The organism is Pseudomonas sp. FG13, from assembly GCF_057809755.1.
Map to the genome: position 1 here is coordinate 1 of NZ_JBMDKO010000048.1, position 43,394 is coordinate 43,394.

Consider the following 43,394-nt stretch of genomic DNA (forward strand, 5'->3'; position numbering starts at 1 on the left):
AACCCCTGTTACCGCCGTGAAAGGGCGGTGTCCTAGGCCACTAGACGAAGGGGACGCAAACCCTTCTAACTGCTGATCAACGCTGAGTGTTGATCGCTTCAAGGCCGGTGTGGCCAGGCCTTGAAGTGTAAATTGGTGGAGCTAGACGGGATCGAACCGTCGACCTCTTGCATGCCATGCAAGCGCTCTCCCAGCTGAGCTATAGCCCCTCATCGCTGAGGACGGGGCGAATCTTAAGGGCGTATCGGAGGGCTGTCAAATTTATTTTCAACAAATTTGAAAATTTTTTGCCGGGATAACAACCACTTACCGACAAACCCCGGAAAACCGGGGTATGCCCTGCCCTAACGACCGCTTAGGCAATCGCGCCCAGCAGTTTTTCCCACTCCTTGTTTTCCTTCTTCGACACGCCACCGAGCAGATCGATGGCCTGGCGCAGGCGGAAGCGGGTCAGGTCCGGCCCCAGGATTTCCATCGCATCAAGCACCGACACCGAGCTGGCCTGGCCGGTAATGGCGGCGAACATCAGCGGCATGGCGTCACGCAATTTCAGCTCCAGGGATTCGACCACCGCCTGGATAGTCGCGGTGATGCTGTCCTTTTCCCATTGGCGCAGGCTTTCGAGCTTCCACAGGATCAGTTGCATCAGCTGGCGCACCTGATCGCCCGAGAGCTTCTTGGACTCGAACAGCTTCGCATCCGGCGTCACGCCGCCGGCAAAGAAGAAGCCGGCCAGCGGCGCGATCTGGCTGAACGTCTCCACCCTGCCCTGCACGTGGGGAGCGATCTTCATCATGTACTCGGGGTTCAATGCCCACTTCTGCACGCGTGCGGCGAACTCTTCCACCGGCAGGTCGCGCAGCCACTGGCCGTTGAGCCAGGACAGCTTCTCGATATCGAAGATCGGACCGCCCAGGGACACCCGCGACAGGTCGAAATGCTCGACCATTTCCTGCAGCGAGAACTTCTCGCGCTCGTCCGGCATCGACCAGCCCATGCGGCCCAGGTAGTTGAGCATCGCCTCGGGCATGAAGCCCATGCGCTCGTAGAACGTCACCGAGGTCGGGTTCTTGCGCTTGGACAGTTTGCTCTTGTCCGGGTTACGCAGCAGCGGCATGTAGCACAACTGCGGTTGCTCCCAACCGAAGTATTCGTAGAGCAGGATCAGTTTTGGCGCCGATGGCAGCCACTCTTCACCACGCAGTACATGGGTGATGCCCATCAGGTGATCGTCGACCACGTTCGCCAGGAAGTACGTCGGCAAGCCGTCGGTCTTCATCAGCACCTGCATGTCCATGCGATCCCACGGGATCTCGACATCGCCACGCAGCATGTCCGGCACCACGCAGACGCCTTCGCTCGGCACCTTCATGCGGATCACATGGGGTTCGCCAGCGGCCAGGCGACGGGCGACTTCTTCCTTGGACAGCAGCAACGCGCGGCCGTCGTAGCGTGGGGTTTCGCCACGAGCCATCTGCTCGGCGCGCATCTGGTCAAGCTCTTCAGCGGTGCAGAAGCATGGGAACGCGTGCCCCATGTCCACCAGTTGCTGGCAATACTGCTTGTAGATATCGCCACGCTCGCTCTGCCGATACGGGCCGTGCGGCCCGCCAACGTCCGGGCCCTCACTCCAGTCGATGCCGAGCCAGCGCAGGGCGTCGAAAATCTGCTGTTCGGACTCGCGCGTCGAACGCAACTGGTCGGTGTCCTCGATCCGCAGGATGAACTCACCGCCGTGCTGCTTGGCAAAGCAATAGTTGAACAAAGCGATGTAAGCGGTGCCGACATGGGGATCGCCAGTGGGCGAAGGCGCGATGCGGGTACGGACGGTGGTCATGGCATGTCTCGGAAAGAAGGTAAAAGCGAAGATCAAACAAGAGGCGAATGGTAGCAGGCGATGGTAGGCGGGCTCCAGTCAAAGGGATTTGTGCATCTGTCAGACCGCGTCGTCCTCAATCGCGAGCAGGCTCGCTCCCACACTGGACTTGTGGCGTTCACAAATCCCTGTGGGAGCGAGCCTGCTCGCGATAAGGCCCTTAAGGCCACTGCAAAACTCAGACAGTGAGCAAACGCTCGCGCAACTTGCCAATCTCGTCCCGCAACTGCGCCGCCGCCTCGAACTCCAGGTCTCGTGCCAGTTGGTACATCTTCTCTTCCAACTGACGGATGCGCTTGGTGATTTCGCTCGGTGAGCGCAGTTCCGCTTCGTAGCGGGCACTTTCTTCGGCGGCCTTGGCCATGCCCTTGCGCTTCTTGCTGCGCGAACCAGGCACGGTGGCACCTTCCATGATGTCGGCCACGTCCTTGAACACCCCCTTGGGCGTGATGCCGTTGGCCAGGTTGAAGGCGATCTGCTTGTCACGACGGCGCTCGGTCTCGCCGATGGCCCGCTCCATGGAGCCGGTGATGCGGTCGGCATACAGGATCGCCCGACCGTTGAGGTTACGCGCCGCCCGACCGATGGTCTGGATCAGCGAACGCTCGGAACGCAGGAACCCTTCCTTGTCGGCGTCGAGGATCGCCACCAACGACACTTCCGGCATGTCCAGGCCTTCGCGCAGCAGGTTGATGCCCACCACCACGTCGAAGGTGCCCAGGCGCAGGTCGCGGATGATCTCGACCCGCTCCACTGTGTCGATGTCCGAGTGCAGGTACCGCACACGCACGCCATGGTCGGCCAGGTAATCGGTAAGGTCCTCGGCCATGCGCTTGGTCAGGGTGGTCACCAGGACCCGCTCGTCGATGGCCACGCGCTTGTTGATTTCCGACAGCAGGTCGTCGACCTGGGTCAGCGCCGGGCGCACTTCGACCTGCGGGTCCACCAAGCCGGTCGGGCGCACCACCTGCTCGACCACGCGGCCGGCGTGCTCGGCCTCGTAGTTGCCGGGAGTGGCCGAGACGAAGATGGTCTGCGGACTCACGCTTTCCCATTCATCGAAGCGCATCGGCCGGTTATCCAGCGCCGAAGGGAGGCGGAAACCGTATTCCACCAGGGTTTCCTTGCGGGACCGGTCGCCTTTGTACATCGCGCCGACCTGGGGCACGCTGACGTGGGATTCGTCGATCACCAGCAAGGCGTCGGCCGGCAGATAGTCGTACAAGGTCGGTGGTGGCGCCCCCGCCGGGCGGCCCGACAGGTAGCGCGAGTAGTTTTCGATGCCGTTGCAGTAGCCCAGCTCAAGGATCATCTCCAGGTCGAACCGGGTCCGCTGCTCCAGGCGCTGGGCTTCCACCAGCTTGTTGTTCGAGCGCAGGTACTCCAGGCGCTCCTGGAGCTCGGCCTTGATCCCGTCAATGGCATCCAGCAGGGTTTCCCGCGGCGTGACGTAATGGCTCTTGGGGTAGAAGGTGAAGCGCGGCAGCTTGCGGATCACCTCGCCGGTCAGCGGGTCGAACGCCGAAATGCTCTCCACCTCGTCATCGAACAGCTCGATGCGGATCGCCTCCAGGTCGGATTCCGCCGGGTAGATGTCGATTACATCGCCGCGCACCCGGAACGTCGCCCGGGCGAAGTCCATGTCGTTGCGGGTGTATTGCAGGTCCGCGAGGCGGCGCAGCAAGGCACGCTGGTCGAGTTTGTCACCGCGATCCACGTGCAGCACCATCTTCAGGTACGTTTCCGGGCTGCCCAGGCCATAGATGCACGACACCGTGGTGACGATGATCGCATCCTTGCGCTCAAGCAATGCCTTGGTCGCCGACAGCCGCATCTGTTCGATGTGATCGTTGATCGAGGCATCCTTCTCGATGAAGGTGTCCGACGACGGCACGTAGGCTTCCGGCTGGTAATAGTCGTAGTACGAGACGAAATACTCCACCGCGTTGTTCGGGAAGAACGCCTTGAACTCACCATACAGCTGCGCCGCCAGGGTCTTGTTCGGTGCCAGCACCAGGGTCGGGCGCTGCACCTGGGCGATCACGTTGGCGATGCTGAAGGTCTTGCCTGAACCCGTCACACCGAGCAACGTCTGGTGGGCCAGCCCCGCCTCGATGCCTTCGACCATCAGGCGGATGGCTTCCGGCTGGTCGCCAGCGGGCTTGAATCGGGTGACTAGCTGGAATTCAGACATAACATAACCCCTGGGTTCACGCCTGTCGGCCAGGCGACGGGAATGAAGAAGACCGAAACGACTGATGTCGTCCGAGGAAAAAACTGGAATGCAGACAATGTGGAGGTGAATGCCTTCGCTTTCAAGACGGACGTCCTACACGCCTTGGAGTCTTTGACGCGCCAAAGGGACTAACGGTCGAAAAAAATCGAAAATACTTACCGTAAAAACCGAATCGCCTGTCGCCCTGTCCGGTGATGGCCTCTATACTAGCTCCCCGTTTGTGCACCGCTCTAGTGCATCCGGCTGGAGCGCCACACGTCCCCTCACACTCCATTCAGAGCCGCGCACTAATGAGCCTGTTTTCCGCTGTCGAATTGGCACCCCGCGACCCAATCCTGGGCCTCAACGAAGCATTCAACGCTGACACCCGTACCGATAAGGTCAACCTGGGCGTGGGTGTTTACTGCAATGAAGAGGGGCGCATTCCGCTTCTGCGCGCCGTTGTCGAAGCCGAGACGATTCGCGTGGCTCAGCACGTTTCCCGTGGCTACCTGCCCATCGACGGCATCGCGGCCTATGACCAGGCGGTCCAGACCCTGCTGTTCGGCAAGGACTCGCCACTGATCGCCTCCGGCCGCGTGATCACCACCCAGGCCGTGGGCGGCACCGGCGCACTGAAGATCGGCGCCGACTTCCTCAAGCAATTGCTGCCTGACGCCGTCGTGGCCATCAGCGACCCGAGCTGGGAAAACCACCGCGCCCTGTTCGAAACCGCTGGTTTCCCGGTGCAGAACTACCGCTACTACGACGCCGCCACCCACGACGTGAACCGTACCGGCCTGCTGGAAGACCTCAACGCCCTGCCCGACCGCTCGATCGTTGTGCTGCACGCCTGCTGCCATAACCCGACCGGCGTGGACCTGAGCCCCGAGGACTGGAAAAACGTCCTGGCCGTGGTCAAGGCCAAGAACCATGTGCCGTTCCTGGACATGGCTTACCAGGGCTTTGGCGATGGCATCGACGAAGACGCCGCGGCCGTGCGCCTGTTCGCCGAATCGGGCCTGACCTTCTTTGCGTCCAGCTCGTTCTCCAAGTCGTTCTCCCTGTACGGCGAGCGCGTCGGCGCCCTGTCGATCGTCAGCGAATCGAAGGAAGAAAGTGCTCGCGTGCTGTCCCAGGTCAAGCGCGTGATCCGCACCAACTACTCCAACCCGCCGACCCATGGCGCCAGCATCGTTGCCGCCGTGCTCAACAGCCCCGAGCTGCGGGCCCAGTGGGAAGCCGAACTGGCGGAAATGCGCTTGCGGATCCGTGGCATGCGCAACCAGATGGTGGACATGCTGGCCAAGGCCGCTCCACACCGGGATTTCAGCTTCGTCGCACGCCAGCGTGGGATGTTCTCCTATTCAGGCCTGACCGTTGAACAAGTGACGCGCCTGCGCAACGAGTTCGGCATCTATGCCCTGGACACCGGCCGCATCTGCGTGGCCGCGCTGAACCAGAACAACATCGATGCGGTGACCAAGGCGATTGTTCAGGTGATCTGAAAACCCGCATAAAACCTGTGGGAGCGAGCCTGCTCGCGATGGCGGAGGGTCATCCAACATTGATGTTGAATGATTCGCCGCCATCGCGAGCAGGCTCGCTCCCACAGTCGTTTTTTGCGGCATGATCCTTACTTGTGTGAAGCGGTAACAAGTGTTTGAGGGAAGCCCACGACCACTTAAACACACCGCCCACCATCCAAAAGCTTGACTTCTCTTTTCCAATCAGTAACATACGCGTCATTCCGCGATAGCTCAGTTGGTAGAGCAAGTGACTGTTAATCACTGGGTCCCTGGTTCGAGTCCAGGTCGTGGAGCCAGACAGCAAGATCAAAAGCCCCTGGATCGAGAGATCCAGGGGCTTTTTTGTGGGCGAAAAACGTGCTGGAGGCCATATAAGGCCCACCAGCGTCGCTACCGGAACAATATTCCGGCGCCAAAAAGGCATTATGGTCTGAATCCTGCTTTGTTTTTCTTCAACCCGAGCTGTCACATGAGCGTCATGGCCGTGCCGCAAGCTGGCCCTGTCCGTCAACAACAGCTTCATAACAACAAGGACGAAGGTATGCCCACGCAAAATCCCCACCGCATCGTCGGCCTGTGCACCTCTGGCAAGGTGTACAACGTGCTGACCGAGCTCAAGCACCTGGAAGGCCACCGCACTGCCAAGTTCCTTTCGTTGTTGACGGAAAACCTGGTGCGCAAGGGCGTGCTCAATGAACGGGAAGTGGTGCATATGCTCGATCTGGTCGTCGATTGAGCGGCATCGATTCCTACTATTGAAGCAGTTGATTTTCCCCCTTGCCGGCTGAGTCGTAAGGTAACCCCATCGATAGATGGAGGTTCCCATGCTCAACATTCAAATCATGTCTGTCATTGGCAGCGCCGTCCCCGCCGCACTCCGTGAACGTGGCCTGTTGGCTTGCTGGTACCTGGTCCAGGACGGCGTGACCATCAGCGGCCCGCTGACTTCCCTGCCCGCCGCCCAGGCCTTGTCGCAGCGCATCGGCACTTACATGCTGAGCGCCTGATAGGCGCAGTTAGGGCAATTTCACCCGGGGCGCACTTTCGACAAACAAGGCCCAACAGGAAATGAACAGAGCGGCAATGAGCGGCCCGATCACGAACCCGTTCAGCCCGAACACCGCCAGGCCGCCCAGCGTCGAGACGAGCACCATGTAGTCAGGCATCTTGGTGTCCTTGCCCACCAGGATCGGGCGCAGGAGATTATCCACCAGGCCGATCACGAACACGCCGAACAGCGTTAGCACAACGCCTTGCCAGATCGCCCCGGAGAGCAGGAAGTACACAGCCACCGGCGCCCAGACGATGCCCGCCCCCACCGCCGGCAACAGCGACAGGAGGGTCATCAACACGGCCCAGGGCAACACCGTCGGAATCCCCAGGATCCAGAAGATCAATCCGCCCAGCGCCCCTTGGGTGATCGCGACCAACAGGTTGCCCTTGACGGTCGCCCGGACGACCCGATTGAACTTCAATTGCAGACGACGCTTCTGGTATTCCGCCAAGGGAACGGCCGTGCGGACCTTGCGCACCAGTTCCGCGCCATCGCGCAGGAAGAAGAACAGCAGGTAGAGCATGACGGAGAAGCTGACCAGGAACTGAAACGTACCCTGGCCGAAGCTGAAGGCCTGGGTGGCGAAGAACTCGCTGCCCTGCATGGCGCTCTTGACGATCTTGTCCCGCAACCCACTCAGGTTGCCCAGGCCGAAGCGGTCAAGCAGATGCTGGAAGTACGGTGGCAAGGCGTCCTTGAACCGCGCCAGGTAATCGGCAATGTCCAGTTCCCCGCTTTCCAGGCTCTTGTACAACGCCGTGCCTTCCTGGACCAGCAAGGTGCTGATGACGATCACCGGCAGGATTGCGATGACCACACAGATGCCCAGCGTGCACAACGCAGTGACGTTGCGCGGCCAGCCGAATTTCAGTTGCAGGCGACGTTGCATCGGCGCGAAGACAATGCCGAGGATGATCGCCCAGAACACCGCGCCATAGAACGGCAGCAAGATCCAGATGAAAGCGATGCTGACCAGGATCAACAGCAACATCTGGGATTTGTATTGCAGGCTCTTTCGGTTCATTTGCTTTCCATGTCCCAGGCTCGATAAGTGTTAGTCCGTCGGGACTCGCAGGAGTGCCGTTGCGTTCACCGGCGCCATTGATCCAGATCAATAACGCCAGGCCGACCGTGACGTACCCTCGCCGCTTTTTGCGATCAGACGCCACCATGCCCCTCGTAGCCCCCGAACTGCTCGCCCCGGCCGGCACCCTGAAAAACATGCGTTACGCCTTCGCCTACGGCGCCGATGCGGTCTACGCCGGCCAGCCGCGCTACAGCCTGCGGGTGCGCAACAATGAATTCGATCATGCCAACCTGGCCTTGGGCATCCGCGAAGCCCAGGCCATGGGCAAGCGCTTCTACGTGGTGGTGAACATTGCGCCGCACAACGCCAAGCTGCGCACCTTCCTCAAGGACCTCGAACCGGTGATCGCCATGGCGCCCGATGCGCTGATCATGTCCGACCCGGGATTGATCATGCTGGTGCGACGGCATTTCCCGCGGATGCCGATTCATCTGTCGGTGCAGGCCAACACGGTGAACTGGGCGAGCGTCGAGTTCTGGCAGCAGCAGGGCCTGAGCCGGATCATTCTTTCCCGGGAACTGTCCCTGGAGGAGATCGCCGAAATCCGTCAGCAAGTGCCGGCCATGGAGCTGGAAGTGTTCGTCCATGGGGCCCTGTGCATGGCCTATTCCGGGCGCTGCCTGCTGTCGGGCTACCTGAATCGGCGCGACGCCAACCAAGGCAGCTGCACCAACGCCTGTCGCTGGAAATACTCGGCCCAGCCAGCGGTGGAAAACGCCGTGGGCGACATCGTGCAGAGCTATCAACCCGAACCCACCCTGGGCCTCGGCGCGCCCACCGACCAAGTGTTCCTGCTCCAGGAGGCCAATCGTCCGGACGAATCCATGCCGGCGTTCGAGGACGAGCATGGCACCTACATCATGAACGCCAAGGATCTGCGGGCCGTGCAGCATGTGGAGCGGTTGACCCGCATGGGCGTGCACTCCCTGAAAATCGAAGGCCGGACCAAATCGCACTTCTACTGCGCGCGCACCACCCAGGTGTACCGCCGGGCGATCGATGACGCCATGGCCGGCCGGAAATTCGACCTTGGCCTGATGACCGACCTGGAATCACTGGCCCAACGCGGCTATACCGAGGGCTTCCTGCGCCGGCATGTGCATGATGAATATCAGAACTACCAGAACGGCAGCTCAGTCTCGGAGCGCCAGCAGTTCGTCGGCGAGCTCACCGGCGAGCGGCGCGAACGCCTGGCCGAAGTGCGGGTCAAGAACCGCTTCGAGCTGGGCGACCACATGGAACTGATGACGCCCAAGGGCAATTTTCACTTCGACCTGCATCAACTGCAGGACGTGAAAGGTCAGAGCATCGCCGTCGCGCCGGGAGACGGGCATGTGGTGTATGTGCCGATACCGGATGCGGTGGACCTGCGGTTCGGCTTGTTGATGCGGGATGTGCGCAAGCCATAGGACGGGCGGGCTTGGCAGTTGGCATCCTTGCCAACTGAACCACTGCTATCGCGAGCGGGCTCGCTCCCACAGGGTCCGGGCTTAATCTGATACCTGCGTGTCACCACCGATCCCTTGCTCGCGATAGCGGTGGGTCAGTCATGAATGTTTAACGGGCTCACCATTCCAACAGGGATGGGTGTTGACCAATGGATCGCGACAGAAACTGCCGAAGGCTGCGATCCTCCTTTCCCGATAGGGCCTGGTACTCCAGGCGAAGACATCTGGATCGGAAGCGGAAGATCGCAGCCTTCGGCAGCTCCTGGCCGTCAGATGCGGAACTGCCCGACCAATTTGCCCAGGCGCTGGCCCAGCTCGTTCAAGCTGCGGGAGGTCTGGGCGCCGAGTTGGGTTTCATCGGCCACGCTGTCCACTGCCACAGCGATCTGGTGCACGCTGCGGTTGATTTCCTCGGCCACCGCGGTCTGCTCTTCCGCGGCACTGGCGATCTGGGCGTTCATCGAGTTGATGGTGCCGATCAACTGCGCCATCGTGTCCAGGGACGCTCCCGCCTCGTTGGCCCGAACCGACGTACCATCACCCGCCTCACTGGATCGACGCATCGCCTCCACCGCCGCATGAGTACCCGATTGCAGGCGATCGATCATGCCCTGGATCTCCTGGGTGCTTTGCTGGGTCCGACTGGCCAGGGCCCGCACTTCATCGGCCACCACTGCGAAACCACGCCCCGCTTCCCCGGCACGCGCCGCCTCGATGGCCGCGTTGAGGGCCAGCAGGTTGGTCTGCTCGGCAATCGAACGGATCACCCCGAGTACGCTGACAATCGAGGCCACATCCTGTTGCAGGCTGTCCAGGGACACGCCGCTGCTGCGGATGTCGTTCACCAGCGCATGAATCTGCTGGATGCTGCCGGCCACCACCCGCTTGGCGGACTGACCTTCTTCGTCGGTCTGCTGGGCGGCCACGGCGGCACCCTGGGCGCTACGGGCCACTTCCTGGGCGGCGGACGACATCTCGTTGATCGCCGTGGCGACCTGATCGGTTTCGTGGCGCTGGCGCTCCATGGCCTGCTCGGAGCGCTGGGCCTGCTCGGAGACCTGCGTCACCAGCCCGGTCAGTTGCGAAGTCATGTCGGTGATCTGCCGCACCAGACCATGGATCTTGTCGACGAAGCGGTTGAACGAGCCCGCCAGTTGGCCGAGTTCGTCCTGGCTGGTGATCGCCAGGCGCCGGGTCAGGTCGCCCTCGCCCGCCGCGATGTCGTCGAGGTTGTCTTTCATCAGGTGCAAAGGTCGCAGGATGGTGTTGGCCAGCAGCACTCCCACCACCGCAATCACCAGCAACACCACGGCGGCGATGCCGATGATGCTCAATATCACGCCTTGTACACGCTCATGGACCTTGGCTTCCACCAACGCCACCTGGGCTTCGATGCCGTCCAGGTTGACCGAACTGCCGACCGCCATGTCCCACTTGGACAGGTATTCGGTGTAACCGAGTTTGGGCACCAGGTCCTTGCTGTTGGGCAGTGGCGAGCTGTATTCGAGGTAGTGGGTCCCGTCCTTGGCGACTTTCACCAGGTCACGATTGACGTAGACCCCGTTCGGGTCGCGGTTGTCCTTGAAGCTCTTGCCCACGCCGTCGGGGCTGTTGGCCTTGAACAGGCGCACGGTTTCGGAGTCGTAGCCGAAGAAGTAACCGTCCTTGCCGTAACTGATGCTCGACAGCAGCTTGATGGCCTCGGCCCGCGCCGCGTTATCACCGGGAGCCGCCGCATCGTAAAGCGGCTTGATGGCGGTCAGGCCCACCGCTACGTAGCTCTGCAGCGTCGCCTTGGCGTCGCTGAGCAAGCGTTCGCGGGTCTGCTGGACCTCTTTATCGGCCTGCTCCTGCAGGATGAAGGCCGTGGTCAGACTGATGATCGCCGCAGACAACAGTACCGGCAATACTGCCAGGGACAGAACTTTAGCCTTCAGGCTCAGGCGCATGCTGGTCACCCTTGTTGGTGTTATTGGCGTGGTTAGCTGTATTAACGGCAAGCGGGGGGAAAACTGTAGGGCAATCTCAAATGCAATCGCGAGCAGGCTCGCTCCCACAGGGAAATGCATTCCAGGTGGGAGCGAGCCTGCTCGCGATGGAAGCGTCTCGGTTTTCGGACTACAGCACCATCGCCGCCACCCAACCAAACGCCAGTAACGGCAGGTTGTAGTGGATGAAGGTCGGGACCACGGTGTCCCAGATATGGTGGTGCTGGCCATCGATGTTCAGGCCGGAGGTCGGGCCGAGGGTCGAGTCCGAGGCAGGCGAACCCGCATCGCCCAGGGCACCGGCGGTGCCGACGATGCAGACGATCGCCAGCGGGCTGAAGCCCAGTTGCAGGCACAGCGGCACGAAAATCGTCGCCAGGATCGGTACAGTGGAGAACGACGAGCCGATGCCCATGGTCACCAACAGGCCCACCAGCAGCATCATCAGCGCGCCGATACCCTTGTTGTGGCCGATCCAGGCCGCCGAGGCTTCCACCAGGCTCTGCACTTCACCGGTGGCCTTCATGACCTCGGCGAACCCCGAGGCGGCGATCATGATGAAGCCGATCATCGCCATCATTTTCATGCCTTCAGTAAACAGGTCGTCGGTCTCGCGCCAACGCACCACTCCCGACAGCGAGAAAATCAGGAACCCGGCCAGGGCACCGATGATCATCGAATCCACCAGCAACTGAATCGCGAACGCCGCTGCCACGGCGAGCCCCGCCACCATCAGGCTCATCGGGTTGTAGCGCACCGCCACCTGCTCGACCCGAGCGATTTTCTTCAGATCGTAGACACGCTTCTTGCGGTAGCTGAACAACGACAGCAGCAAGCCGAACACCATGCCCAGCGCCGGGATGCCCATGGCGTGGGTGACATTGATGCCGCTGACATCCACGCCGCTGCGGGCGATATTGGCGAGCAGGATCTCATTGAGGAAGATATTGCCAAACCCCACGGGCAAGAACATGTAAGGGGTGATCAGGCCGAAGGTCATGACGCAGGCGATCAGCCGGCGATCCAGTTGCAGCTTGGTCAGCACGTAGAGCAGCGGCGGCACCAGCAGCGGAATGAAAGCGATGTGGATCGGCAGGATATTCTGGGACGCGATAGCAACCGCCCCCAGCAAGCCGATCAGCACCCACTTGATGCTGGAACCACCGACGGCGTCCTGGCGATCCACCAGGGCCAGGGCCTTGTCGGCCAGGGCGTGGGCCATGCCGGACTTGGCGATCGCCACCGCGAAAGCGCCGAGCAAGGCGTAGGACAACGCCACCGTCGCACCGCCACCAAGGCCCGCGTTGAACGCCTTGAGCGTCGCCTCGATGCCCAGGCCGCCGGTCAGGCCACCCACCAATGCGCCGATAATCAGCGCGATCACCACATGCACGCGGGACAGGCTGAGCACCAGCATGATGCCAACCGCGGCAATTACTGCATTTATCATCGTTACCTCAAGGCGCAGTGGTGGAAAGCCACCGGAAAAAAGGCGGGGACTTTGCAGCAAGCGGCGCCAAGCTGCAAGGGCCATGCGGCGGGTTTCGAGGTGTTTTCAATATTCAAAATCACCACAGCCCCCCTGTGGGAGCGAGCCTGCTCGCGATGGCGGTGTATCAGATTGCATCAAGGTGACTGACCCGACGCCATCGCGAGCAGGCTCGCTCCCACAAGGGAATTCGGCGCGATCAGCGCCGCGGCAGCTCGATCAGGACTTTCAGCCCGCCCCACTCGCTGTCGTGCAGGGTCAGCGTCCCGCCCCAGGTGTCGACGATGTCCCGCACGATACCGAGTCCCAGGCCGTGGCCGTCGGTCTGCTCGTCCAGGCGCGTGCCCCGGCTGAAGACCTGGTCGCGCCGCTCCTCGGGGATGCCCGGGCCGTCGTCTTCCACCGCCAGGATGAACGCCCCGCTCGTCTCGGTCACGGTCAGGCGCACTTCGGCATCCGCCCATTTACAGGCGTTGTCCAGCAGGTTGCCCAGCAGTTCCAGCAAGTCTTCGCGATCCCAGGGCAGGTGCTGCCCTGGCGCGGCGACATAGCTCAGGTGCAGATGCTCGCCGTGGATCATGTTCAGCGTCGCCAGCAGCCCCGGCAGTTCCGCATCGCAGTCCAACTGAGCGCCGGGCAAGGCATCACCGGCCAGTCGCGCACGGTTGAGCTCACGGTTCAGGCGCTGTCGCACCTGCTCCAGTTGTTCGAGCAGCAACGTGCGCAGTTCGGGGTATGGGTCGAGTTTTTCGTTCGAGGCCAGGCTCTGCAACACCGCCAGCGGGGTTTTCAAGGCATGGCCCAGATTACCCAGGGCATTGCGCGAGCGCTTGAGACTGTCTTCGGTGTGGGCCAGCAGATGATTGATCTGCGCCACCAGCGGTTCCAGCTCAAGGGGCACCTGCTCGTCGAGTTGCGAGCGTTGCCCACGCTGCAACTGCGCGATCTGTTCCCGGGCTTTCTCCAGCGGGCGTAAGGCGCGGCGCACCGTGAACCGTTGCAACAACAGGATCAGCAACAGCCCCGCCAGGCCGAGGCCGAGGCCAATCTGTTGCATGCGCAGGAAACTGTCGCGCACGGGGGTGTAGTCCTGGGCCACGCTGATGGAAATCGACTGACCCAGGCGTCGATAGTCGGTGCGCAATACCAGCAGTTGCTGGCCTTCAGGCCCCAATTGCAGGTTGGCGTGCAGACCCGGATGGTCGAGCCGGGGCAGTTCCTGGTCCCAGAGGGAACGGGAGCGCCAGTGCACGTCGGCGAAATCGATGCGGAAATAATGCCCGGAGAACGGCCGCAGATAGGCCGGCGACAAACGCCGCTCATCCAGTTGCAGCCCCTGGGGTCCACGCGCCAGGGCCACCAGCAGGCTTTCGCTGTCGTTGCGCAACCCGGCTTCCAGATAGCGCTGCAGTCCCAGCTCGAACAGCCACAGACTGGTCTGCGCCAGGACCAGGCCGACCACCACCATCACACCGATCAGGCCCAGGCTCAGCCGGCGCTGAATGGACCTCACCGGCCCTGTCCGCCGAACAGGTAACCCTGGCCGCGACGGGTTTCGATCACGCTGCGGCCCAGCTTGCGTCGCAGGTGATTGACGTGGACTTCCAGCACATTGGAATCACGCTCGGTTTCACCGTCATACAAATGTTCGGCGAGATGGCTCTTGGAAAGGATCTGCTCGGGGTGAAGCATGAAATAGCGCAGCAGGCGAAACTCAGCGGCGGTCAGTTGGATGTCCGCGCCGTCGCGAACCACACATTGCCGCCCCTCATCCAGATGCAGCCCGGCGGCCTGCAGCGTCGGCTGGTTGGCCTGGCCATGGGAGCGGCGCAGCAACGCCTGGATCCGCAGGTGCAGTTCCTCAGGATGAAAGGGTTTGGTCAGATAATCGTCGGCACCGGCCTTGAGGCCCTCGATGCGTTCAGCCCAGGAGCCGCGGGCGGTAAGGATCAGCACCGGAGTACTCAGGCCGCCAGCGCGCCATTGGGCCAGCACCTCGAGCCCCGGCACACCTGGCAGGCCAAGGTCGAGGATGATCAGGTCATAGGGTTCACTGCTGCCCTGATACACCGCGTCGCGACCGTCGGCGAGCCAGTCGACGGCGTAGCCCTGTCGTGTCAGCCCAGCCATCAACTCATCGGCCAGGGGAACGTGATCTTCCACCAGAAGCAGGCGCATCAGTCTTCCTTATCTTTGAGCAAGCGGCCGGATGTGGCCTCCAGGTCCAATTCGCGCACAACGCCGTCGGTATCCAGCAGCTCGACCTCATAAATATAGACCCCGTGTTTCTCTTCCAGCTCGGCCTCCAGCAACTTGGCGCCAGGGTGCAGATCCAGCGCCTGTTGCAGCAACTGCTCCAGCGGCAGTATCACGCCCCGCTGGCGCAGTTGCAGGGCCTCGTCCTGGTCCAGGTCCCGCGCCATGACCACCGAACAAAACGCCAGCAGCACCAGCGGCCATGGACTGCGGGCGCAGAGATTAAGCTTCATTAAGTATCCTGATGATTCTTGAGCACCTTGCCGGTAACGGCGTCCAATTCCATATCCCATTCAACGCCCTGGGGATCGCGCAGCTCCACCTGATAGATGAACTTGCCGTACTTTTCTTCCAGCTCGGTATCGGTCAAGGTGGCGCCAGGGTGTTTGGCCAAGGCGGCGGCGTTGAGTTTTTCAAAGGATTGAATGGTACCAGCGTCTTGCAGTTTTCGGGATTCGTCGGGGCCGAGGTCCCGTGCGTGAGCAAAGCTGGCGCCCAGGGCCATGAGCGTTGCGATGAAAAAGGCAGTCAGGCGGTTCAAGGGTTATCTCCTTTTTATAATCGTCACGGGGCGACTGTAGCCGGGGGAACTTAACTGAAACTGAATTGCCATCATGGAACACAGATCAACGACCGTGCCCTGTGGAAGCGTGCCTGCTCGCGATGGCGTTGGGTCAGTCACTTTATTGCAATCTGATACGCCGCCATCGCGAGCAGGCTCGCTCCCACAGGGGGTTGTGTCGCTATAATCCGTCGTTTGCCCACGCCAAGAGACTGGTATGACCGCCATCCACATCAAGTTTCCCGCCCTCACCCTCAAGGCCGGCCCCCGTGCCCTGGCGCGGATTCGCGAAGCCGGTCTCAAGGCGGCCGACGTTGGCATCCTGCCAGGCGCCGCCGGTGGCCCCAAGGCCCTGGGCATCCAGGGGCTGGATCTGGCGCTGTTTGGCGAATGGCTGCCCGCCGCCCCCCGGGAACGTTCGTTGATCGGGGCCTCGGTGGGCTCCTGGCGCTTCGCCAGCGCCTGCCTGCCGGATGCCGCCGAAGGCATCCGACGCCTGGGTACTTTGTACAACGGCCAAAGTTTCGCCAAAGGCGTGACCATGGCCGGGGTCAGCCAGAGTTCGCAGCGCATGCTCGACGACCTGCTCGAAGGCCGCGACGCGACGATCCTCGCCAACCCGCATTACCGGCTCAACATCATGGTCGTCAAAAGCCACGGCTTGCTCGCGCAGGATCATCGCGGACGGCTGGGCCTGGGCTTGTCGTCGGTGATTGCCGACAACCTGCGGGGCCGCGCGCGGCTGTCGCGGCATTTCGAACGGCTGATCATCCACGACCCGCGCCTGGCACCGCCGCTGCATCCCCTGAACGACTTTCCGTCACGCTTCGTACCGCTTGCGGCCGGCAATCTGCGCCAGGCGTTGCTGGCCTCGGGCTCGATCCCGATGGTAATGGAGGGGGTGCGCGACCTGCCGGGCGCCGGGGCCGGTACCTACCGCGACGGCGGCTTGCTGGACTATCACCTCGACCTGCCCTACAGCGGCGAAGACATTGTGCTGTATCCCCATTTCACCGACCGGGTCATTCCCGGCTGGTTCGACAAAAGCCTGCCATGGCGCCGGGGTAACGTTGAGCGCCTGCAGGATGTCCTGTTGGTGGCGCCATCCCGTGAGTACCTGGCTCGCCTGCCCTACGGCAAGCTGCCAGACCGAAACGACTTCAAGCGTTTCATGGGCGATGACGCGAGCCGCCGCACCTATTGGCGCACGGCGATGGACGAGAGTCGCCGCCTGGGTGACGAGTTCCTTGAGCTGGCGGCCAACGGTGGGCTGGGCGAGCGTTTGCTGACCCTTTAGTCAGCATGAGCGCGCAACGCCGGAGCCAAACTGATAAACTCCGCCGCCTGCCTCGCGACCGCTACCTTAAAGAGCCTGAACCTGTGGAAATCTTCAAAGAATTCACCTTCGAATCCGCCCACCGCCTGCCCCACGTACCGGACGGCCACAAGTGCGGCCGCCTGCACGGCCACTCGTTCAAGGTGGCGATTCACCTGAGCGGCGACATCGACCCGCACACCGGCTGGATTCGCGACTTCTCGGAAATCAAGGCGATCTTCAAGCCACTTTACGAGCGTCTGGACCACAACTACCTCAACGACATTCCTGGCCTGGAAAACCCCACCAGCGAAGTCCTCGCCAAGTGGATCTGGAACGAGCTCAAACCATTGCTGCCGGAACTCAGCGCCATCCGCATCCATGAGACGTGCACCAGCGGTTGCATCTATCGGGGCGAGTAACCCGCAGTCCCAACCTTGAACAGACTTTTGTGGCGAGGGGATTTATCCCCGCTGGGCCGCGAAGCGGCCCCAAAATCCAACATCAGTGCGTCAGGTCGATTCGCTTCGTATCTTTGGGGCGCGCTGCGCACGCCAGCGGGGATAAATCCCCTCGCCACAGAGAGCCCCCCTCTCCACAGATAAGTCCCCTCGCCACAGATGTGTTTCCCCAGGAAAACTGCACTGGCCTATGCTCTATCCCCTGAACCCCCTTCAGTGGAGCATCGACCATGACCGACTGGCCGCTGGATCAGGCATACACCTTCAACGGACACGCCATTCGCTACGCCATCCACGGTGACGGCCCGCCATTGGTATTCGTCCATGGCACGCCCTTTTCGTCCTACGTGTGGCATCGAATCGCCCCGCTCTTCAGCGCCACCCATCGGGTGCATTATTTTGACCTGTTGGGTTATGGCCAATCTGCGCAACCCGATGCCGATGTCTCCCTCGGCATCCAGAACCACCTGCTCGCGCAACTGCTGGAGCATTGGGGCCTGGACTGCCCTGACGTGGTGGCCCACGACTTTGGCGGCGCCACCGCCCTGCGCACGCACCTGCTCAATGGCAAAAACTACCGCAGCCTGACGCTGATCGATCCGGTGGCGCTGTCGCCCTGGGGTTCACCCTTCGTCCAGCATGTGCGACAGCACGAAGCAGCCTTCAGCGGCCTGCCCGATTACATTCAGCGCGCCATCGTGCCGACGTATATCCGCGGCGCGATCAAGCGGGACATCCCGGACGCAGAACTGACCCCCTACGTGCAGCCATGGCTCGGCGAGACCGGCCAGGCCGCGTTCTATCGGCAGATTGCGCAAATGGACGAGCGTTACACCCGCGAGGCAGAGAGCCTGTATTCGAGCGTGCGCTGCCCGACACAGATACTGTGGGGCGAGGACGACCAATGGATCCCCATCGAGCGCGGCCGGGCGTTGCACTCACTGATTCCAGGCGCGCAATTCCACCCGGTGCCGAACGCCGGGCATCTGGTCCAGGAAGACGCCCCGGAAGCCATTGTGGCGGCGATCTTACGATTCCTGTCGTTGCCTCGCCCTTTCTGAGTATTCCAATCCCCTGTGGGAGCGAGCCTGCTCGCGATGACGGCCTATCAGTTGAAACGGATGTGACTGATCCGGCGCCATCGCGAGCAGGCTCGCTCCCACAGGGGTAATGCGAACGGTGTTCCAACTTGAATCACCGCTGCACCACTTTCACTCCCCGCCCGTCCCCATTTCTCCGGATTGTCTATAAATAACCTCGCGATCATTCGCTTGGCACGACCGCTGCACGCTTGCGACATTTCCCCTCCTGCGCAAGGACCGCCACATGACTCAGAACGATCCAGGCAACGATTACCCGTTGAGCGAAGTCCCGATGCATGCCCGCAAGGGCCTGGCCTCCACGGCCATGGTGCTGCTGGGTTTCACCTTTTTCACCGCCACGATGTTTGCCGGCGGCAAGTTGGGAGTCGCGTTCGGTTTTGCCGAGATGCTCACCGTGATCGTGATCGGCAACCTGCTGCTGGGGCTCTATGCCGCGGGGCTGGGTTACATCGCGTTCAAGAGCGGGCTCAATTCGGTGCTGATGGGCCGGTTCTGTTTTGGTGAGGTCGGCAGCAAGCTCAGCGACCTGATCCTGGGGTTCACCCAGATCGGCTGGTACGCCTGGGGCACGGCGACCGCCGCGGTGGTGCTGGGTAAATACTTCGGGTTGAGCGAAGGCGCCGTGCTGGGGCTGATGGTGCTGTTCGGCCTGGGGTTCTGCGCCACGGCCTACGTCGGTTATCGCGGGTTGGAGATCCTTTCGTACATCGCCGTGCCGGCCATGATGTTGCTGCTGATGCTGTCAATGTGGGTCGCGACGGTGAAAGTCGGTGGTCTGGAGGGCCTGTTGGCGGTGGTGCCCACGGGCAGCCTCGATGGGTCCACCGCCATCACGCTGGTGTTCGGCACCTTCGTCAGCGGTGCCACCCAGGCGACCAACTGGACTCGGTTTTCCCGCTCGGCGAAAGTCGCGGTGCTGGCGAGCCTGATGGGTTTCTTTCTCGGCAATGGCCTGATGGTGTTGATTGGCGCTTACGGGGCCATCGTCTACCAGCAGCCGGACGTGGTTGAAGTGCTGCTGTTGCAGGGCTTCGCCATGGCAGCGATGGCGATGCTGCTGCTCAACATCTGGAGCACCCAGGACAACACCATCTACAACTTCGCCGTGGCCGGTTGCAACCTGCTGCGCACCCGGCGGCGCAAGACCGTCACCCTGGGCGGCGCCATGATCGGCACCCTGCTGGCGCTGCTGGGCATGTACGACATGCTGGTACCGTACCTGATCCTGCTGGGTACGGTGATCCCGCCCATTGGCGGCGTGATCATGGCGGATTTCTTCTTCCGCTGGCGCGGGCGTTATCCACGCCTGGCCGATGCACGGCTGCCCGCCTTCAACTGGCCGGGGTTGCTGGCTTATGGGCTCGGCACCGTCGCGGCGTTCAATTCGCCGTGGGTGGCACCGCTGGTAGGAATCGCCACTGGCGCGCTAACGTATGTGCTATTGATCGGCGTCATGGGTACCCGGACCACCAACGCGCCACTCCAAGACCTATAAAAAGGATTCGCCCGATGCACATCATCAACGCCCGCCTGCGCAACCGCGAAGGTTTGCATGAACTGCACCTGGAAAACGGCCTGATTGCCAGCATCGCCCGCCAGACCGAAGCCCCCAGCCTCGGCCCGCAGGACCTCGATGCCGGCGGCAACCTGGTGGTACCCCCTTTCGTCGAGCCGCACATTCACCTGGACGCTACCCTTACCGCCGGCGAGCCGCGCTGGAACATGAGCGGCACCTTGTTCGAAGGCATCGAGTGCTGGGGTGAGCGCAAGGCCACCATCACCGAAGAAGACACCCGGACCCGCGCGACGAAAACCATCCAGGCCCTCGCCGCCCATGGCATCCAGCACGTGCGCACCCACGTCGACGTCACCGACCCTGCACTCACCGCCCTCAAGGCCATGCTGGAAGTGCGCGAGCAAAACCGTCATCTGATCGACATGCAGATCGTCGCGTTTCCCCAGGAAGGCATCGAGTCCTACCGCAACGGCCGCGAGCTGATGGAAGAAGCCATTCGCATGGGCGCCGACGTGGTGGGCGGTATTCCGCACTTCGAATACACCCGCGACCAGGGTGTCAGCTCGGTGAAATTCCTGATGGACCTGGCCGAACGCACCGGCTGCCTGGTGGACGTGCATTGCGACGAAACCGACGACCCGCATTCACGCTTCCTTGAAGTGCTGGCCGAAGAAGCCCGCAGCCGCGACATGGGTGCCCGGGTCACCGCCAGCCACACCACGGCCATGGGTTCCTACGACAACGCCTACTGCGCCAAACTGTTTCGCCTGCTGGGGCACTCGGGCATCAGCTTCGTCTCCTGCCCCACCGAAAGCATCCACTTGCAGGGACGCTTCGACACCTTCCCCAAACGCCGCGGCGTCACCCGGGTCAATGAACTGCTGGAAGCCGGGATGAACGTGTGTTTCGGCCAGGACTCCATCGTCGACCCGTGGTATCCCCTGGGCAACGGCAACATCCTGCGGGTACTCGAAGCCGGCTTGCACATCTGCCACATGCTTGGCTATCGCAACCTGCAAAGCGCCCTCGACCTGGTCACCGACAACAGTGCCAAGGCCATGGCCCTGGGCGAACGCTACGGGCTGGAACCCGGCCGCCCGGCGAACCTGTTGATCCTGTCGGCGGACAGCGACTACGAAGTGATCCGCAGCCAGGGGCTGCCGCTCTACTCGATTCGCAACGGTGAAGTGCTGATGAAGCGACAGATGCCGGTGGTGGAGTTTGGGCCGCAATTGGGCTGAGCGAGCCGACGATAGCGGTCTGGCCGTTGACCGTGAGGTGGCTGGCCCGACGCTGTCGCGAGCAGGCTCGCTCCCACATTGGATCTTCAGCGGCCATACCTTTTGTGTCCGCCGCATCCCCCTGTGGGAGCGAGCCTGCTCGCGATAGCGTCATCAGCCGCACCGCAGGATGCTAAAGAAGCCGAGCCGTCCCAAACAAACTGACCCGCACCAGCTCCCCGCCCGCCTCTGTCAGCAGGATCGGCGCCGTCCCCCCCGGCATCACCACACTCACCGGCCCTGCTTTCACCCAACCCACCCGCCACGCGGCGCTGGCCACCGCACTGGCGCTGGTGCCGGAAGAAGCGGTCGGTCCTTCGCCCCGCTCAAACACGCGGGCGGCGATCCGTCCTTCGGCCTCGAGCCAGGCCCATTGCAGGTTCACCCCCGCCGGGCATGGAATCCCGGCGCCACCGGGCGCGGCATAAGCGATACGGGTCAAACTTTGGGAAAGTGCCGGGGCGCGCATCTGTGCATTGCTCGGCAGCGCTTCGGCGCTGTCCACCAACGTCACGCAATGGGGATTGCCCATGCTCACGAACTGACTGTTGCCCCACGCCGGGTTCAACGCATGAAGCCCCGCCACTCGGCTGACTTCACGCTGATTGAAGCGCACGCTTTCCGTCGTTTGGGCAGCGACGGCCAGCGGCCCGAACAGCGGTTGTCCCAGGTTCAGCCAGAAGCCCTGCGTGCCTTCGAACTCAGCGGCCCGAACCGACGTTTGCAGCGGCGACGAGCCTTCGTGTTTGTCGTGATGAACCTGCAACACACAGTCGTCCTCTCCCGGCATCAAGCCTTGCGCCTGCAGGGCATGGGAAAAAATCGTCAAGCCGTTGCCACTGCGCTCGGCCAGGGTACCGTCGGTGTTGACGATCAACACGTCGAAGGGCGGTTCGTCCTGGAACGGTCCGATCAGCAGCCCGTCGCTGCGATGAGCCTTGGCGCCCGGTGGTTTCTCACCCGGCGCCCAGGCGCAAAACCCATGCACCGCAGCCGCTGCCCAGGACTCACGGGCCTGTGCCGCCTGGGCCGCCGATGGCGGCAGGTCCACACCTTGGGCACGGACCTGTTGCGGTGAAACGACACCATAGATATTGCCGCGTGCATCATAGAACTGCGTCATGAATCGGGTCCGGAATCAGCCAGCAAGGGCGCCACTGTATGCTGCCCTGGCCCGTGGGAGCAAAGCTTGCTCGCGATGCAGCACCCTCGGTCGGCACCTAGAGGTCGCCGTGAGGTCAGTGGATATGCCAGCATAGGGTTCCCACCTGCATCACAGCATCGCAAAACCAAGGACGATTCATGACTGCCATCACGCCCCCACCCACGTTTGTTCCCGGACGCCTGGAACAGATGTCCACCCGCATCGCCTATCTCATCGCCGGCGTCGGCATTGCCGCCTGGGCGCCACTGGTGCCTTACGCCAAGGTGCGGGCGAACCTGGATGAAGGCACCCTCGGCCTGCTGCTGTTGTGCCTGGGGGTAGGGTCGATCCTGGCGATGCCGATTTCCGGCGCACTGGCGGCGCGGCTTGGCTGCCGGCGGGTGTTGAGCGGTGGCACACTCCTGATCTGCCTGGCGTTGCCTTTGCTGGCGACGATGAGCACGTTACCCTGGCTGGTGGCCGCGTTGTTCCTGTTCGGCGCCGGGCTCGGTACGGTGGACTCGACCGTGAACCTGCAAGCGGTGATCGTCGAGCGGGCCAGTGGCAAGACCATGATGTCGGGCTTCCATGGCATGTTCAGCCTCGGCGGGATCATTGGCGCGGCCGGCGTCAGCGCCTTGCTCGGCCTCGGGCTGTCGCCACTGGGCGCGACGCTGGTGGTCAACGGGCTGCTGCTGGTGGCGCTGTTCAAGGCGGCGCCGCACTTGCTGCCTTACGGCAGTGAAAGCTCGGGCCCGGCGTTCGCCGTTCCCCACGGCGTGGTGTTGTTTATCGGCATCCTGTGCTTCATCGTGTTCCTCGCCGAAGGGGCGGTGTTGGACTGGAGCGCAGTGTTCCTCGCCTCCGAGCGCGGGGTCGAGACCGCCTACGCCGGGCTGGGTTATGCCGCATTCGCGCTGACCATGACCGTCGGCCGCCTGACCGGCGATGCGGTGGTGCATCGCCTGGGCGCCCGACGGGTGATCATCTATGGCGGCACCACGGCCGCACTCGGTTTCCTGCTGGCCACCCTGGCGCCGATGTGGCAGGCGGCGCTGTTGGGTTACGCGTTGGTGGGAGCTGGCTGTTCGAACATCGTGCCGGTGTTGTACACCGCCGTCGGCAAGCAGACCTTGATGCCCGAAGCGATTGCCGTGCCGGCCATCACCACTATCGGCTACGCCGGCATCCTCGCCGGTCCGGCGCTGATCGGGTTTATTGCCCATGGCAGCAGCCTGAGCGTGGCCTTCGGACTGTTGGCGTTGTCGCTGGTGGGGGTGGCGGCCAGTGGAAAGATCCTGAAAGTCTGAATGTCACCGAAGCCTTTGTGGCGCCCCGTCGGTCTTCGCCCCGATGGCCACCCACTGCAATGTCGCGCGGCTGTCCGGTGCAGATAGGCTCGTGCTGCTCGCCCCCCCGGAAGGCGTGGTATCAACCGCTATCGAAGTCGACTGATGCAACGCCTTCGCAAGCAGGCTCGCTCCCACCTTGGATTCGGGTGTACGCGGCATTTGCATACGCCACCTGCCCCTGTGGAAGCCGGGCTTGCCGGCGAAGACGGCTGCACATTCAACATCTTTGTAACAGACACTTCACTTTCGCGAGCAAGCAGGCTCCCAAAGGTATTTCGAGCGTCTATGGACGCTTCACGCCTCGGGCATCTTACGGAAGCCCACTGCCAGGCGGTTCCAGCCGTTGATGGCGTTGATGGCGACGGTCAGGTCGACCATTTCCTTGGGGTTGAAATGCTCGTTCAGCAGTTCATAGTCGGCGTCCGGCGCATGGGTGTCGCTCAGGCGGGTCAGGGCTTCGGTCCAGGCCAGCGCGGCGCGCTCGCGAGGGGTGAAGAACGGAGCTTCGCGCCAAGCGGTCACGGCGTACAGGCGACGCTCCGTCTCGCCGTCCTTGCGGGCATCGGCGGTGTGCATGTCGATGCAGAAGGCACAGCCGTTGATTTGTGAGGAACGCAGCTTGACCAGTTCGAGCAGGGACTTCTCCAGGCCCAGTTTCATGACAGCGTTCTCCAGGGCCAGCATGGCTTTGAAGGCGTCGGGGGAAGCAGTGTAGAAATCGATACGCGGTTGCATGGTGTGCTCCAGAACAATGGGGTGTGGCGCTACGTTAGCCCCAGGCTGGCGCGGTACAAATAGCCAATTATTGGGAAGTTCGAGTGACCAATGGGCAGGTTGTTCAGGCCCGGCTGCGCAACCAGTGCAGGAAGCGTTTCTTGGCCACCGGCTTGGGAGCTTCGCGGATCAGGTTCTGGGCGAGGTTCATCCGTACATCCAACAGGTTCTTCATGGCGTCGTTGATGTCGTGACGGGCGTCGAGGCAAGGCTTGAGGTAGTCCTTCTCGATGCGATAAAGGGTGCAGAACGTCTTGGCCGAAAAGTTTGCCAGCGCGGCCAGGTCGGAAATGATGCCGGCTTCGCCAATCACTTCCCCCGGCCCCATGCGCCCACCTTCGAACACTTGGCCGTTGCGCACCATGGTCACGCTGACCACGCCGGACTCGATGATGAACAAATGATCGCTGACCTCGCCGGCCGGCAGAATCATCTCCCCCGCGCGAAAGGTCTGCAGGGTCATGTTCTGGCTGAAGGTCTCTTTCTCTTCCTGGCGCAACGTCGAGAAAATGCTCGAGCTGTCCAGCAACGCCCGGGGTCGTGACGAACCGCTGGCCGAGGCGCTTTCGCTGTCGGACAGGAGACTGATCCCCGACGCCCGCAGGTGCCGGAACGCCAGGTCGAAGAGTTGATTGCGGACCTCGCGCTTCTGGGCTCGCGTGGCAACGAAACCGCTGATTTCATATTCCGCCCCGGCGCTGCTGGAACTTTTCAGCGTTACGCAAGGGGCCGGGACAGCGAGCAAGGCGCGGCAGCCGATCATGGCGCGCTCCAGCGCCTCGATCACTTTCTGTGGCCGGGCGTGGGGGCTGATCTGAACGCTGATGGCCAACCCGTGCACATCGCTGGGCCGGCTGAAGTTGATGACCTTGGCCTTGGCCGCCAACGAGTTGGGAATCACCGCCATGCTGCCCTGGGCGGTCTGCAAACGCGTGGCACGCCAGTCGATGTCGGTGACCCGGCCCTCGGTGCCGTCGATGGAGATCCAGTCATCGAGCTGATAAGGCTTGGTGGTGTTAAGCACGATGCCGGAGAACACGTCGCTGAGGGTGCTTTGCAAGGCCAGGCCGACGATGATCGCCATCGCGCCGGACGTCGCCAGCACCCCCTTGACCGGCAGATCCAGGACATAGGCCAGCGCGGCAATCACGGCGATCAGGAAGATCACCGCACCGAGCAGATCCTGCAACAGCCGCCCGGTATGACCGACCCGTTGCATCATCGCCGCGCCGATCAGCACCGTCAGGGTCCGTGCAGCGAACAGCCACCAGGCGATCTGCAAACCGGTGGCCGCCAGGTGCCGCGGTACATCGTCGACCCACTGTGCCGGCTCCATGGGGTTGAGGCCTTCATTGAACAGCAGCATGCTGAACAATGAAAAAATCACCAGCCGCCCGCCTATTTTCCAATAGGACCGCTGCGCATTGACCAGTCGCCACAACAGCATGTCGAGCACAAGCAGCACCAGGGCGCAGAGCAGCGGGTGATTGGTGATCAGAGACAGCATGGGACAGCTCCAGGAAGGCCATTGGCGAGAAGATTGGCACAGATGAACACGCCGTGGAATCAGCACACCCCATGTGGGATCGAGCCTGCTCGCGATGTCGGTTGATCCGTCAACGCTTCAGCAACTGGCGGACCGCTATCGCGAGCAGGCTCGCTCCCACAGGGAACAGCAATCAAGCGTCCATCTGGCCGAACCGTCCGGAGTGGAAATCGTTGAAGGCCTGGTGGATTTCCTGCTCGCTGTTCATCACGAACGGGCCATGGCCGACGATGGGTTCGTCGATGGGCTCGCCGCTGAGCAACAGCACCACTGCGTCGTTATTGGCGTGCAGGGTCAACTGGTCGCCGGCCCGGTCGAACAGCGCCAGTTGCCCGGCCTCGATCCGCTCGCGGCCGTTGGCCTGGACTGTGCCATGTAACACCACCAGGGCCGTGTTGCGGCCTTCGTGCAGGTCGAGGGTCAGGCTCTTGCCGGCGTTCAAGCGGATATCCCAGACATCGATGGGTGTGAAGGTCTTCGCCGGGCCTTGTTGCCCCTCGAAGGTCCCGGCGATCAGGCGCAGTCTGCCGGCGTCGTCCTTCAGTTCAATGTTCGGAATGTCATTCTTGAGCAGCGTCTGGTAGCCGGCCGGGGCCATCTTGTCCTTGGCGGGCAAGTTGACCCATAGCTGAACCATTTCCATGAACCCACCCTGGCGGGCGAAGGCTTCGGAATGAAACTCTTCATGGATGATCCCGGAAGCGGCGGTCATCCATTGCACGTCGCCCGGACCGATCTTGCCGCCGCTGCCGGTGGAATCCCGGTGTTCCAGTTCGCCCTGGTAAACGATGGTCACAGTTTCGAAGCCCCGATGCGGGTGCTGGCCGACACCGCGACGCTCAGTGGTGGGGGTGAATTCGTTTGGGGCCGCGTGGTCCAGCAGCAGGAACGGGCTGATGTGCTTGCCCAGATTGTCGTAGGAAAACAGCGTGCGTACCGGGAAGCCGTCGCCGACCCAATGGGGCCGCGGGCTGGTGTAGAGGCCAATGAGCTTTTTCATGCTGCGTCTCCCAATCAGGTGTTGCGATTCGATGGGTACAGATTAAAACTGAGACCTTTGGTGCACTAGACTGCAAAAATCGGCCTTAGCGTTCTATCTGGAGAACGATCATCGAAGACCTGAACACGCTGTATTACTTCACCCAGGTGGTCGAACACCACGGTTTCGCTGCTGCCGGCCGGGCGCTGGACATGCCCAAGTCCAAGCTCAGCCGACGCATCGCACAACTGGAGGAGCGCCTGGGCGTGCGGCTGATCCATCGCACCAGCCGGCATTGTTCGTTGACGGAAATCGGTCAGGCCTATTACCAGCGTTGCCTGGCGATGCGGGTCGAGGCCGAGAGCGCCGCCGAAGTAATCGAACGCAACCGCTCCGAACCCCAGGGGCTGGTGCGCATCAGTTGTCCGACGGCGTTGCTCAACAGCTGGGTCGGACCGATGCTGACCCGCTACATGATCCGTTACCCACGGGTGGAGTTGTTCATCGAGAGCACTAACCGCCGGGTCGACCTGATTCACGAAGGGTTCGATATCGCCTTGCGGGTGCGCTTCCCGCCGCTGGAGGACACCGACATGGTGATGAAAGTGCTGGGCAAGAGCACCCAATGCCTGGTGGGCAGCCCGATTTTTCGGGAGCGCCTGTCCTCCCCAGCGTCCCCGGCCGATCTCAACGGTTTGCCCAGCCTGCACTGGGGGGCGGCGCAACGGGAATATCAATGGGAGTTGTCGGGGCCGGACGGCGCCAGCGCGCTGATCCGCCACGCGCCACGCATGGTCACCGACGATTTGCTGGTCCTGCGCCAGGCGGCCCTGGCGGGAATCGGCATTGCCCACCTGCCCCACGTGCTGGTCCGCGATGACCTGGCGGCTGGGCAACTGGTGGAGTTGGTACCGGGCTGGGCACCGAAATGCGGGATCGTCCACGCGATCTTCGCGTCACGCCGCGGGTTGTTGCCGTCGGTGCGGACGTTGATCGATTTTCTGGCCGAGGAATTCAGCCAGAGTGATATGGCGTAGCGCAGCTTCATGTGGGAGCGAGCCTGCTCGCGATGCGGTCAGCACGGTCTATTCGCGGACCGCATTATCGTTCATCGCGAGCAGGCTCGCTCCCACAGGGAGAAGCCAAGGCTCAGAGGTGATTGCGCTTGGCGAAATCCGACAAGCCCACCAGGGTCTTCAGGCCAAGCTTTTCCAGCAGCCGGGTCTTGTAGGTACTCACGGTTTTCGGGCTCAGGTACAGGGATTCGGCGACATCCTTGCCACGCATGCCCATGGACAGCATTCGCAGGATGGATAATTCGCGGGTTGAAAGGCTTTCCAGGGCCTGCTGTTCGGTGCGCTGCTGGAAATCCAGCCTGACGGGCATCTGGGGAAAATAGGAATAACCGGACTTCAAGGCATGAATGGCCTTGGTCAGCTCCTTCAGGTCGCTTTTCTTGGTCACGAAGCCCCTGGCCCCAGCCGAGATGCAGCGGTTGCAGAAGTGTTGCGCATCCTGGGACGTAAACACCAGCACGCCGCACTCGGGGTGCTGGGCCATGATCCAGACCAGCAAGTCCAGGCCATCGAAACCGTTCATCACCAGATCCAGGATCACCAGCTCCGGCGTACGCTCCTTGATCAGGGCCCTGGCATCGAGCACGCCATTGGCGTCCCTGATCTGGGTAAACCCTTCGTTCTGGCAAATCAGCCGCAATGCCCCCCGTATGACAGGGTGGTCATCCACGATCAACACGTCTTTCAAGGCAACTCCCCAGATGAATACAAACAACGCCGATGCCATGCTGCAGCGGACTCTTGCACAAGCGACAGGCCGGGCCACCTGTCAGGTCTGACAGTGCCGACCAATGGTCAGGATCAACCGCCGTGGCTGTGCCTGAGGGGACGACTCCAGGGACGGGGCACCTCACACTCCGCCGGATCGACCCGTGTCATCAGGCGCGCCAGCGCCGCGAGATCAGGCAGCGGCGCAGGATGCAATTGCACGCTTGCCCGCCGCGCGACAGGGACCGACAGAAGGCCGGCCTGCTGCGCGTTGTAGATCATTCCATGGCGCACCTGCGGGTTATCGAGGAAGAAACCCAGCAGGTCCAGAGCCCCTTCCGCCAGGCAGGCATCGACGACCAGCAGGTCGAACGGCTCGATGCCGAACGCCATCAAGGTCATCAGCTCCTGCGCACTGCTCACGGGCGCAATCCGGAAATAGCCCTGTTGGTTGAACAGATACTCAAGCTTCATTCGATGAGAATGGTCTGTATCGGCAATCATGATACGTAGTGCTTTATTCGGCATGACGGGCATCCCAATGACAACGCGACGGGTGTGAACCGACTCGTAAACGTTAAGGGGCGTCAGGCTAGAGGAAGCTTTTGAGGGGCGCTGTAGGACGAGTCCTAAAAACAGTCGGAAAAAGCCCTCCTCGACACTCGGTTGTAGGAAGTCATTCCCGTGGGTGGTCAGGGGAAGCAAGCGCCCTCGTCACATGGCTCTCCAATTGTTCGGTGAGCAGATCCATGGCCTGGCGCAGGTCACCCACCGCGTTGGCAAGCGACACGCCGTCGGCGCTTCGGCAGGCGTTCTCCAGCGCCTCACAGGCAGCGACCAGGCCTTGCGCCTGGATGATCCGCGCACCGCCCTTGATCCGGTGCGCCAGGTCCGCGAGTCCGGATACATCGTGTCGGGTGAACATGTCGATGAGTCGCACCTTGTCGCCGGCATTGGCGTTAACCAGTTCGTTCAGCAGCTTTTTGATCGAGACGGTGTCGCCCCCGGTCAGTTGTTCGAGGCTGGTCAGGTCGAAATTGCCGGTCGACGCAACGGCGCTCTCCTCGTCAGGCGGCGCGCTGAGCGACCCCAGGCGTGCCTGCAGCTCCTTGAGGCCGATAGGCTTGAACAAGCAGTCGTCCATTCCGGCGTCGATGCAGCGATCCTTTTCCTCGGGCTGGGCATTGGCCGTGAACCCAAGGATCACCCCCCGCGACAGCCCTTGGGCCCGCTCTTCGTCGCGAATGGTACGAGCCAGTTCATAGCCGCTCATCAATGGCATGTTGCAGTCGGTGATCACCGCATCGAAATGTGCCGCGCGCCAGGCCTGCAATCCCTGCACACCGTCCCCGGCCTCCTGGACCCGGTGCCCCAGGTAACTCAGCTGTCGGGACAACAGCAGGCGATTGGCCGGATGGTCATCGATTACCAGGATGTCCAGGGCCTGGGCCGGCACCGGCGCCTCGACCTCGGCCGCTGGTGCTTGCACCTGGGCGTCGAGCACGGGCAGGCGCAGCAGGATCTCGATCTGCGTGCCCGCCCCTGGCACACTGCTCAACGCCAGGGTGCCACCCATCATTTCGCACAGGGTGCGGCTGATCACCAGCCCCAGCCCGGAACCGCTTCGCGCGGACTGGCGATTATTGTCGGCTTGGATGAAGGGGCTGAACAGGCGTTGCTGGTCCTGCAGGGAAATCCCGCTGCCGGTGTCTTCGACCCGCAGGCGAATGCCCAGGCGGTTGTCGTCAGGGCCCGGGACAGCTTGCGCGCTCAGGCGTACCTGGCCTTGATCGGTGAATTTGATCGCGTTGCTCAGCAGGTTCGACACGATCTGCTTGAAGCGCAAGGGATCGATCAGGACATCCTTATCAATCGCCGCGTCCAGATCCAGTTGCAGGCTCAGGTGTTTCTGCCGGGCCAGACCTTCGAACATCCGCGCCACAGACTCGACCAACTGCGCCAGGTTGGCCCGCTCCGGTGCCAGGGACAATCGCCCCGACTCGATACGAGCAATGTCCAGGATGTCACCGATCAAACCGAGCAACCCCTGGGCCGCATCGGAAGCGACTTCGATGGCAACCCGGTCCACGATGCCCTGGTCGGCTTTTTTCAGGGCCAGTTCCAACATGCCGATCAACGCATTCATCGGCGTGCGGATTTCGTGGCTCATGGTCGCCACGAAGGTGGTCTTGGCCCGATTGGCGTCGTCGGCGCTTTCCTTGGCGACACGTAGCTGCTCCAGCAGCCGACGCAAGTAAACGACCCAGCCCAGGGTCAGCAGCAGCGACAGCGCGGCGATGGTAAACCCCTGGATGATGGTGGTGCGGTTACGCAGCCAGTAGCTGTCGTCGATCACCACTTCACTGCGCCAGCGATTGGTCAGCTCGTCCATTTCTTCGGGGGAGATGCTCAGCAGTGCCTTGTCCAGAATCGAATGCAGCTCCAGTGCATCCCGCCGGGTCGCCAGGGCCACACGCGCCGGCAAGGTGCCCACGGTGCTGGTGATCTGCAGCCTGTCACGGTACTGCCGCGAAATCAGGTAACGGGCGCTGATCAGCGAATTGACCGCGCCGTCCACCGTGCCGGCGGCGACCATGGCCATGACATCGGCGGTGTCTTGCGCCGGAACCCACTGCACGCGGGGGTACTGCTCCAGCAGGTACTCACGCAACACATTGCTCCGCGCCAGCGCCAGTCGCTTGTCGTCCATCTGGTCCAGGGTCAGAGGGACCTTGGCCTGGCGCGGCGTCACCAACACGAATGGCGTGCTCAGGTACGGTCGGGTAAAGCGCAAGACATCCTCGAACTCAGGGGTCACCGGCGCCGCCGCCAGGACATCGGCCTGGCCGCTCCTGACCTGCTCGATCAGGCCATCAAGCGAACTGCCCCGCTGGAGATTGAACTTCAGGCCGGTACGCAAGCTGATCCTGGCCAGCACATCGGCGCTGATACCGCGAACATGGTCCTGGTCATCGACGAACGTCAGCGGTGGGAAATGTTCGTTGACGGCCACCGTGATCCGCGGATGCGCATCCAGCCAACGCTGTTCATTGACGCTGAAATGCAGCGCCTGCTGCCCCGGCATGCTGGCGCCACCAGCACTCCAGCGCCGCAGGATGCTCATGCGTTCACCGGTAGGGATTGCTTGCAGGGCGGCATCGACGATGCGCAACAAGCGCGGATTGTCACGTTTGATCGCGAAGGCGAACGGCTGCACCTCCATGCGGGAAAAATCCGCCAGTTGGATATTGTTCAGGTAGTTCTTGCTGATCAGGTAGTTGGCACTGATCGAATCCCCCAGGTAGGCATCGGCCTGACCGAACGCCACTGCGCCAATGGCACTCAAGGTCGAGGGATACAACTGCAAGGTGGCATCGGGATAGAACGCCTCGACCTTGGCCGGCGGCAAATAGTGGTACAGCATCGCCAACCGTTTGCCCGCCAGGTCCGGGGGCAAGTCCTGGCTGTCATCAATGCGCGCCACGAGGGTGGGCAAGTCATCGGCGTACGCCTGGGACATGATCAATTCCGGGTCATCGGCTTCGAAGCCGTTGGCGGTACCCAGCAAGTCGATCTCACCGCTGTGCAGCGCCTGGAGCGATTCGGTACGGGACGGGTACCGCCGCACTTGCACCTCGACCTGCAGCAACTGCCCGAGCAACTGGACATAGTCGGCGGTCAGCCCCTCATAATCGTTGCCATTACCGGTGATGCTGAACGGTGAGTAATCCGGTGCCGAGGCGCCGACCCACAACCTGCCCTTCTGCCGTAACCAGCCCCGGTCGGCCTCATCCAGGGACACTGAATAGTCATCCACATGGGAGCGCCCGAGCACGTGCAGCGATTCGGGGGCTGCGCCAACCTGTGGCGCCACACTCAATGAGCCCAGCAACAGCGCCACCAGGCCCGTGCGTAGAAGCAGCATCATCTGAATCAGGTTTTTCGCCTGGCGAAGTCGGCCCCGACACCTATTGTTTTCATATCGGGTCAGGGGAAGCGGCTGATAGGTTCAGACCCGCGTTCGGTTCCCGGTCAGGTCGGCGCCGGAATCTTGCTCGCTGCGATGGCGAGGTCAATCAACGCCTGCCTGTCATCGGCGTCCACATCGTGATCACCATCGATATCGCCATGCGCCGAAACCTTGTCGAACGGCCCTCCTGGCGTCGTCCTGAAGACACGCACGCTGTAGGACGAGATGATCGAGTCGCGGAACTCGTTGTCAGGGTCGTCATCGACGAAGCCAACCATACGCGTCACGAAATCGATCTCTACCGCACGGTAGATCTGGCCGGTTTTCTCGGTCAATGTAATCAGGATGCCCTTGCTGGTTTCCATTCAATGACTCCTTTACGGATGCCCTTATGTCATTGAGCAATGTATTCCGGGTCAACCGGCCTGTCTGCTGTAAGAACTAACAGGTGCGCGCCTCATCCCCCTTGGCCTTTATACTGCCGCGACCCGATTCGATCCGCCGCCCTTCGATCCGACAAAGGAGAACGCCATGAGCTGGTCCGCCCGGCAATACGTCACGTTTGAACAGGAACGCACCCGCCCTGCCCGGGACCTGCTGGCCGCCATTCCTCCTTTGGAAGCGCGCTCGGTGATCGACCTGGGTTGCGGCCCCGGCAACTCCACGGAACTGTTGGTGGAGCATTTCAACGGGGCAACGGTGCGCGGCCTGGACAGTTCCGGCGACATGGTCGACGCGGCTCGCCAGCGCCTGCCCGCCGTGGCGTTCGACATCGCCGATATCGGCCAATGGGACGAGCCCGGGCCATTCGATGTGATCTTCGCCAACGCCGTGCTGCAATGGCTGCCCGACCACGCCAGCCTGCTGCCGTCGCTGGTGAACAAACTCGCGCCGGGCGGCACCTTGGCGATCCAGATGCCCGACACGCTCCATCAGCCGTCCCACCGCTTGATGCGCGATATTGCCGCCAGCGGTCCCTGGGCCCACCTATTGGCCGGGGCGGCCGATACCCGCACGGAAGTGGCCGACGCCAGCACGTATTATTCGATCCTGAAGCCCCATTGCAGCCGCGTCGATGTATGGCGCACCACCTACCATCACCCATTGGCCGGCGGCGCCGCGGGTGTGGTGGAGTGGTTCAAGGGCAGCGGTTTGCGGCCGTTTCTCGACCCATTGGACGAGGGGCAGCGTGCGCAGTACCTGGAGCAGTACCTCCGCGCCATCGAACAGGCCTACCCGGCCCTGGACGATGGTACGGTGCTGCTACCGTTTCCACGGGTGTTCATGGTTGCGACGCGCGAGGAAGCCGCGTAGGGGGCAAGCCCGGAGGAACATGAAGACCGCCTCCCCCAACTGAACTCTGCAGGCCCCGCGCCAGTCAGCAGGTAAGGCCCTCAGTTCAAGGTGCTAAGCCCATGCAGATTTCCCTCGCGCAACAAGTTGCCCTCGTCACCGGCGCCAGCTCCGGCATCGGCGCGGGCTCGGCCAGGGCTCTGGCCGCCGCCGGTGCCGCCGTGGTGCTCAATTACCATTCCAACGCGGCCTCGGCCGAAGCGCTGGCCCACGAGATCAATGAGAACGGCGGACGCGCCATCGCCCTCGGCGCCGATGTGTCCCAGGAACCAGAGGTCGAGCGGCTGTTCACCCAGACTCTGGAGGCTTTCGGTACGCTGGACATCCTGGTCGCCAACTCCGGCCTGCAAAAAGACGCCGCCGCCGTCGACATGAGCCTGGACGACTGGAATACCGTGATCGGCGTCAACCTCACCGGCCAGTTCCTCTGCGCCCGTGCCGCGCTGCGGATCTTCAACCGCCAGGGCATTCGCCAGGGCGTTTCCCGGGCAGCCGGAAAAATCATCCACATGAGTTCGGTCCACCAGCGCATCCCCTGGGCAGGGCACGTCAACTACGCGGCGTCCAAGGGCGGCATCGACCTGTTGATGCAGAGCCTGGCCCAGGAAACCAGTCACCAGCGCATCCGCATCAACAGCATCGCCCCTGGCGCCATCCGCACCGCCATCAACCGTGAGGTCACCGAAGACGAACAGGGGCAAAAGCTGCTGGAGCTGATTCCTTACGGGCGCATTGGCGACGTCGAGGATGTTGCCAACGCAGTGGTCTGGCTGGCGTCGGACCTTTCCGATTATGTGGTAGGCACCACGCTGTTCATCGATGGCGGGATGAGCCTTTATCCGGGGTTTCGCGACAATGGCTGACCATGACGAACCACAGAGCCCCATTGAAAACCACGGCATCATCGGCGACATGCGCAGTGCCGCGCTGGTCAACGACCGGGGAAGCGTCGACTTTTTCTGCTGGCCGGAATTCGACAGCCCCTCGATCTTCTGTTCATTACTGGACACCCCGCAGGCGGGCGTTTTCCAGATCTGCCCCGACCTGCCGGACGCCCGGCGCCAGCAGATCTACCTGCCCGATACCAACGTGCTGCAAACCCGCTGGCTGAGCGACGGCGTGGTGGTGGAAATCACCGACCTGTTGCCCATCGGCGACACCGAGGATGACTTGCCGGTGCTGATGCGCAAGGTGCACATGGCGGTCGGCCACGCGACGTTTCGCATGCGCTGCGCGGTGCGCCATGACTACGCCCGGGCGACCACCACCGCGCATCTGGAAGGCGCCCACGTGTGCTTCAAGGCGCAGGGGCAACCGAGCCTGCGCCTGCGTTCAGACCAGGCCATGACCCTGGACGGCAACGCGGCGGTGGCTGAATTCACCCTGCAGGAAGGCCATAGCGCCGAGTTCCTGTTGGGGGACATCGACGACCCCAGGCTTCAGGACAATGTCAGCGCGATATGCCTGGAACGGACGTTAGCGTTCTGGCGAGGTTGGATCGGCCAGTCCAATTACCGGGGGCGCTGGCGAGAAACGGTCAACCGCTCCGCCCTCGCGCTGAAGCTGCTGACCTCGCGCAAACACGGCGCCATCCTGGCTGCCGCCACCTTCGGCCTGCCGGAAACACGCGGCGGCGAGCGCAACTGGGATTACCGCTACACCTGGATCCGCGACGCCTCGTTCACCGTCTACGCGTTCATGCGCCTGGGCTTCGTCGAAGAGGCTAACGCCTACATGCGCTGGATGCGCAGCCGGGTCAGCGATTGCTGCGCACAGCCGGTCAAACTCAACATCCTGTACGGCCTCGACGGCAGGCAGGAATTGCCGGAAACCGAGCTGACGCACCTGAGCGGCTTCGGAAATGCGCAGCCGGTGCGCATCGGCAACCTGGCCTACGAGCAAGTGCAACTGGACATCTACGGCGAATTGATGGACGCGGTGTACCTGGTCAACAAGTACGGCGAAGCCATTTCCCACCAGGGTTGGAAACACACCGTCGACGTGATCGACCAAGTGTGCGAAATCTGGCAGGACCAGGATGTGGGGATCTGGGAAATGCGCGGCGATAAACAGGATTTCCTGCATTCGCGCCTCATGTGCTGGGTGGCCGTCGACCGTGCCATCCGTCTCGCTGGCAAACGCTCCCTGCCCGCGCCGTTCAGCCGCTGGGACGAGACTCGCCAGGCCATCTACAAAGACATCTGGACCCGTTTCTGGAACGAGGAACGCCAGCATTTCGTCCAGCGCCTGGGCAGCACCGCCCTTGATGGCTCGATGCTGTTGATGCCGCTGGTGCGCTTTGTCAGCGCCCAGGACCCACGTTGGCTGTCCACCCTCGACGCCATCGAAAAGCATCTGGTGCGTGATGGTATGGTGTATCGCTACCGCAACGACGCTGACCCCATCGATGGCCTCAGCGGCACCGAGGGTTCGTTCGTTGCCTGCTCGTTCTGGTACGTCGAATGCCTGGCCCGTGCCGGCCGTGTGGAAAAAGCCCAACTGGAATTCGAACAATTGCTGCGCTACGCCAATCCGCTGGGCCTATACGCCGAAGAGTTCGACGGCCACGGTTATCACCTGGGCAACACACCACAGGCCCTGAGCCATCTGGCGTTGATCAGCGCGGCGAGTTTCCTGGATCGCAAGTTGAGTGGGGAGAAGAACAACTGGCAGCCATGAGCCAGACTGACGCCACCCTCGAGTGAACACCGCCTTGTGGCGAGGGGATTTATCCCCGCTGGGCAGCGCAGCAGCCCCAAAACTGCCAGTTCGGTGTGTCAGCTTGATCGGGGTGAGCCTGATGTGGGCTGCTACGCAGCCCAGCGGGGATAAATCCCCTCGCCACAAAAGCGATATGTCAGGCCGCTGGCTCGATGTCATCCAGCGCACGATTGGCCAGCAACGTACCCAACTCAATCAACTGCTGAATACCCAACGCCACATGCCGCCGGGACCCTTCCAGTTCGAACGCCAGGTCATTGGCCATCGCATTGGCCGACGCCAGGGTTTCGCTGAGGCTGGTCAACACCGATTCGGTATTGATGCCCGGAACCACCGAAAAGACCTGGCCGTCGTGGGTGTCGGATTTAGCTTCGGTTGTTGGAGAGAGATGCACGCTCAGCGCACGATCGGCGGCCTCACGAAGTTTTCTTGAATCAAGGTTTGTGTAGGCAGAGAGATTTTCGGCCTTGGGCGGATTGGGGGTAATTTTGACCACTGTGAAACTCCATTCAAATGTGGAGCTCGCCATTTCCGCGACCAAGCAGAGGGTGGCGAACTGTACGCAGGTTGGTCGACCAGGGAATGGAAACCCGGCAGGGCCCGAAGCCCTCCCACGCACAGCCAGCCATAAAGCAGACAGCCGCTTGCGCGGCATTGTGCGCCATTCTAAACCCGGACGACCAAGCCCGGTCGCTGATTTTGCAGCGACCGGCAGAGCCTATCTCCACTGCTTCCTAACCGACAACCGCCGCGACTCGTCAGAAATTTCTTGTTCCCGAACTTTTCTGTAGGAACACACAAGTACCAGGGGCATTCGGCCCATTCATCGTCATGGGGCCTTTCAGGTTGCCAGTCCCCCAAACCCCTCCTAAGATCGATGCTCTCACGGGTGCAGCGGAGCTGCCCGATAAAAACCCGACTCAAGGATCAGGCATGACCTACGTGAAACGCACCATCGACACCCCGCCCCGTACCGGCCTGACCCGGGAAGACCTCTGGGAAGGCCAGGACAAGGGCTTGATCAAGTGTTGGGAAATCGGCCGCGACCGGGCGACGAAATTCCCGGAGCTGGCGCAACGTTGCCGGGCCGGTGAGTTGCCGGTGCTGGGTTGGAAAGGCGGGGTCAGCCGCAGCCTGAAGAAAAGCGAAAAATTCGGCTGTCTAAAATACCTCGCCCAATGGCAAGGCTTGCGCGGTGAAGACCTGGACATCGACTTGTCCCAGGAACGCACACTGACCTGCACCAGCACGAAGATGATCGTGACGTTCACGCCAGATCGGGCCAAATACGTGAATCAGGAACCCGCCTGAGCGCAACCGGGCGCTGCCGGAGGCCGACATGAACCAGGATCCCAAGATCAGTTTCGCAGTAACGCCACTGCTGCGCATCGCCTATGAAGAGCACGGTCCCGCCAGCGGCGAGCCGGTCATTCTGCTGCACGGCTTTCCTTATGATCCCAGGGCCTTCGATGAAGTCGCGCCGGTCTTGGCCCTGCGTGGCTACCGGGTCATCGTGCCCTACCTGCGCGGCTATGGCCCGACCCGGTTCAACAACCCGGCGATCATGCGTTCCGGCCAGCAAGCCGCGCTGGCCCAGGACCTGTTGGACATGATGCATGCACTCAACATCCCCCAGGCAGCGCTATGCGGCTACGACTGGGGCGGCCGAGCGGCGTGCATCGTGGCGGCGCTGTGGCCCGAGCGCGTGCGCTGCCTGGTCACCGGCGATGGCTACAACCTGCAGGATATTCCCCGGTCAACCCAACCGCTGGACCCGCAGACGGAACATCGCTTGTGGTACCAGTATTATTTCCATACCGCCCGGGGCGTGGAAGGCCTGAGGCAGAACCGACGTGAGTTGTGTGAGTGGCTCTGGCGCCTGTGGTCACCGACCTGGAAGCGCGGCGCAGAGCTGTATCCACTCAGCGCGCCCTCTTTCGACAACCCGGACTTCGTCGACGTGGTGATTCATTCCTACCGCCATCGGTTCCTGTACGCGCCGGGGGATCCGACCCTTGAATGGATGGAGGAACAGCTCACGGCGCAACCGGACATCAGCGTGCCCAGTATTTCCCTGTGCGGAGCCGACGACGGCGTGGGACCAGCCCCTGAACAGGATGAAGACGCCAGGCACTTCAGCGGTCCGTACGAGCGTCGACTGCTGAGCGGCGTGGGTCACAACATTCCCCAAGAGGCCCCCGAGGCCACGATCAAGGCACTGCTGGATCTGCTTGAAGGCTGACAGCGAAACGCTCGCGATACGCCTGGGGCGTCACCCCCATGGCCCGCAGGAAACTGCGGCGCAGGGTTTCTTCACTGCCGAAGCCACATTGCACTGCCACCCGCTTGATCGGCACGCCGGTGTCGGACAACAGGCGGCGGGCGGTTTCCACACGAATCAATTCCACCGCCCGCGCCGGGGTCTGGCCGGTCTCGGCGCGATAGTGACGGACAAAACTGCGTTCGCTCATGCCCGCCTGGGCAGCCAGGTTGGGCAGGCCCAGGTCCTGGGTGAGGTTTTCGGCGATCCAGGCGTGCAGTTCGTCAAAACGGCTGCCCTGATTCTGTAGCGACAAGGTCACGCTGAACTGCGATTGCCCGCCCGGCCGCTTGAGGAACACCACCAACTGCCGGGCGACCTCCAGGGCCACGGCGCGACCCAGGTCGTCTTCCACCAGCGCCAGGGCCAGGTCGATGCCCGCCGTCACCCCGGCCGAGGTCCAGACCGGGCCATCGTTGATGAAAATCGGATTGGGCTCGACACGTAGTTGCGGATGCTGCTCGGCCAGTTGTTCGCAACGCGTCCAGTGGGTAACCACCCGACGCCCGTCCAGCCAACCGCTGGCGGCCAGCAGGAACGCCCCGGTGCACACCGAGGCCACTCGCCGCGAACGCTGGCCTTGGTCTTTGACCCAGGCCACCAGCGTCGGGTCCTTCGCCGCCTCGTACACACCCCAGCCGCCAGCGATCAACAAGGTGTCGCTGCCTTCGGTCGGCAACGGCTCGGCCATCAACGCCAAACCCGCCGAAGACACCACCGCGCCACCGCCGGCGGCGATCACCGTCGGCGCGTACGGCAATGGCAGGCCTCGCTGACGGGCCATATCGTTGGCCGAAGCAAATACCTGCAAAGGCCCGGTGACATCGAGCACTTGCACGTTGGCAAAAGCCAGTACATGAACGGTTTTCGGTGGATTGGGCATGTTGGCGTAATTCGTGGGCTTATTGGCGTATGCGCCAGAGCCTACGGACCTAAAGTAGAACCGTCCACCCCCCGGGCATTATCCAAAGGAGAAGCGCCATGACATTGCAGATCGGTTTGCTGTTATTCCCCCAGGTCCAACAGCTGGACCTTACCGGCCCTTATGACGTGTTGGCCTCGTTGCCGGACGTAAAGGTACACCTGATCTGGAAAGACCTGGTGCCGGTCACCTCCAGCACCGGGCTGGTGTTGTTGCCCACCACCACGTTCGAAGACTGCCCGAAGCTGGACGTGATCTGCGTCCCCGGTGGCAGTGGCGTTGGCCCGTTGATGGAAGACGAGCAGACGCTGGCGTTCATCAAGCGCCAGGCCAGCCAAGCGCAATACATCACGTCAGTGTGCACGGGGGCGCTGGTGCTCGGTGCGGCGGGCCTGTTGCAAGGGAAACGAGCCACCACCCATTGGGCCTACCACAGTTTGCTGTCCACCCTGGGCGCAACCCCGATCAAGGACCGCGTAGTGCGTGACGGCAAATTGATCACCGGTGGCGGTATCACCGCCGGAATCGATTTTGCCTTGACCCTGGCGGCTGAATTGTTCGATCAGGACACCGCCGAACTGGTCCAGCTGCAACTCGAATATGCCCCGGCCCCACCCTTCGACGCCGGCTGCCCGGACACCGCGCCAGCGCAAATACTGGAGGAAGCCAAACGGCGCGCGGCGGAGTCGTTCCGGGTACGCTCGCAGATCACCCAGCGTGCTGCGGCGCGGTTGGAATTGGCGTAACGATCGGTAAAACCTGTGGCGAGGGGATTCATTCCCTCGCCACCCCATATCGCCGTGTGCCTCACTCCTCCTGGCGATACAAGACCATCCCTGCGTGATAAAGCACGCCATCACGAAAATCCCCGTCGGCGGTAAACCCGGTGTCGTCGTGGTACTCGATATGATCGTCCTGCAACCAATAGTCGCCCTGGTATGCACGCTCACGCGAACCTCGCGCTTCGTCATAACGTCCCCCCGGCAGCAGCCGATGGCGGATCACGCCATCGGCCGTCACCCACAGGCCGACAAATTTGTCCTGGTCACCCGATGTTTTTCTCATGGGAGCATCTCCTGTCGGTCTGGTCGATTCAGAATGGGCTGGCGGTTGGCCGGACGATCAGTTCGCTGACGTCCACATCCGCTGGTTGCTCGATGGCATAGGCAATTGCCCGGGCAATGGCCTCGGCGGGTATGGCGATCCTGCGGAACTCGCGCATTTCGGCGCGTCCCCCTTCATCGGAAATACTCTCGGCCAGTTCCGATTCGGTCACGCCGGGCGCAATCACCGTCACCCGCACATCACCGCCGACCTCCTGGCGCAACCCTTCGGAAATGGCCCGCACGGCATACTTGGTGGCGCAATACACAGCGGCGGTGGGGCTGACGGCGTAGGCCCCAATGGACGCAATGTTGATGAACTGGCCGCTGCGCTGACGCTGCATCAATGGCAGGCCGGCCGCGATGCCATGAAGCACCCCACGGATGTTGACGTCGATCATCCGATCCCACTCGTCGACTTTCAGCGCCTCAAGTTTGGAGAGCGGCATGACGCCGGCGTTGTTGATGATCACATCCACCTTGCCGAAACGCTCGACGGCGAAGTCGATCAGGCTCTGGACATCGTCGCGACGGGTCACGTCTACGGCCTTGCAGACCGCCTGCTGGCCAGAGGCTTCGAGCTCCTGGACCAGCGCTTGCAGACGATCGACGCGCCGCGCGCCAAGTACAACACGGGCACCGCGAGCGGCCAGCAGACGTGCTGCGGCTTCGCCAATCCCGCTGCTGGCACCGGTAATCACGACTACTTTGTTTTGGATATCGGACATGATGGTTTCCTCGTCTGGGTGTGTTCGCCCCCTAAGGGAGCGTTTTGACAGGTCCAGATTAAGGAGGCAGCCGATGGCGGGGTTAGCCGGATCCTCCTGCGCGCTTGCACGATCCTGTAGCGATAGAACCGACTATGGCTGCCGGCCGCGCAATAGGTTCTACTAGCGCGATCCATTTATTTGGCCAGGGAGATTGATTGGCATGTCGGTATCCACGTCCATACAGATTGCGCCAGACGACAGCGTCAACCAGCGCCGCGCCGAGCTGGCGGCGCTGATGAAACGTTTTGCGCCAAAAAATGGGGTATTCCCCACGGCCATCGGCACCTTGAACCTGATTCGCAGCGACCAGCCAACCGATGCCCTGCATGTCGTGCACAAGCCGGGCCTGTGCGTGATCATCGAGGGGAGCAAGGAAGTACGGCTGGCGGATGAGTGCTACGTCTATGATCCACTCAATTACCTGGTGGTCTCGGTCACACTGCCACTGGCCGGACAGGTCATCGAAGCCAGCCCCGAGCGTCCTTACCTGTGCATTCGCCTGGACATCGAGCCGGCACAGATCTGCCGCCTGATCGCAGACGCCAGCCCTATTGGAGTACCCGCTCAACAGGCCGGCCGTGGGCTGTTCCTGGACCGCATTGATGCGCCGCTACTCGACGCGGTGTTGCGCCTGCTGCGATTGCTGGAGAGTCCAGACGACATAGCCACCTTGGCTCCTCTGGCCCAGCAGGAGATTTTCTACCGTCTGCTGCGCGGCGCTCAAGGCCAGCGCTTGCATGAGATCGCCATCCCGGACACCCAGGCCCATCGCATCAGTCGCGCCATCGAGTGGCTCAATACTCATTACACCGAGCCGCTGAGCATCGATAGCTTGGCGCAAATGATCAATCTCAGCCCTTCGGCGCTGCATCATCGCTTCAAAGCCGTCACCGCCATGAGCCCGTTGCAGTATCAGAAACAACTGCGCTTGCAGGAAGCACGGCGGTTGCTGTTGGAGAAAAACAGCGACGTTTCGTCAATCGGCTACAAGATGGGCTATGAAAGCCCGTCGCAGTTCAGCCGGGAGTACAGCCGTCTATTTGGCGCATCTCCGAGCAAGGACATCGCTCGCCTGCGAGCCCAGGCGCAGCAAGCCAGCAGCGCCTGATTCCGACACACAAACAGGATCAGGCAAATCCAGGACAGTATCCGTCTAACGATCACCCCTTCCCCGTCCCTAATCTGAACCCATGCAGCAAGACCACCGTCGCGCTGCAACGGGTTCAGCAGATGACGACATCTGAATGACCCGGCACTCAACCTTGATATGACCGGAGTCTTACCATGAAAACTTTCAGCACCTTGTTCGCCGCTACCGCCTTCGCCCTGAGCACCAGTGCCTTCGCCTTGCCGAGCCAGCAACCGGACCATTTCTTTACCCAGGCTTCGGACTACCGGCAGACGATGGCTGCTGATGGCGCGGAACGCACTCCAGGGGGCCAGGCTCTGGCGGCCGATGGCGCAGAACGCACTCCAG

The 43,394-nt window shown here is 62.2% G+C and carries 39 protein-coding genes, 2 tRNA genes and 2 pseudogenes; 20 read left to right on the top strand and 23 right to left on the bottom strand.

Features of this window, described 5'->3' with window-relative positions; translation table 11 throughout:
• Positions 1-133 precede the first annotated feature (133 nt).
• From ACODTO_RS25000 to uvrB, 3 genes are all read right to left on the bottom strand, one after another.
• Positions 134-209: transfer RNA gene (locus ACODTO_RS25000), tRNA-Ala, on the bottom strand.
• Positions 210-355: 146 nt separating this feature from the next.
• The gene (gene gltX, locus ACODTO_RS25005; RefSeq protein WP_041023763.1) at positions 356-1,837 is read right to left on the bottom strand and encodes a glutamate--tRNA ligase; all 1,482 of its coding nucleotides are present in this window, start codon (positions 1,835-1,837) and stop codon (positions 356-358) included.
• A gap of 217 nt (positions 1,838-2,054) precedes the next feature.
• Positions 2,055-4,070 carry an excinuclease ABC subunit UvrB gene (gene uvrB / locus ACODTO_RS25010; RefSeq protein WP_041023764.1) on the bottom strand — a complete coding sequence of 672 codons (2,016 nt, stop codon included), beginning with the start codon at positions 4,068-4,070 and terminating at the stop codon, positions 2,055-2,057.
• 332 nt (positions 4,071-4,402) lie between these two features.
• Here uvrB and ACODTO_RS25015 point away from each other — a divergent pair, with 332 nt between their 5' ends.
• From ACODTO_RS25015 to ACODTO_RS25030, 4 genes are all read left to right on the top strand, one after another.
• Positions 4,403-5,599 carry an amino acid aminotransferase gene (locus tag ACODTO_RS25015; protein WP_258625724.1) on the top strand — a complete coding sequence of 399 codons (1,197 nt, stop codon included), beginning with the start codon at positions 4,403-4,405 and terminating at the stop codon, positions 5,597-5,599.
• Between the two features lie 241 nt (positions 5,600-5,840).
• Positions 5,841-5,916 (top strand) — tRNA-Asn (locus tag ACODTO_RS25020).
• 245 nt (positions 5,917-6,161) lie between these two features.
• A complete protein-coding gene (locus ACODTO_RS25025) occupies positions 6,162-6,356 on the top strand; it encodes a hypothetical protein (RefSeq protein WP_024776483.1) in 195 nt (64 codons plus the stop codon).
• A gap of 88 nt (positions 6,357-6,444) precedes the next feature.
• The gene (locus tag ACODTO_RS25030; RefSeq protein ID WP_024776482.1) at positions 6,445-6,627 is read left to right on the top strand and encodes a hypothetical protein; all 183 of its coding nucleotides are present in this window, start codon (positions 6,445-6,447) and stop codon (positions 6,625-6,627) included.
• A gap of 9 nt (positions 6,628-6,636) precedes the next feature.
• Here the strand turns inward: ACODTO_RS25030 and ACODTO_RS25035 are convergent, their stop codons facing one another.
• The gene (locus ACODTO_RS25035; RefSeq protein WP_139644623.1) at positions 6,637-7,698 is read right to left on the bottom strand and encodes an AI-2E family transporter; all 1,062 of its coding nucleotides are present in this window, start codon (positions 7,696-7,698) and stop codon (positions 6,637-6,639) included.
• 146 nt (positions 7,699-7,844) lie between these two features.
• Between ACODTO_RS25035 and trhP the strand changes: the two genes are divergently transcribed.
• Positions 7,845-9,170 carry a prephenate-dependent tRNA uridine(34) hydroxylase TrhP gene (gene trhP, locus ACODTO_RS25040; protein WP_139644625.1) on the top strand — a complete coding sequence of 442 codons (1,326 nt, stop codon included), beginning with the start codon at positions 7,845-7,847 and terminating at the stop codon, positions 9,168-9,170.
• Positions 9,171-9,478: 308 nt separating this feature from the next.
• On the opposite strand, the gene ACODTO_RS25045 is transcribed toward trhP, so the two are convergent.
• The 7 genes and pseudogenes from ACODTO_RS25045 to ACODTO_RS25075 all read right to left on the bottom strand — a co-directional run bounded on the left by ACODTO_RS25045 (position 9,479) and on the right by ACODTO_RS25075 (position 15,483).
• On the bottom strand, positions 9,479-10,300 hold the full coding sequence (locus tag ACODTO_RS25045) for a methyl-accepting chemotaxis protein (RefSeq protein WP_373682455.1): 822 nt from the start codon (positions 10,298-10,300) through the stop codon (positions 9,479-9,481).
• A gap of 84 nt (positions 10,301-10,384) precedes the next feature.
• A pseudogene (locus ACODTO_RS25050) lies at positions 10,385-11,428 on the bottom strand (cache domain-containing protein); the annotation flags it as partial.
• On the bottom strand, positions 11,328-12,644 hold the full coding sequence (locus tag ACODTO_RS25055) for a Na+/H+ antiporter family protein (protein WP_489107235.1): 1,317 nt from the start codon (positions 12,642-12,644) through the stop codon (positions 11,328-11,330). The gene ACODTO_RS25055 and the pseudogene ACODTO_RS25050, both read right to left, overlap by 101 nt.
• Positions 12,645-12,885: 241 nt before the next feature.
• Complete coding sequence (locus tag ACODTO_RS25060) at positions 12,886-14,199, bottom strand: sensor histidine kinase (protein ID WP_139644631.1); 1,314 nt, start codon at positions 14,197-14,199, stop codon at positions 12,886-12,888.
• Positions 14,196-14,864: a response regulator transcription factor gene (locus tag ACODTO_RS25065; protein ID WP_139644633.1), complete on the bottom strand. Its 669-nt coding sequence runs from the start codon at positions 14,862-14,864 to the stop codon at positions 14,196-14,198. Before ACODTO_RS25065 ends, ACODTO_RS25060 begins: the two co-directional genes overlap by 4 nt.
• Positions 14,864-15,175 (bottom strand): PepSY domain-containing protein, encoded by a 312-nt coding sequence (locus ACODTO_RS25070; RefSeq protein WP_139644635.1) that lies wholly within the window; start codon positions 15,173-15,175, stop codon positions 14,864-14,866. The genes ACODTO_RS25065 and ACODTO_RS25070 overlap by 1 nt, the downstream gene beginning before the upstream one ends.
• Positions 15,175-15,483: a PepSY domain-containing protein gene (locus ACODTO_RS25075; RefSeq protein WP_489107223.1), complete on the bottom strand. Its 309-nt coding sequence runs from the start codon at positions 15,481-15,483 to the stop codon at positions 15,175-15,177. Before ACODTO_RS25075 ends, ACODTO_RS25070 begins: the two co-directional genes overlap by 1 nt.
• Before the next feature lie 238 nt (positions 15,484-15,721).
• On the opposite strand from ACODTO_RS25075, the gene ACODTO_RS25080 reads away from it, so the two are divergent.
• The 5 genes from ACODTO_RS25080 (at position 15,722) to codA (ending at position 21,140) form a co-directional block, all read left to right on the top strand.
• Positions 15,722-16,801, top strand: coding sequence for a patatin-like phospholipase family protein (locus ACODTO_RS25080; protein ID WP_139644639.1), 1,080 nt, complete (start codon positions 15,722-15,724; stop codon positions 16,799-16,801).
• A gap of 83 nt (positions 16,802-16,884) precedes the next feature.
• A complete protein-coding gene (gene queD, locus ACODTO_RS25085; RefSeq protein WP_047700553.1) occupies positions 16,885-17,241 on the top strand; it encodes a 6-carboxytetrahydropterin synthase QueD in 357 nt (118 codons plus the stop codon).
• A gap of 269 nt (positions 17,242-17,510) precedes the next feature.
• A complete protein-coding gene (locus ACODTO_RS25090) occupies positions 17,511-18,341 on the top strand; it encodes an alpha/beta fold hydrolase (RefSeq protein WP_489107224.1) in 831 nt (276 codons plus the stop codon).
• Between the two features lie 265 nt (positions 18,342-18,606).
• Positions 18,607-19,878 carry a cytosine permease gene (gene codB / locus ACODTO_RS25095; protein WP_175363722.1) on the top strand — a complete coding sequence of 424 codons (1,272 nt, stop codon included), beginning with the start codon at positions 18,607-18,609 and terminating at the stop codon, positions 19,876-19,878.
• 14 nt (positions 19,879-19,892) lie between these two features.
• Positions 19,893-21,140 (top strand): cytosine deaminase, encoded by a 1,248-nt coding sequence (gene codA / locus ACODTO_RS25100; protein WP_139644645.1) that lies wholly within the window; start codon positions 19,893-19,895, stop codon positions 21,138-21,140.
• 172 nt (positions 21,141-21,312) lie between these two features.
• Here codA and ACODTO_RS25105 read toward each other — a convergent pair whose 3' ends face one another.
• Positions 21,313-22,302: a diaminopimelate epimerase gene (locus tag ACODTO_RS25105; RefSeq protein WP_489107225.1), complete on the bottom strand. Its 990-nt coding sequence runs from the start codon at positions 22,300-22,302 to the stop codon at positions 21,313-21,315.
• 179 nt (positions 22,303-22,481) lie between these two features.
• On the opposite strand from ACODTO_RS25105, the gene ACODTO_RS25110 reads away from it, so the two are divergent.
• The gene (locus tag ACODTO_RS25110) at positions 22,482-23,633 is read left to right on the top strand and encodes an MFS transporter (RefSeq protein WP_489107226.1); all 1,152 of its coding nucleotides are present in this window, start codon (positions 22,482-22,484) and stop codon (positions 23,631-23,633) included.
• A gap of 336 nt (positions 23,634-23,969) precedes the next feature.
• On the opposite strand, the gene ACODTO_RS25115 is transcribed toward ACODTO_RS25110, so the two are convergent.
• From ACODTO_RS25115 to ACODTO_RS25125, 3 genes are all read right to left on the bottom strand, one after another.
• The gene (locus ACODTO_RS25115) at positions 23,970-24,410 is read right to left on the bottom strand and encodes a carboxymuconolactone decarboxylase family protein (RefSeq protein WP_041020941.1); all 441 of its coding nucleotides are present in this window, start codon (positions 24,408-24,410) and stop codon (positions 23,970-23,972) included.
• 103 nt (positions 24,411-24,513) lie between these two features.
• The gene (locus ACODTO_RS25120) at positions 24,514-25,956 is read right to left on the bottom strand and encodes a mechanosensitive ion channel family protein (protein ID WP_139644649.1); all 1,443 of its coding nucleotides are present in this window, start codon (positions 25,954-25,956) and stop codon (positions 24,514-24,516) included.
• 172 nt (positions 25,957-26,128) lie between these two features.
• On the bottom strand, positions 26,129-26,995 hold the full coding sequence (locus tag ACODTO_RS25125) for a pirin family protein (protein ID WP_139644651.1): 867 nt from the start codon (positions 26,993-26,995) through the stop codon (positions 26,129-26,131).
• Between the two features lie 107 nt (positions 26,996-27,102).
• On the opposite strand from ACODTO_RS25125, the gene ACODTO_RS25130 reads away from it, so the two are divergent.
• A complete protein-coding gene (locus ACODTO_RS25130) occupies positions 27,103-28,011 on the top strand; it encodes a LysR family transcriptional regulator (RefSeq protein ID WP_175386785.1) in 909 nt (302 codons plus the stop codon).
• Positions 28,012-28,123: 112 nt separating this feature from the next.
• Here the strand turns inward: ACODTO_RS25130 and ACODTO_RS25135 are convergent, their stop codons facing one another.
• The 4 genes from ACODTO_RS25135 to ACODTO_RS25150 all read right to left on the bottom strand — a co-directional run bounded on the left by ACODTO_RS25135 (position 28,124) and on the right by ACODTO_RS25150 (position 33,093).
• A complete protein-coding gene (locus ACODTO_RS25135) occupies positions 28,124-28,738 on the bottom strand; it encodes a response regulator transcription factor (protein WP_139644702.1) in 615 nt (204 codons plus the stop codon).
• Positions 28,739-28,851: 113 nt separating this feature from the next.
• Positions 28,852-29,286: an ANTAR domain-containing protein gene (locus tag ACODTO_RS25140; RefSeq protein ID WP_175386780.1), complete on the bottom strand. Its 435-nt coding sequence runs from the start codon at positions 29,284-29,286 to the stop codon at positions 28,852-28,854.
• A 148-nt stretch (positions 29,287-29,434) separates the two neighbouring features.
• Positions 29,435-32,686 carry a transporter substrate-binding domain-containing protein gene (locus ACODTO_RS25145; RefSeq protein WP_489107227.1) on the bottom strand — a complete coding sequence of 1,084 codons (3,252 nt, stop codon included), beginning with the start codon at positions 32,684-32,686 and terminating at the stop codon, positions 29,435-29,437.
• A gap of 104 nt (positions 32,687-32,790) precedes the next feature.
• A complete protein-coding gene (locus ACODTO_RS25150; protein ID WP_139644658.1) occupies positions 32,791-33,093 on the bottom strand; it encodes a hypothetical protein in 303 nt (100 codons plus the stop codon).
• A gap of 166 nt (positions 33,094-33,259) precedes the next feature.
• On the opposite strand from ACODTO_RS25150, the gene tam reads away from it, so the two are divergent.
• From tam to ACODTO_RS25165, 3 genes are all read left to right on the top strand, one after another.
• A complete protein-coding gene (gene tam / locus ACODTO_RS25155; protein WP_139644660.1) occupies positions 33,260-34,042 on the top strand; it encodes a trans-aconitate 2-methyltransferase in 783 nt (260 codons plus the stop codon).
• Positions 34,043-34,143: 101 nt separating this feature from the next.
• Positions 34,144-34,944, top strand: a complete 801-nt coding sequence (locus ACODTO_RS25160; RefSeq protein WP_489107228.1) for an SDR family oxidoreductase — start codon at positions 34,144-34,146, stop codon at positions 34,942-34,944.
• Positions 34,937-36,760: a glycoside hydrolase family 15 protein gene (locus ACODTO_RS25165; RefSeq protein ID WP_489107229.1), complete on the top strand. Its 1,824-nt coding sequence runs from the start codon at positions 34,937-34,939 to the stop codon at positions 36,758-36,760. Before ACODTO_RS25160 ends, ACODTO_RS25165 begins: the two co-directional genes overlap by 8 nt.
• A gap of 178 nt (positions 36,761-36,938) precedes the next feature.
• Here ACODTO_RS25165 and ACODTO_RS25170 read toward each other — a convergent pair whose 3' ends face one another.
• Positions 36,939-37,298, bottom strand: a complete 360-nt coding sequence (locus tag ACODTO_RS25170; protein WP_489107236.1) for a DUF6124 family protein — start codon at positions 37,296-37,298, stop codon at positions 36,939-36,941.
• A gap of 437 nt (positions 37,299-37,735) precedes the next feature.
• On the opposite strand from ACODTO_RS25170, the gene ACODTO_RS25175 reads away from it, so the two are divergent.
• Together ACODTO_RS25175 and ACODTO_RS25180 are read left to right on the top strand one after the other, a co-directional pair.
• Positions 37,736-38,113, top strand: coding sequence for a hypothetical protein (locus ACODTO_RS25175; protein WP_489107230.1), 378 nt, complete (start codon positions 37,736-37,738; stop codon positions 38,111-38,113).
• 28 nt (positions 38,114-38,141) lie between these two features.
• Positions 38,142-39,044, top strand: coding sequence for an alpha/beta fold hydrolase (locus tag ACODTO_RS25180; protein WP_489107231.1), 903 nt, complete (start codon positions 38,142-38,144; stop codon positions 39,042-39,044).
• Here the strand turns inward: ACODTO_RS25180 and ACODTO_RS25185 are convergent.
• The gene (locus ACODTO_RS25185) at positions 39,013-40,005 is read right to left on the bottom strand and encodes a GlxA family transcriptional regulator (RefSeq protein WP_139644672.1); all 993 of its coding nucleotides are present in this window, start codon (positions 40,003-40,005) and stop codon (positions 39,013-39,015) included. The two genes, ACODTO_RS25180 and ACODTO_RS25185, sit on opposite strands and share 32 nt — an antisense overlap.
• A gap of 98 nt (positions 40,006-40,103) precedes the next feature.
• Here ACODTO_RS25185 and inhA point away from each other — a divergent pair, with 98 nt between their 5' ends.
• Positions 40,104-40,790 carry an isonitrile hydratase gene (gene inhA, locus ACODTO_RS25190; protein ID WP_489107232.1) on the top strand — a complete coding sequence of 229 codons (687 nt, stop codon included), beginning with the start codon at positions 40,104-40,106 and terminating at the stop codon, positions 40,788-40,790.
• A 61-nt stretch (positions 40,791-40,851) separates the two neighbouring features.
• On the opposite strand, the gene ACODTO_RS25195 is transcribed toward inhA, so the two are convergent.
• A complete protein-coding gene (locus ACODTO_RS25195; RefSeq protein ID WP_489107233.1) occupies positions 40,852-41,109 on the bottom strand; it encodes an Atu4866 domain-containing protein in 258 nt (85 codons plus the stop codon).
• Positions 41,110-41,137: 28 nt separating this feature from the next.
• Positions 41,138-41,875 (bottom strand): SDR family oxidoreductase, encoded by a 738-nt coding sequence (locus ACODTO_RS25200; RefSeq protein WP_175363709.1) that lies wholly within the window; start codon positions 41,873-41,875, stop codon positions 41,138-41,140.
• 202 nt (positions 41,876-42,077) lie between these two features.
• Here ACODTO_RS25200 and ACODTO_RS25205 point away from each other — a divergent pair, with 202 nt between their 5' ends.
• Positions 42,078-43,025 carry an AraC family transcriptional regulator gene (locus tag ACODTO_RS25205; RefSeq protein WP_489107234.1) on the top strand — a complete coding sequence of 316 codons (948 nt, stop codon included), beginning with the start codon at positions 42,078-42,080 and terminating at the stop codon, positions 43,023-43,025.
• Between the two features lie 176 nt (positions 43,026-43,201).
• Positions 43,202-43,394: pseudogene (locus ACODTO_RS25210) on the top strand (hypothetical protein); the annotation flags it as partial.

Excerpts from the sequence above, each read along its gene's own strand:
- tam (WP_139644660.1), top strand. The coding sequence starts at position 33,260 with ATGAGCTGGTCCGCCCGGCAATACGTCACGTTTGAACAGGAACGCACC.
- ACODTO_RS25180 (WP_489107231.1), top strand. The coding sequence starts at position 38,142 with ATGAACCAGGATCCCAAGATCAGTTTCGCAGTAACGCCACTGCTGCGC.
- trhP (WP_139644625.1), top strand. The coding sequence starts at position 7,845 with ATGCCCCTCGTAGCCCCCGAACTGCTCGCCCCGGCCGGCACCCTGAAA.
- codB (WP_175363722.1), top strand. The coding sequence starts at position 18,607 with ATGACTCAGAACGATCCAGGCAACGATTACCCGTTGAGCGAAGTCCCG.
- uvrB (WP_041023764.1), bottom strand. The coding sequence starts at position 4,070 with ATGTCTGAATTCCAGCTAGTCACCCGATTCAAGCCCGCTGGCGACCAG.
- ACODTO_RS25160 (WP_489107228.1), top strand. The coding sequence starts at position 34,144 with ATGCAGATTTCCCTCGCGCAACAAGTTGCCCTCGTCACCGGCGCCAGC.
- ACODTO_RS25105 (WP_489107225.1), bottom strand. The coding sequence starts at position 22,302 with ATGACGCAGTTCTATGATGCACGCGGCAATATCTATGGTGTCGTTTCA.
- ACODTO_RS25150 (WP_139644658.1), bottom strand. The coding sequence starts at position 33,093 with ATGGAAACCAGCAAGGGCATCCTGATTACATTGACCGAGAAAACCGGC.
- ACODTO_RS25175 (WP_489107230.1), top strand. The coding sequence starts at position 37,736 with ATGACCTACGTGAAACGCACCATCGACACCCCGCCCCGTACCGGCCTG.
- ACODTO_RS25030 (WP_024776482.1), top strand. The coding sequence starts at position 6,445 with ATGCTCAACATTCAAATCATGTCTGTCATTGGCAGCGCCGTCCCCGCC.
- ACODTO_RS25110 (WP_489107226.1), top strand. The coding sequence starts at position 22,482 with ATGACTGCCATCACGCCCCCACCCACGTTTGTTCCCGGACGCCTGGAA.
- ACODTO_RS25200 (WP_175363709.1), bottom strand. The coding sequence starts at position 41,875 with ATGTCCGATATCCAAAACAAAGTAGTCGTGATTACCGGTGCCAGCAGC.
- ACODTO_RS25065 (WP_139644633.1), bottom strand. The coding sequence starts at position 14,864 with ATGCGCCTGCTTCTGGTGGAAGATCACGTTCCCCTGGCCGATGAGTTG.
- ACODTO_RS25140 (WP_175386780.1), bottom strand. The coding sequence starts at position 29,286 with ATGCCGAATAAAGCACTACGTATCATGATTGCCGATACAGACCATTCT.
- ACODTO_RS25115 (WP_041020941.1), bottom strand. The coding sequence starts at position 24,410 with ATGCAACCGCGTATCGATTTCTACACTGCTTCCCCCGACGCCTTCAAA.
- ACODTO_RS25015 (WP_258625724.1), top strand. The coding sequence starts at position 4,403 with ATGAGCCTGTTTTCCGCTGTCGAATTGGCACCCCGCGACCCAATCCTG.
- ACODTO_RS25035 (WP_139644623.1), bottom strand. The coding sequence starts at position 7,698 with ATGAACCGAAAGAGCCTGCAATACAAATCCCAGATGTTGCTGTTGATC.
- ACODTO_RS25125 (WP_139644651.1), bottom strand. The coding sequence starts at position 26,995 with ATGAAAAAGCTCATTGGCCTCTACACCAGCCCGCGGCCCCATTGGGTC.
- ACODTO_RS25090 (WP_489107224.1), top strand. The coding sequence starts at position 17,511 with ATGACCGACTGGCCGCTGGATCAGGCATACACCTTCAACGGACACGCC.
- ACODTO_RS25205 (WP_489107234.1), top strand. The coding sequence starts at position 42,078 with ATGTCGGTATCCACGTCCATACAGATTGCGCCAGACGACAGCGTCAAC.
- ACODTO_RS25185 (WP_139644672.1), bottom strand. The coding sequence starts at position 40,005 with ATGCCCAATCCACCGAAAACCGTTCATGTACTGGCTTTTGCCAACGTG.
- ACODTO_RS25080 (WP_139644639.1), top strand. The coding sequence starts at position 15,722 with ATGACCGCCATCCACATCAAGTTTCCCGCCCTCACCCTCAAGGCCGGC.
- ACODTO_RS25195 (WP_489107233.1), bottom strand. The coding sequence starts at position 41,109 with ATGAGAAAAACATCGGGTGACCAGGACAAATTTGTCGGCCTGTGGGTG.
- ACODTO_RS25120 (WP_139644649.1), bottom strand. The coding sequence starts at position 25,956 with ATGCTGTCTCTGATCACCAATCACCCGCTGCTCTGCGCCCTGGTGCTG.
- codA (WP_139644645.1), top strand. The coding sequence starts at position 19,893 with ATGCACATCATCAACGCCCGCCTGCGCAACCGCGAAGGTTTGCATGAA.
- ACODTO_RS25145 (WP_489107227.1), bottom strand. The coding sequence starts at position 32,686 with ATGATGCTGCTTCTACGCACGGGCCTGGTGGCGCTGTTGCTGGGCTCA.
- ACODTO_RS25165 (WP_489107229.1), top strand. The coding sequence starts at position 34,937 with ATGGCTGACCATGACGAACCACAGAGCCCCATTGAAAACCACGGCATC.
- ACODTO_RS25045 (WP_373682455.1), bottom strand. The coding sequence starts at position 10,300 with ATGACTTCGCAACTGACCGGGCTGGTGACGCAGGTCTCCGAGCAGGCC.
- ACODTO_RS25025 (WP_024776483.1), top strand. The coding sequence starts at position 6,162 with ATGCCCACGCAAAATCCCCACCGCATCGTCGGCCTGTGCACCTCTGGC.
- gltX (WP_041023763.1), bottom strand. The coding sequence starts at position 1,837 with ATGACCACCGTCCGTACCCGCATCGCGCCTTCGCCCACTGGCGATCCC.
- inhA (WP_489107232.1), top strand. The coding sequence starts at position 40,104 with ATGACATTGCAGATCGGTTTGCTGTTATTCCCCCAGGTCCAACAGCTG.
- ACODTO_RS25070 (WP_139644635.1), bottom strand. The coding sequence starts at position 15,175 with ATGAAGCTTAATCTCTGCGCCCGCAGTCCATGGCCGCTGGTGCTGCTG.